This window comes from Burkholderia sp. Ac-20349 (assembly GCF_017104865.1).
GTDB classification, from domain to species: Bacteria; Pseudomonadota; Gammaproteobacteria; order Burkholderiales; family Burkholderiaceae; genus Burkholderia; species Burkholderia aenigmatica.
This window is the reverse complement of sequence record NZ_JAAGPM010000038.1, coordinates 1-56,233: the sequence shown is the minus strand read 5'-3', so window position 1 is coordinate 56,233 and position 56,233 is coordinate 1. Positions and strand designations below refer to the sequence as shown.

General features: G+C 66.1%; 55 protein-coding genes and 2 pseudogenes (1 of these 57 cut by a window edge). 37 read left to right on the top strand and 20 right to left on the bottom strand.

Annotated features, from left to right (window positions below):
* The 4 genes in view from G3N61_RS15260 to G3N61_RS15245 are tightly spaced (at most 38 nt apart) and all read right to left on the bottom strand, a layout consistent with a single transcriptional unit that may run on beyond the window.
* A protein-coding gene (locus G3N61_RS15260; RefSeq protein WP_205822899.1) for an aromatic/alkene/methane monooxygenase hydroxylase/oxygenase subunit alpha crosses the window boundary here: on the bottom strand, positions 1-738 show its 5' end (the start). The gene continues 813 nt to the left of window position 1, outside the view; 738 of the gene's 1,551 nt are visible here — the first part of the coding sequence; the start codon lies at positions 736-738; its stop codon lies beyond the left edge, outside the window.
* 38 nt (positions 739-776) lie between these two features.
* Positions 777-1,046: an MmoB/DmpM family protein gene (locus G3N61_RS15255; RefSeq protein WP_043178963.1), complete on the bottom strand. Its 270-nt coding sequence runs from the start codon at positions 1,044-1,046 to the stop codon at positions 777-779.
* 35 nt (positions 1,047-1,081) lie between these two features.
* Complete coding sequence (locus G3N61_RS15250) at positions 1,082-2,077, bottom strand: phenol hydroxylase (RefSeq protein WP_089453929.1); 996 nt, start codon at positions 2,075-2,077, stop codon at positions 1,082-1,084.
* Positions 2,078-2,093: 16 nt separating this feature from the next.
* The gene (locus G3N61_RS15245; protein WP_043179277.1) at positions 2,094-2,306 is read right to left on the bottom strand and encodes a phenol hydroxylase subunit; all 213 of its coding nucleotides are present in this window, start codon (positions 2,304-2,306) and stop codon (positions 2,094-2,096) included.
* A 304-nt stretch (positions 2,307-2,610) separates the two neighbouring features.
* Between G3N61_RS15245 and G3N61_RS15240 the strand changes: the two genes are divergently transcribed.
* Both G3N61_RS15240 and G3N61_RS15235 read left to right on the top strand, forming a co-directional pair.
* Positions 2,611-4,299, top strand: coding sequence for a sigma-54-dependent Fis family transcriptional regulator (locus G3N61_RS15240; protein ID WP_205822898.1), 1,689 nt, complete (start codon positions 2,611-2,613; stop codon positions 4,297-4,299).
* A gap of 1 nt (position 4,300) precedes the next feature.
* On the top strand, positions 4,301-5,056 hold the full coding sequence (locus G3N61_RS15235; RefSeq protein ID WP_043178967.1) for a GntR family transcriptional regulator: 756 nt from the start codon (positions 4,301-4,303) through the stop codon (positions 5,054-5,056).
* 24 nt (positions 5,057-5,080) lie between these two features.
* Here the strand turns inward: G3N61_RS15235 and G3N61_RS15230 are convergent, their stop codons facing one another.
* Positions 5,081-5,908, bottom strand: a complete 828-nt coding sequence (locus tag G3N61_RS15230) for a PhnD/SsuA/transferrin family substrate-binding protein (RefSeq protein ID WP_205822897.1) — start codon at positions 5,906-5,908, stop codon at positions 5,081-5,083.
* A gap of 301 nt (positions 5,909-6,209) precedes the next feature.
* Between G3N61_RS15230 and G3N61_RS15225 the strand changes: the two genes are divergently transcribed.
* From G3N61_RS15225 to G3N61_RS15210, 4 genes are all read left to right on the top strand, one after another.
* Entirely contained in the window at positions 6,210-7,235 is a 1,026-nt protein-coding gene (locus G3N61_RS15225) for a fatty acid desaturase (protein ID WP_205822896.1), read from the top strand.
* A 111-nt stretch (positions 7,236-7,346) separates the two neighbouring features.
* The gene (locus G3N61_RS15220) at positions 7,347-7,778 is read left to right on the top strand and encodes a hypothetical protein (protein ID WP_205822895.1); all 432 of its coding nucleotides are present in this window, start codon (positions 7,347-7,349) and stop codon (positions 7,776-7,778) included.
* Positions 7,779-7,930: 152 nt separating this feature from the next.
* A complete protein-coding gene (locus G3N61_RS15215) occupies positions 7,931-9,133 on the top strand; it encodes a benzoate/H(+) symporter BenE family transporter (RefSeq protein ID WP_205822894.1) in 1,203 nt (400 codons plus the stop codon).
* Positions 9,130-9,414 (top strand): hypothetical protein, encoded by a 285-nt coding sequence (locus tag G3N61_RS15210; RefSeq protein WP_205822893.1) that lies wholly within the window; start codon positions 9,130-9,132, stop codon positions 9,412-9,414. Before G3N61_RS15215 ends, G3N61_RS15210 begins: the two co-directional genes overlap by 4 nt.
* Positions 9,415-9,500: 86 nt before the next feature.
* On the opposite strand, the gene G3N61_RS15205 is transcribed toward G3N61_RS15210, so the two are convergent.
* Together G3N61_RS15205 and G3N61_RS15200 are read right to left on the bottom strand one after the other, a co-directional pair.
* Positions 9,501-10,121 (bottom strand): type VI secretion system amidase effector protein Tae4, encoded by a 621-nt coding sequence (locus G3N61_RS15205; RefSeq protein ID WP_205822892.1) that lies wholly within the window; start codon positions 10,119-10,121, stop codon positions 9,501-9,503.
* Positions 10,122-10,124: 3 nt separating this feature from the next.
* Positions 10,125-10,679, bottom strand: a complete 555-nt coding sequence (locus G3N61_RS15200; protein WP_205822890.1) for a PAAR domain-containing protein — start codon at positions 10,677-10,679, stop codon at positions 10,125-10,127.
* Positions 10,680-10,974: 295 nt separating this feature from the next.
* On the opposite strand from G3N61_RS15200, the pseudogene G3N61_RS15195 reads away from it, so the two are divergent.
* A pseudogene (locus G3N61_RS15195) lies at positions 10,975-11,130 on the top strand (benzoate/H(+) symporter BenE family transporter); the annotation flags it as partial.
* A 25-nt stretch (positions 11,131-11,155) separates the two neighbouring features.
* Here G3N61_RS15195 and G3N61_RS15190 read toward each other — a convergent pair.
* Complete coding sequence (locus G3N61_RS15190) at positions 11,156-12,043, bottom strand: NAD(P)H-binding protein (protein WP_205822888.1); 888 nt, start codon at positions 12,041-12,043, stop codon at positions 11,156-11,158.
* Positions 12,044-12,405: 362 nt separating this feature from the next.
* Positions 12,406-13,323: an AraC family transcriptional regulator gene (locus G3N61_RS15185; protein ID WP_205822886.1), complete on the bottom strand. Its 918-nt coding sequence runs from the start codon at positions 13,321-13,323 to the stop codon at positions 12,406-12,408.
* Between the two features lie 194 nt (positions 13,324-13,517).
* Between G3N61_RS15185 and G3N61_RS15180 the strand changes: the two genes are divergently transcribed.
* On the top strand, positions 13,518-13,718 hold the full coding sequence (locus G3N61_RS15180) for a hypothetical protein (RefSeq protein WP_205822884.1): 201 nt from the start codon (positions 13,518-13,520) through the stop codon (positions 13,716-13,718).
* 39 nt (positions 13,719-13,757) lie between these two features.
* On the opposite strand, the gene G3N61_RS15175 is transcribed toward G3N61_RS15180, so the two are convergent.
* Complete coding sequence (locus tag G3N61_RS15175) at positions 13,758-14,711, bottom strand: LysR family transcriptional regulator (protein ID WP_043178984.1); 954 nt, start codon at positions 14,709-14,711, stop codon at positions 13,758-13,760.
* A 100-nt stretch (positions 14,712-14,811) separates the two neighbouring features.
* On the opposite strand from G3N61_RS15175, the gene G3N61_RS15170 reads away from it, so the two are divergent.
* The 3 genes from G3N61_RS15170 (at position 14,812) to G3N61_RS15160 (ending at position 18,736) form a co-directional block, all read left to right on the top strand.
* The gene (locus G3N61_RS15170; protein ID WP_043178986.1) at positions 14,812-16,170 is read left to right on the top strand and encodes an NAD(P)/FAD-dependent oxidoreductase; all 1,359 of its coding nucleotides are present in this window, start codon (positions 14,812-14,814) and stop codon (positions 16,168-16,170) included.
* A 332-nt stretch (positions 16,171-16,502) separates the two neighbouring features.
* On the top strand, positions 16,503-16,937 hold the full coding sequence (locus tag G3N61_RS15165; RefSeq protein WP_043178987.1) for a phosphatase: 435 nt from the start codon (positions 16,503-16,505) through the stop codon (positions 16,935-16,937).
* Between the two features lie 179 nt (positions 16,938-17,116).
* Positions 17,117-18,736 (top strand): histidine-type phosphatase, encoded by a 1,620-nt coding sequence (locus G3N61_RS15160; protein WP_205822882.1) that lies wholly within the window; start codon positions 17,117-17,119, stop codon positions 18,734-18,736.
* Between the two features lie 18 nt (positions 18,737-18,754).
* On the opposite strand, the gene G3N61_RS15155 is transcribed toward G3N61_RS15160, so the two are convergent.
* Together G3N61_RS15155 and G3N61_RS15150 are read right to left on the bottom strand one after the other, a co-directional pair.
* On the bottom strand, positions 18,755-19,435 hold the full coding sequence (locus G3N61_RS15155) for an alanyl-tRNA editing protein (RefSeq protein WP_205822880.1): 681 nt from the start codon (positions 19,433-19,435) through the stop codon (positions 18,755-18,757).
* A 36-nt stretch (positions 19,436-19,471) separates the two neighbouring features.
* On the bottom strand, positions 19,472-20,491 hold the full coding sequence (locus tag G3N61_RS15150) for a sterol desaturase family protein (protein ID WP_205822908.1): 1,020 nt from the start codon (positions 20,489-20,491) through the stop codon (positions 19,472-19,474).
* 79 nt (positions 20,492-20,570) lie between these two features.
* Here G3N61_RS15150 and G3N61_RS15145 point away from each other — a divergent pair, with 79 nt between their 5' ends.
* Positions 20,571-21,632: an AraC family transcriptional regulator gene (locus G3N61_RS15145; protein WP_241017750.1), complete on the top strand. Its 1,062-nt coding sequence runs from the start codon at positions 20,571-20,573 to the stop codon at positions 21,630-21,632.
* 83 nt (positions 21,633-21,715) lie between these two features.
* Positions 21,716-22,021, top strand: a complete 306-nt coding sequence (locus G3N61_RS15140; protein ID WP_089454082.1) for a hypothetical protein — start codon at positions 21,716-21,718, stop codon at positions 22,019-22,021.
* A 35-nt stretch (positions 22,022-22,056) separates the two neighbouring features.
* Here G3N61_RS15140 and G3N61_RS15135 read toward each other — a convergent pair whose 3' ends face one another.
* Entirely contained in the window at positions 22,057-22,353 is a 297-nt protein-coding gene (locus tag G3N61_RS15135; protein WP_043178997.1) for a hypothetical protein, read from the bottom strand.
* 489 nt (positions 22,354-22,842) lie between these two features.
* On the opposite strand from G3N61_RS15135, the gene G3N61_RS15130 reads away from it, so the two are divergent.
* Positions 22,843-24,417 carry an EAL domain-containing protein gene (locus G3N61_RS15130; RefSeq protein WP_205822878.1) on the top strand — a complete coding sequence of 525 codons (1,575 nt, stop codon included), beginning with the start codon at positions 22,843-22,845 and terminating at the stop codon, positions 24,415-24,417.
* 32 nt (positions 24,418-24,449) lie between these two features.
* Here the strand turns inward: G3N61_RS15130 and G3N61_RS15125 are convergent, their stop codons facing one another.
* The 4 genes and pseudogenes from G3N61_RS15125 to G3N61_RS15110 form a co-directional block, all read right to left on the bottom strand.
* A complete protein-coding gene (locus tag G3N61_RS15125) occupies positions 24,450-24,827 on the bottom strand; it encodes a hypothetical protein (protein ID WP_205822876.1) in 378 nt (125 codons plus the stop codon).
* A gap of 52 nt (positions 24,828-24,879) precedes the next feature.
* A pseudogene (locus G3N61_RS15120) lies at positions 24,880-25,884 on the bottom strand (tetratricopeptide repeat protein); the annotation flags it as partial.
* Between the two features lie 68 nt (positions 25,885-25,952).
* The gene (locus G3N61_RS15115) at positions 25,953-26,873 is read right to left on the bottom strand and encodes a hypothetical protein (protein WP_205822910.1); all 921 of its coding nucleotides are present in this window, start codon (positions 26,871-26,873) and stop codon (positions 25,953-25,955) included.
* Between the two features lie 51 nt (positions 26,874-26,924).
* Positions 26,925-27,962: a sel1 repeat family protein gene (locus G3N61_RS15110; protein WP_346778572.1), complete on the bottom strand. Its 1,038-nt coding sequence runs from the start codon at positions 27,960-27,962 to the stop codon at positions 26,925-26,927.
* Between the two features lie 301 nt (positions 27,963-28,263).
* Here G3N61_RS15110 and G3N61_RS15105 point away from each other — a divergent pair, with 301 nt between their 5' ends.
* Positions 28,264-28,560: a hypothetical protein gene (locus tag G3N61_RS15105; protein ID WP_089453948.1), complete on the top strand. Its 297-nt coding sequence runs from the start codon at positions 28,264-28,266 to the stop codon at positions 28,558-28,560.
* A 129-nt stretch (positions 28,561-28,689) separates the two neighbouring features.
* Here the strand turns inward: G3N61_RS15105 and G3N61_RS15100 are convergent, their stop codons facing one another.
* On the bottom strand, positions 28,690-29,187 hold the full coding sequence (locus G3N61_RS15100) for a hypothetical protein (protein ID WP_089453949.1): 498 nt from the start codon (positions 29,185-29,187) through the stop codon (positions 28,690-28,692).
* 142 nt (positions 29,188-29,329) lie between these two features.
* Here G3N61_RS15100 and G3N61_RS15095 point away from each other — a divergent pair, with 142 nt between their 5' ends.
* From G3N61_RS15095 to G3N61_RS14995, 21 genes are all read left to right on the top strand, one after another.
* Positions 29,330-31,714, top strand: coding sequence for a DNA polymerase II (locus G3N61_RS15095; RefSeq protein ID WP_205822875.1), 2,385 nt, complete (start codon positions 29,330-29,332; stop codon positions 31,712-31,714).
* A 501-nt stretch (positions 31,715-32,215) separates the two neighbouring features.
* Positions 32,216-34,282, top strand: coding sequence for an FUSC family protein (locus G3N61_RS15090; protein WP_089453951.1), 2,067 nt, complete (start codon positions 32,216-32,218; stop codon positions 34,280-34,282).
* Positions 34,279-34,503 (top strand): DUF1656 domain-containing protein, encoded by a 225-nt coding sequence (locus G3N61_RS15085; RefSeq protein ID WP_043179006.1) that lies wholly within the window; start codon positions 34,279-34,281, stop codon positions 34,501-34,503. Before G3N61_RS15090 ends, G3N61_RS15085 begins: the two co-directional genes overlap by 4 nt.
* Before the next feature lie 2 nt (positions 34,504-34,505).
* Positions 34,506-35,405, top strand: a complete 900-nt coding sequence (locus G3N61_RS15080) for an efflux RND transporter periplasmic adaptor subunit (RefSeq protein WP_043179007.1) — start codon at positions 34,506-34,508, stop codon at positions 35,403-35,405.
* Positions 35,399-36,811 (top strand): efflux transporter outer membrane subunit, encoded by a 1,413-nt coding sequence (locus G3N61_RS15075; RefSeq protein ID WP_089453953.1) that lies wholly within the window; start codon positions 35,399-35,401, stop codon positions 36,809-36,811. The genes G3N61_RS15080 and G3N61_RS15075 overlap by 7 nt, the downstream gene beginning before the upstream one ends.
* A 113-nt stretch (positions 36,812-36,924) precedes the next feature.
* Positions 36,925-37,872: a transcriptional regulator CynR gene (cynR, locus tag G3N61_RS15070; RefSeq protein WP_043179008.1), complete on the top strand. Its 948-nt coding sequence runs from the start codon at positions 36,925-36,927 to the stop codon at positions 37,870-37,872.
* A 452-nt stretch (positions 37,873-38,324) separates the two neighbouring features.
* Entirely contained in the window at positions 38,325-38,624 is a 300-nt protein-coding gene (locus G3N61_RS15065) for a hypothetical protein (protein WP_241017747.1), read from the top strand.
* Positions 38,625-38,704: 80 nt separating this feature from the next.
* Complete coding sequence (locus G3N61_RS15060; protein ID WP_043179011.1) at positions 38,705-39,670, top strand: LysR family transcriptional regulator; 966 nt, start codon at positions 38,705-38,707, stop codon at positions 39,668-39,670.
* Between the two features lie 155 nt (positions 39,671-39,825).
* Positions 39,826-40,149: a DUF4148 domain-containing protein gene (locus tag G3N61_RS15055; protein WP_205822873.1), complete on the top strand. Its 324-nt coding sequence runs from the start codon at positions 39,826-39,828 to the stop codon at positions 40,147-40,149.
* A 108-nt stretch (positions 40,150-40,257) separates the two neighbouring features.
* On the top strand, positions 40,258-41,373 hold the full coding sequence (locus G3N61_RS15050; RefSeq protein ID WP_089453957.1) for a J domain-containing protein: 1,116 nt from the start codon (positions 40,258-40,260) through the stop codon (positions 41,371-41,373).
* A gap of 272 nt (positions 41,374-41,645) precedes the next feature.
* Positions 41,646-41,960 carry a DUF4148 domain-containing protein gene (locus tag G3N61_RS15045; RefSeq protein ID WP_089453958.1) on the top strand — a complete coding sequence of 105 codons (315 nt, stop codon included), beginning with the start codon at positions 41,646-41,648 and terminating at the stop codon, positions 41,958-41,960.
* A gap of 418 nt (positions 41,961-42,378) precedes the next feature.
* On the top strand, positions 42,379-43,212 hold the full coding sequence (locus tag G3N61_RS15040; protein ID WP_043179019.1) for a transporter substrate-binding domain-containing protein: 834 nt from the start codon (positions 42,379-42,381) through the stop codon (positions 43,210-43,212).
* A gap of 99 nt (positions 43,213-43,311) precedes the next feature.
* Positions 43,312-44,151, top strand: coding sequence for an amino acid ABC transporter ATP-binding protein (locus tag G3N61_RS15035; RefSeq protein WP_277405098.1), 840 nt, complete (start codon positions 43,312-43,314; stop codon positions 44,149-44,151).
* 10 nt (positions 44,152-44,161) lie between these two features.
* Positions 44,162-44,833 carry an amino acid ABC transporter permease gene (locus tag G3N61_RS15030; RefSeq protein WP_043179022.1) on the top strand — a complete coding sequence of 224 codons (672 nt, stop codon included), beginning with the start codon at positions 44,162-44,164 and terminating at the stop codon, positions 44,831-44,833.
* A gap of 10 nt (positions 44,834-44,843) precedes the next feature.
* Positions 44,844-45,509, top strand: coding sequence for an amino acid ABC transporter permease (locus G3N61_RS15025; RefSeq protein WP_043179023.1), 666 nt, complete (start codon positions 44,844-44,846; stop codon positions 45,507-45,509).
* A gap of 33 nt (positions 45,510-45,542) precedes the next feature.
* Positions 45,543-46,421, top strand: coding sequence for a dihydrodipicolinate synthase family protein (locus G3N61_RS15020; protein ID WP_205822871.1), 879 nt, complete (start codon positions 45,543-45,545; stop codon positions 46,419-46,421).
* 56 nt (positions 46,422-46,477) lie between these two features.
* Positions 46,478-47,494: a 4-hydroxyproline epimerase gene (locus G3N61_RS15015; protein ID WP_205822869.1), complete on the top strand. Its 1,017-nt coding sequence runs from the start codon at positions 46,478-46,480 to the stop codon at positions 47,492-47,494.
* Complete coding sequence (locus G3N61_RS15010) at positions 47,491-48,783, top strand: FAD-binding oxidoreductase (protein WP_205822867.1); 1,293 nt, start codon at positions 47,491-47,493, stop codon at positions 48,781-48,783. Before G3N61_RS15015 ends, G3N61_RS15010 begins: the two co-directional genes overlap by 4 nt.
* Positions 48,784-48,798: 15 nt before the next feature.
* Positions 48,799-50,280: an aldehyde dehydrogenase family protein gene (locus tag G3N61_RS15005; protein ID WP_205822866.1), complete on the top strand. Its 1,482-nt coding sequence runs from the start codon at positions 48,799-48,801 to the stop codon at positions 50,278-50,280.
* Between the two features lie 15 nt (positions 50,281-50,295).
* Entirely contained in the window at positions 50,296-51,342 is a 1,047-nt protein-coding gene (locus G3N61_RS15000) for a proline racemase family protein (protein ID WP_205822864.1), read from the top strand.
* Positions 51,343-51,406: 64 nt separating this feature from the next.
* Entirely contained in the window at positions 51,407-52,114 is a 708-nt protein-coding gene (locus tag G3N61_RS14995; protein ID WP_179258851.1) for a GntR family transcriptional regulator, read from the top strand.
* A gap of 105 nt (positions 52,115-52,219) precedes the next feature.
* On the opposite strand, the gene G3N61_RS14990 is transcribed toward G3N61_RS14995, so the two are convergent.
* Together G3N61_RS14990 and plcR are read right to left on the bottom strand one after the other, a co-directional pair.
* Positions 52,220-53,596, bottom strand: coding sequence for a pectin acetylesterase-family hydrolase (locus G3N61_RS14990; protein WP_205822863.1), 1,377 nt, complete (start codon positions 53,594-53,596; stop codon positions 52,220-52,222).
* Positions 53,597-53,662: 66 nt separating this feature from the next.
* Positions 53,663-54,376 (bottom strand): phospholipase C accessory protein PlcR, encoded by a 714-nt coding sequence (gene plcR / locus G3N61_RS14985; RefSeq protein WP_205822862.1) that lies wholly within the window; start codon positions 54,374-54,376, stop codon positions 53,663-53,665.
* Positions 54,377-54,806: 430 nt separating this feature from the next.
* On the opposite strand from plcR, the gene G3N61_RS14980 reads away from it, so the two are divergent.
* Complete coding sequence (locus G3N61_RS14980) at positions 54,807-56,033, top strand: amino acid deaminase/aldolase (RefSeq protein WP_205822860.1); 1,227 nt, start codon at positions 54,807-54,809, stop codon at positions 56,031-56,033.
* Positions 56,034-56,233: the final 200 nt, after the last annotated feature.

Below are 56,233 nucleotides of genomic sequence, written 5' to 3'. Positions count from 1 at the left end.
GATGCACTCGATGCCGAGCGTCATGTGGCGCGATTCGTCCGACTGCGCGGAGAAGCCGAACGTGACGGTCGACATGTCGCCGTTGTAGGCCGCGCCCGACATGAACGGCACGAACAGCAGGTTCGTCAGCACGTATTCGAACGAGAAGCTCACGGCGGTCAGGAATTCGAATGGCCCCGACGAGTACGCATCCTCGAAGAACGACTTCGGCACCGACAGGTACCAGACGCGGTCGAACCAGTGGTTCGAGTGATGGAACCCGTTGAAGAACTTGTTGTACGTCGACATCGCGTGCGTTTCGGTCTGGTAGTGCCGCAATTCGTCGATCGACTGCATCTGGCACGCGATGCGCGCGCCCTCGCCGGTGAAGTGCCGGCCGACGTGCGCGAAGCCGCGATGCGCGAGGTATTCGAGCGGCGTCACGCCCTGGATGAACAGCTTCAGCGCGTTGATGTAGCGCGCATCGGTCACGCCGAGGAACGCGTTGTTCTGCGTGAACGCGTCGATCACCGCGTACAGCTTCTTTTCCTTCTCGCCCTGGTATTTCCAGTACGCGTCCATGGTCAGGCGAAACGGATCGACCCACTTGTCCCAGTCGTGGATCTTGATGCCCTCGTAGCGGTCGTACGGGAAGACCTTGTCCATCGGCTGGTAGGTCGTCTCCCAGCCGAGGCCGCGCGTCATCGCCGCATAGCGGTCCTTCAGGCCGAGTTTTTTCTTGAGCGTTGGCGTGTCCATTCGTGTCTCCGGTGTTGTCGGTGCGCGTGGCGCGGCGTTCAGTGCGACCAGCTCAGCGTGAACTGGTCGTCGTCCTCGTCGATGTGGCCGGACAGCGTGATCAGGTTGACCTGAAGCTGCTGCAGGTCGAAGCGCGTGCCGGTCAGTTCCTCGATCGTTTCGCGGCGGATCGTCAGCCGGTCGGGCGAATCGATCTTGACCATGCCGGGCGACTCGACCACCACCGCGAGCGGGTTGTCGGCGACGATCGCCTCGACGATCGGTCTGGACTCCTCATTGGCCTGGAAGGCGATGAATACGTTGGACATGCTGGTTTCCTGGATGAAAGGTGGGCGGCCCGGCGTCAGAGCGCGAGGCCGAGCTTCGCGACACGCGCGTGGAACTGTTCCCGCACTTCGTCGAGCGCGGCGCGGCCGTCGTCCTGCAGCGCCAGCGCCGCCACCGGCGCGAGCGCCGCGTCGGCCCGCGCGGACCAGTCGCGCGTCCAGCGTGCCAGCAGCGCGCGGTTGTCGTCGGATTCGGACGCCATCGTCTTCACGACGGCATCGATCCAGCGGTTCGACTCGGTGTGCCATTCGGGCATGAATGCGGTCAGCATCGCCACCGCCGTGCCGCCCGCGAGCGCGATCCGTTCGTCGACGAAGCGGTCGTACACGAGCGGATATAACAGCCCGTCGAGCGCCAGGTTCTGCGCGACGAACAGTTCGACCGGATCGGCAATCACCAGCGTGTCCTCGACATAACGCCGCAGCGGCTGCCACGCGGCGCCGGCCGTCCACGCCGCCTTGGCTGTGTCGAGCACGTCGGGTTCGGCCATCGCGAGCGCGAGCCGCGTGAGGTACTGCGCGACCCCGAGGTTGTCCATCGCATGAAACATCGCGGGCGCCGTGAACGCGGTGCCGTAGCCGAGCGCGCAGACCTGCGCGTTGTTCATGTTCGCGCCCCAGGCCGCGTGGCGCAGCGGCACCAGCACGTCGAGCGCGTGCGCGGCGACGTCGTCGCGCATCAGGCCGATCATCCGGCGCGACTCGACGAACTCGAAGTTCGCTTCCATCGTGTCCTGCTGGCGCGCCCGCGTGGTCGCCCACGACGCGTAGTAGAACTGGCGCGGGTCCTTCAGCGCGTACCAGTTCGCCATCCGGATCGCCGAACGCGACGCGTCGAAGATCTCGTAATCGGGATCCCACGTCGGGCGGTAATGGAAGTTCGCCTGGGGCTGCGCGCCCATCATGCCTTCCTGGTAGCGCGTCGCCGTCTTGTCGCCGCCGATGTTCTGCGCCACGTGCGCAAAGGTGTGCCGGAGCGGCTTGATGTCGACTGTCTTCAGCTCGATGGTCACTTCTTGCTCCTCAAGGTCATGGGTTCGCTTCGACGTCCAGCCGCGTGACCTGCTGTTCGCGGCAGAACGCGTCGAAGGCGGCAGGAGGCAACGTCAGCTCGACGCACAGCTCCGGCGCACCGCCGATCGACAACTCGAATTCGACGAAGCCGCGCGGGTTCGTGCCGGTGACGCGGACGCACTTGCGGCCCGGGTCGAGTGGGGAAAGATCGGTGTCGGTTGGATTCATGATCAGTGTCGCCTCCATGCCGTCCTTCAATGCAGCATCCGTGCCACGCGCGGCCGGTTCCGCAAAAAATCTCGATAATTCAGGGAAAGCCCTGACGCAAAGTTCAAATTCGCGATCCACAATGGCGGTTAACCAGAAGGGAAAACGCGCCCGAGACACTGCGCCAAACGCCTGATTCGGCGGCCCTCTTCATCATTTGAGCAACCTGGCGGCACGCATTTGATGAAATGATCAAACGGTCGCCCGGGTTGGGGCGCCGCTTGCGGAAATTTCGAAAATCACGAGAAATCTCGACGGAGGAGACATGACGCGGCCCAGCCTGCCCCCCTTGCCGCCGGACACCGACCTGCGCAAGCTGATCCATTTTTCGGCGAGCGACGGCCGCATCTGGCTCGCCGGACAGCGGATGGTGCTGCTCCATGCCGGCGCGCTGGCGACGCTGCGCCAGGAGTTGATGGAAAGCGTCGGGCCCGCGCAGACGCGGCGCTTCTTCACGCGCGTCGGCTTCGCCGCCGGCGAACGGGACGCCGCGCTCGCCCGCGAGATCCGCAGCGGCGCGTCGCTGTTCGACATGTTCCATGTCGGCCCGCAGCTGCACATGCTCGAAGGCGCCGTGCAGGTCACGCCGCTGCGCTTCGAGGCCGATCCCGCGACGGGCGCGTTCTATTGCGAATACCGCTGGGAACATTCATGGGAGGCCGACGTGCACCGCCGCACGTTCGGGCCGCAGCCCGAGCCGGTGTGCTGGATGCTGATCGGTTATGCGACCGGCTATACGAGCGCGTTCATCGGCCGGACGATCCTGTTCAAGGAAACGAGCTGCGTCGGCATGCACGACCCGCACTGCACGATCGTCGGCAAGCCGGCCGAGGAATGGCCCGACGCCGAGGAAATCTCGTCGTGGTTCAAGGCCGATTCGCTGATCAACACGATCCGCGACCTGCAGACCGAGGTCGAGTCGCTGCGCCTCGAGATCGCACCCGACGATGGCCGCACGCGGCTCGTCGGACGCTCCGACGCGTTTCGCGCCGCCTATGCGCTGCTCGAGACGGCCGCGCCGACCAAGGTGGCCGTCCTGCTCACGGGAGAGACGGGCGTCGGCAAGGAGCGCTTTGCGCGCGCGCTGCACAGCCTCAGCCCGCGCGCCGCCAAGCCGTTCGTCGCAATCAACTGCGCGGCCATTCCGCACGCGCTGATCGAGTCGGAACTGTTCGGCGCGGAGAAAGGCGCCTTCACGGGGTCGCAGGTCGCGCGGGCCGGGCGCTTCGAGCGCGCGAACGGCGGCACGCTGTTCCTCGACGAAATCGGCGAGCTGCCGCTCGACGTGCAGGCCAAGCTGCTGCGCGTGCTTCAGGAAGGCGAGGTCGAACGGCTCGGCGCGACCGACGGCAGGAAGGTGGACGTGCGCGTCGTCGCGGCGACCAACCGCGATCTCGAACAGGCCGTGCGCGACGGCACCTTCCGCGCCGACCTCTACTACCGGATCAACGTCTACCCGGTGCTGATTCCGCCGCTGCGCGACCGGCAGGACGACATCGCGCTGCTCGCCGACGCGATGCTGGAACGCTTCGCGTCGCTGCACGGCAAGCCGGCGCCCACGCTGACCGACTATGCGTACGACGCGCTGCGCGGCTACCGGTGGCCCGGCAACGTGCGCGAGTTGGAGAACCTGATCGAGCGCGCAGTGATCCTGTCGCGCCCCAACCGGCCGGTCGACGCGAAGGACCTGTTCCCCGGCGTCGGGCTGCCTGGCGGCGCGACCGTCGATCGTGCGGGGCAGATCAAGCCGGCCGCCGCGCTATCGATCGACTGCGCGACGATCCTCGACCAGTTGCAGGGCGGCGGCGGGCTCGACGGCCTCGAGCGCGCGCTGCTGCACGAGGCCGTCGATCGCTCGAACGGCAACCTGTCGGCCGCCGCCCGCCTGCTCGGGCTGACGCGCGCGCAGCTCAGCTATCGCCTCAACCGCAAACAGGATTCGGAGGACGCGTGACATGAATACCATCCTGCCCACCCACCCGTTCGCCGACGCGCTGCCCGACGACTCCGCGCCTGCGATCGAGCCGGCCGCCGACGACGCGGTCGAACCGCATGCCCGCACGCTCAGCGAGCATGCGTACCACCAGCTTCGCCAGCACATCATCGAGGGGCACTACCCGCCCGGCGCGAAGCTGCGCGTCGAGCACCTGAAGAACGTGTACGGCGTCGGCGCGGGCACGCTGCGCGAGGCGCTCACGCGGCTGGTCAGCGATGCGCTGGTCGTCGCCGAAGGGCAGCGCGGGTTTCGCGTCACGCCGATGTCGGTCGACGATCTCGAAGCGATCACGCGGCTGCGCATCCATATCGAGGTCGATGCGCTGCGCGAATCCGTGCGGCGCGGCGACGATGCGTGGGAACAAAGAGTGCGGCAAAGCTTCGAGATGCTGTCGGCCTGGGAGCAGCCGGTATCGATCGAACACCGGACCGCGTGGGAAGCATGCAACCGGCGCTTTCACGAAGCGCTGATCTCGGCGGCCGCGACGCCGTGGACTTACCTGATCCTGCGCATGCTGTCGCAGCAAAGCGAACGTTACCGGCGCGTGTGCATCGGGCTCGGCGATTCGAAGCGCGACGTGCATGCGGAGCACAAGTGCCTGTTCGACGCCGCGATGCGGCGCGCCGATGCGCGCGCGGCGCTCGCGCTCGAAGACCATATCGGCACGACGCTCGCCGTCGTGCGCAACGCGCCGCCCGGCACGCTGCCGTTCTAGCGCTTCAACGCGCGCTCGCGGCGCTCAGGCCAGCGCGGGATAACCGTGCGCGGCCGCCTGCTGCTCGAACCGCGCAATCCTGTCGTAGTCGGCTGGCGACAGCCGTTCGAATCCCTTGAGCCGCAACACGCGCGCCCGTTCCGCATCGGCCGTCACTGCGTGATCGAGCGCATCCTGCAACGCAGCGACCTGTGTGTCCTCCAGTGCCCGCGAGGCGATGAACGGTAACCCCGGCGCGGATGCGGTCATCCCGACGATCCGGAGGTCCTGCAGCAACTCGGGCAACGCATCGCGCACGTATGCGAACGTCACGCAGTCGATCGCTGCGCAATCGGCGTCGCCCGAAGCCAGCGCACGCAGTACGTTCAGGTGCGAGCCGAACGCCGCCACCGATCCGAAGAATCGTCCGTCGTGCGCATGCGGCGCAACCGCATGCCGGAGCGCGTTCATCCCGCTGTGCGAATCTCGACCGTTGAATGCGGCCCGCAGCCCCCGGCATGCGGCGAGCGTCGTCGCGCCGGCCGCATGCGCACGTGCCGACACGACCAGCACGCTGCTGTAGTGCGCGCCATCGCAGCCGTCCGCGTCGAAAGAGGGTGTCGCGATCAGTCGCACGACATCGCGCAAGCCCAGCATCCGGTACGGGTAGCCGCAGGTCTGCGACAGCAGCAGATCGGCGCGCCGCCACAGCGCGTGAAGATCGTCGAAGGATTCATCGGGAAGCGTGACATCGGCGGCGGGCCCGCCCGCGTTTGCGAACGCATCGAGTGCATCGCGCAGCAGTGCGCGCCACAGTGCGTCGTGGCGCGGCGTCACGTTGTACATCGGCAGGGCGGCGATCCATGAGCTCATGCGGGCATTCTACGCATCGACGCTCGCGTAGCGGAACCCGGTTCGATCGCGCCAAAACAGGGGCTGAACGTGGCGCGGCACGCCCGAAGCTTATCGGCCCCGCGACGATAAGCAAATCCGAATCGATTGGTTGGCCGCGCGGCGCGATCCCGGTACCGTCCTGATGCCTGCTCGCGCATCGCCACCACGCGTGATGCCGGACAGGCCGACCGTGATCCGCGAGACACCTGCGCACCCGGGCCGAGCTTGCCGGTTCAACCGCGCGTTCCCCGCACCGCCCGTTCAATCCCGCCTCAACGCCATGGCCGAATACTTCGACGTCGACCACGCGCGTGCGATCGCCGCGCTCGACACCCGCTTCACCGCCCGCACCGAGTGGCCGACCTGGCTGCTGGTCGTCGCGATCTACGGCGGCTGGCTCGCCGTGCTGCTGCTCGTGCGCGACGGCACCCTGTCGCGCGCGGCCGCGACGCCGCCGCTGATCCTGCTCGGCGCATGGCACCTGTCGCTGCAGCACGAGCTGCTGCACGGCCACCCGACGCGCTCCGCGCGTGTGAACAAGCTGCTCGGCTATCCGCCGCTGACGGTCTGGTATCCGTACACGCTGTATCGCGACACGCATCTCGACCATCATCGCGACGAAGACCTGACCGCGCCGGGCGTCGATCCCGAAACGAATTACGTCACGCGCGAGCACTGGGCACGGCTGCCGCGCTGGCGCCGAGTGCTGACGGTCGCACGCAAGACCTTCGTCGGTCGATTCGTCGCCGGGCCGCCGCTGAGCATCGCCGCGATGGGCGTCGACGCATTTGCCGCGTTCCGGCGCGGCGATTTCCGCTATCTGCCGATGTGGGCGACGCACGTCGCCTGCGTGGTTGCGCTGCTCGCGTGGCTGCAGTGGGCGATCGGCATCCCGTGGTGGTATTACCTGCTCGCGATCACGTGGCCCGCGTTGTCGATCGCGATGATCCGCTCGCTGTACGAGCACCGCGCCGCGCCGCATCCGAAGGCGCGCATCGCGATCAATGAAGCCGGCTTCGCGATGCGGCTGCTGTACCTGAACAACAACTATCACCTCGTCCATCACGACCTGCCGAAGCTGCCGTGGTACGACCTGCCGCGCGCGTACCGGATGCGCCGCGACGCGTATGCGGAGAAATGCGGCGGCTTCGTGATTCGCGGCGGGTATCGCGAACTGCTGGCGCGCCATGCGTGGACGCCGACCGATACGCCCGTGCATCCGTTCGAGCAGGGCACGGCGTCGTTGTCGACGGGGCGGGGCGCGAAGGTGGCGGTGGTCGACGAGGTGTTGCAGATCAGTACGTGACCCTGGGGCGATCCTCGTCGTCGCGGCGAAAACGCGCCGATCCCGCCGCTTCCGGTACAGTCTCCACCGGGAAAACGGGCCACGGCAATCCGGCAGGAGGAGACGTCAAGCATGCACGCACCAGAATCGACATCACGCACGCGTAACGGGGCCCGGCGCGTCCTGGCGGCCCTGCTGCTGACCCTGCTTCCACTGACCGGATTCGCGGAAGGCACGGTCGGATTCCGCGACGACATCCTGCCCCTGTTCCGCAACAAGCCGGCGCTGGAGCGCTTCGTCCTGGCAACCTTCGAGATGCGCGGCGCCGCGGTCGGCATTCGCATCTCGGGTGCCGCCATCCCCGGTTTGTCCGGCGCGAGAATCGGCCCCTACACGGTGCCCGTCGACTGGCGCGATCACGGCAAGCCGGTTCCGGCCACGCTGACGATCTACACGACCCAGATCTTTTACGACAGCCACGGCCGCACGCTCGAAGGCGATCTGACACAGGCGGTCAAGGTCGTGGAGCAAGTCGATTCGATCTCCGTCGATCCGGCTCGCTAACGGCCAAAACCTTACAAAATACCGACAACACCGCTCACACCCGCGCATTGCCAATTGCGTCGGCAATGCCCAGAATGACGGCTCGTCCGGGGCTTCCAACAATCATTCGCCCCGGCTCTGCCCCCGGCCGCGCGCCGCACTTCCCCACGACGATGCAACCGAACACCCCGCCCGGCACGATCCGCGCGATCGGCAACGACTGGTCCGTCTCCGCGATTACCGCGGGCTTTCTCGCGGTGCTGATTTCCTATGCGGGCCCGCTCGCGATCTTCTTCCAGGCCGCACAGGCCGCCCATGTGTCCGACGCGATGGTGTCGTCGTGGGTCTGGGCGATCTCGATCGGCGCGGGCGTATCGGGCCTGTTCGCGAGCTGGAAGCTGAAGGTGCCGATCATCACCGCGTGGTCGGCGCCCGGCACCGCGCTGCTCGTCGGCCTGTTTCCGCAACTGACGCTCAACCAGGCCGTCGGCGCGTACCTCACGGCCGCGCTGATCATCCTGCTGATCGGCGTGACCGGCTATTTCGACCGGCTCGTCCGCCATATTCCGCGCGGTATCGCGTGCGGGATGATGGCCGGCATCCTGCTGCCGTTCGGCACGCATGCGTTCGCCGCCGCGTCGGAGCAGCCCGCGCTCGCGTTCGGGATGATCGCGGCCTACGTGATCTTCAGGCGCCTGCTGCCGCGCTACAGCATCGTGCTCGTGCTGCTCACGGGCGCCGCGCTCGCGACGCTGCTCGGGATGACGCATCTCGGCAACGTGTCGGCGAGCCTCGCGCACCCGATCTTCATCGCGCCCGAATGGACGCTCGGCACGACGCTCAGCCTCGCGCTGCCGCTCGTCGTCGTCAGCCTCACCGGCCAGTTCCTGCCGGGCATGACGATCCTGCGGGTGTCCGGCTATCACACCCCCGCGCGGCCGATCATCACGGCGACCAGTGTGATGTCGCTCGTGGTCGCGTGCTTCGGCGGGATCACGATCGTCGTCGCGGCGATCACGGCCGCGCTGTGCACCGGCAAGGACGCGCACGAGGACCCGGACCGGCGCTACATCGCCGGGCTCGCGAACGGAGCGATCTACCTGGTCGGCGGGCTGTTCGCGGGCACGATCGTCACGGTGTTCTTCGCGCTGCCGAAGGCATTCGTCGCGATCCTCGCGGGGCTCGCGCTGATCGGTGCGATCGGCGCGAACGTACACGGGATCTTCGAGGAAGAAAACCACCGCGAGGCGTCGCTGATCACGTTCCTTGCGACCGCATCGGGCATGACGTGGCTCGGGCTCGGCTCCGCGTTCTGGGGAATCGTGATCGGGTCGCTTTCGTATGCGGTACTGAACAAGGTGCGGCGACCGGCGTGATGTGCAACGTCAGTCGCAGCCTCGGCCAGTCAGGTGTGCAATATGCGCACGCACAGAAACGCCAAGAGCCAATGGGCAGCGACCACGCCAACGAGATATCCGGCAATGACGAGCGGCGGGCGGGGCCGCGCAAACAGGTAGAAACCCAACGCCGCAAACAGAATCATCGGGCCAAAGACGTACGAGAACAGTTTGATCGTACTCTGTATGGTTATAGCGCAAGCATCCACGCCGCCGCCACACTCGCCCGCGCGCGGGACGCAGAGGCTCGAAAAGACTGAGCACAAGTAACTGTCAATCAACGTCCATATGACAACACTAGCGACGCCAGTGAGCCCGAATCCTGCGGTCCCAAAGAAACGGCGCATTACTTGATTTCCCAAAAGAGTATCTGCTTGGAGTTGCGCAGGTCTGACCAACCGAAATCCGTGTCGGGGAGAAGTTCGTGCAGGCCGAAAACTCTGCCGAACGTTGATATCGCACCAGGCACACTGCTGATCGTCATTCGCGAACCGTTCCACAAATCTATGTGGCCACCACTCGCATTCGCGGTCGATTCGCCGTCGCGCGTCCAGTACCTGGAGAACTGTATGATACCGGTGCGCCCCTTGACCTTCGACTCCCATTCCGACCCAGTGATGTCCTCTGCTTTGGGAAGACCGGCGAAGGGCTGCAGCTGCAACCATTTTCCCATCTCTTCGGCACGCGTTGCGGTCGGTTTATCATCGAGAAAGATTCGGCCGATAGTCTTTGCACCCGACACGGGCCTTATCGTCTTCGAGTTGAATGACTTCATGCCAACGCCTACGCGATGCAATGTGACACTCATCCGAATGGCGCATTGATTTGTGTAGGCGGGGTTGTCATACGGCTTGCCCGAGGGGAAGTTATCCCAAAGCTCTTTAAACGTGACGCCTGAAAGAGGTACTTCCCTCTCTGAACCTTGCGTGTTGTTCGAACGGATTTTGATTGGCTTAGGGTGTGGCACGTGTCATTCTCCGTGTTGCTTCACGAGAGCGTCATCACCCCAATAGATGGTGTAGTCGTCGGAGTTGTCACCGGTGTGGATGCGGGGAAGCCGGCCGCTCGCGTCAAGCCTCCCGTAATGCACGCGGCCATCCGAAGTTTCGATGTAGTACGGCATGCCTTCCGTCGCATGCTCGGTCGCCTTCACGCGTTCGTCGTATGCGCCTTTCTTGACCGATGCGACGCCACCGGTTGCCGTGCGGCTCGAAACGACTTCCCCGAGGCCCTTTAGCCCATCACTGCACCATGCTTCGCCGGCAAGTGAAGCCATGATATGCGGAGGCGCCGAGCAACCGCACAGTACGATGTCTTGGTCTAGTGCGACCTCGCCTTGAAACTTGAGCCGATACGGACCACCCGCCTTTGCGATGATACCGGTGTCTTTGCATGCCTCGCAGAATGCGCTTCCGCCAATCAGAGCTGCTTGATGCCCATGAAAAAGGAACGGTGGTCCGCTGTATGGCTGAATTGCCCCGCCACTTGAAAGACTATCGCCAACAACTGCAATGCGTCGCTTCATTGACTGATCCTTTCGAAAAGGTCAATCCTAATCGCGTCACGCATCGACTCATCTCAATAAAATTCGTACTACATAAAACATAAACGTCCCGTGCCGGGGAGTATCTGACGCACGGCGCTTCGTTACTTCGACGCCGGCGTCCTGAACCTGCCCTGCGACCGGACCAGCAGCGGCGCATGCCCTACACGCGCCGCCTGCAAGCGGTTACTTCGTTTCCCTGGCAACCGATCACATCCCGTCGCCCCAATCGTCCTCCAGACTCACCGACACGATTTCGCCATGTTCGTACAGGGTGATCTTCGAGGAAGAAAACCACCGCGAGGCGTCGCTGATCACGTTCCTTGCGACCGCATCGGGCATGACGTGGCTCGGGCTCGGCTCCGCGTTCTGGGGAATCGTGATCGGGTCGCTTTCGTATGCGGTACTGAACAAGGTGCGGCGACCGGCGTGATGTACAACATCAGTCGCCACCGCCGCTACCGCGCGTGCTGGCGCACCAGTTGCGCGAGTGCGTCAGTCAGCGTCGTCGTCCCGTAAAGCCGCTCCGACACACCGTCCTCGACGTCGATCAGCCCGGCGTTGTGCACGTCGTACAGATCGACGATCAACTGCGCATGGCGTTCGCTGAGGCCGGCGCGCAGCAGCGTCGCGGCCCAGGTGTCGCGCGGCAGTTCATGCGCGACGATTGCCCGGCCGGCCGCTACGCCGAGCGTATCGGCAATCGCCGTCACGCTCACCCGCCGCGGCCCTTCGACACTGACGATGCGCGGCCCGTTGCCGCGTTCTGGCGCATCGACCAACAACCGCGCCGCGACGACGCCCACATCCGGCGCCCAGACCGTCGGGAACACCTTGCCGACCGGATGGTGAAAGCTCGGCAGCACGCCGGTGCCGAGCGCGACCGGCAGGATGCGCGCCCAGTTCTGCAGATGCTCGGCCGAACGCAGCAGCGTCAGGTGCGTCGGGATCGCCTTCAGCCGTTCCTCGAAGTGATGAAACAGGCGGGTGATGCCCGTATTGCCGTCGCGCTCCGCGCCGTAGTCCGACAGCGCGAGCAGCACCGGCGGCGGATTCGCGGCGAGCGCGGCGGTCGCGACATCGATCGTCCGCGTCATCGTCGCGGCCGGATCGGGGTCCGCGACGGGTACCGGGCACAGTATCTGCACGGCCCGCGCGCCGTCGATCGCCGCAGCGATCGCGTTCGCGTCCGTCAGCTCGGCGATCACGACGTCGCAGCCGAGCTGCGCGAAACGTTCACGATGGCGTGCGTCGCGCAACACCGCGCGCACGGGATGGCCGGCGTTGCGCAAGGCCGTCACGGTCGACTGGCCGACGTTGCCGGATGCACCGAAGATCACGAACACGATTCGCTCCTGAGGGGGTGAAGGTGGGGTGATTGTCGGGTTGCGCGGAGGGAGCGGCGCACAGGGAGGGATGAAACCAGCAGGAAAGGATGATGGGTTTGGGGGCGGTGGCCATGCGAGTCGTCCGCCGCCTTGCTAGTGGCTTCGCGTCCTGCGGTCTGCCGATGACGGGCAACGACGACACACTGGCGATGGATGAGCTGCTCATGCCAAGGCGCTGCGCTTCAGCAGGCCCGTCGAGACCGGGAACGGTGCAGCGCTTTCTGGATGAGGACGATCGCGGTCATTGTCCAACAGCCTGTCGGACAAGGGCCCCGAGATCCGAAGCGACAACGCATATCCCGCGCGGCGCCATCGCTCCGCTATGCCCCGCTCGCGCTGCTCTCGCCGTCATAAGCCAGTCGCAGCCCGCCCCGCTCGCCCGACCGCGCAATCTCGGTCGGCGTCGCACCCAGCACGCGATTCATCCAGTTCGCCATGTGGCTCTGGTGTGCAAACCCGGCTTCGAGCGCGACCTGGCTGATGCTCAGCCGGCCTTCGAGCAACAACGCCTTCGCGCGCTCGACCCGGCGCCGCACGACGTACTGGTGCACGGGCATCCCGAGCGTTTCGCGGAACAGCACCTTGAAGTGCGGCACGCTGATCGACACGAGCGCCGCGAGTTCGGCCAGCGTCATGCGCTGGTCGAGGTTCGCTTCGACATAGTCGATCACGCGCGCGGCCGCTTTCGGCGCGAGGGTGCGGCGACGCTCGCGAAACGCCGGCTGGCCGTCGACCAGTCGCGCGACGAGCGCCGTGCACAGGCTTTCCGCATAGAGCGGATCCGACGCGTCTTCCGCTTCGAGTTCGGCGGCCATCGCCCACGCGATGTGCTGCAGGCGCGGATCGCGCACCTGCAGCCGGCGGCGGATCTGCCCCTGCGACGGCTTCAGTTCGAGTTGTTCGACGGTCCGCCGCACGAACGTGTCGGTAAGCGCGATATGGAGGATCCGGCAGTCGGCGCTGTCGGTCCACTGGCCGGGCAGGCCGGCCGGAATCACGTCGACGTCGCCATGTGCCTGGATGCGCGACACGCGCTCGCCGTCGCACACGCAATCCGCGCGGACGGGCGGCCCGATATGCACGCCGATCCGGTGATGGTCGGCCGCCGGAATCCGGTAGGTGCCCGCGCGAATCTCCAGCAGCGACGCGCCGAAGCCCTGCCAGCCGAGCCCGCGGCTGGTGCGCAGGCTGACCGGGACGCCGTTGTCCGTCGGCGCCGCGAGAATCGCATCGCTCATGGCCTTCCTCCCGTGGATGGGGATGTCGAACGCGCATTGTGACGCGTTTTCGGGCCGCCTGCCGGGCCTGCCGGGGGCACGCCCGGGCCGAGCAGAAAAAGATCATCCGTTTCTGCTCAGGGGCATCCTTGCGTGTGCGCCGGCGGGCGCGGCGCCGCTTACGATGGCCCCATCCGACACCTACGGAGACCGTCATGCCCCATCAATGCCTTGCGCAACGCGTCGCGCTCTCTGCGTCCTCGCCTTCCGCCGTTCCCCGCCCGTCATCCGGCCCCCGCTCCCGCAATGACCGCGCCACGATCGCCGCCTGGTGCCTGCGCATCGTCGGCTGGTACCGGCTCGAACGGCTGCTCGCATCGATCCCCGACAGCAACGACGATTTCGGGCTCGTCTGACCGGCCACGCGGCCGGCGTCGTTCGATCCAGTGCGCCGCCTACTTGCGCCGCCGCTCGTGCGGCGCCACCGTCGCGCCGTCGATCACCGGCGCGCCCTGCTTGATCAGGAAATCGCGGAACAACCCCGTGACCTGCGAGATCCGCCGGTCGGCGAGCGTGACCACATACCATTCGCGCTCGATCGGGTTGCCGGGGAACGGCAGTTGCCCGAGCAGCCCCGCGCGCAGTTCGAGTGCACACGCGTGCAACGACAGGAACGCGATGCCGAGCCCGGCTTCGGCCATCTGCTTGATGGCCTCGTTGCTCGACAGTTCGGAGCCCACATGGAAGCGGTAGCCGGCCGTCTTGAACAGGCTCTCGACGGTCGAGCGCGTGCCCGCGCCGCGTTCGCGCACGAGCAGGTGCGCGGATTCGAGATCCTTCAGCGCGACGCGCTTGCGCTGCATCAGCGGATGGCCGGGCGCCGCGACGAACACCATCGGATGCTTCGCGAACTCGACCGCGTGCGTGCGCAGCTCCTTCGGCGCGCTGCCCATCACCGCGAGATCGATTTCATGCGTGGCGAGCATGCGGATGATGTCGTCGCGATTGCCGACCTTGAAGTACGTCTTCACATGCGGGCGCGTCGCGGTGAATTTCACGAGCAGCGGCGGAATCAGGTATTCGGCCGTCGTGATCGCGCCGATCCGCAGCGTGCCGCCCAGATCGCCCGTCAACGCGGCCACTTCGTCGCCGGCCTCGGTCCACAAATGCAGGATCTCGCGCGCATAGCGCGACACGATCTCGCCGGCCGCGGTCAGCTGCACGCCACGCCCCACCCGCTGCAGCAACGCGGCGCCCACCGCCTCCTCGAGCAGGCGAACCTGCAGCGACACGGCCGGCTGCGTCAGGTTCAGCTCCTCGGCCGCCCGCGACACGCTGCCGAGCCGCGCAATCATGTCCAGCGCCTTCAGTTGCCGAAACGTCGCGGTCTTTCCTATAAGTGAATACATATGAGTCGCTTATAAACATTAAATTGTTCGAGTGGGTTCGAAACTATATCGTCGGTTCTTGAGCAATGTCATCCGAATCGTCATCTAGCGGGAGCCCACCATGGACAACACCACGCCCAACCTTGCAACGGACCGCGCACCGCGCCTGCCGCGCATCGTGATCGTCGGCGGCGGCGCCGGCGGCCTGCACCTCGCCACGCGTCTCGGCGATACCGTCGGACGCCGCGGGCAAGCCGAAGTCGTGCTCGTCGACCGCTATCCGACGCACTTCTGGAAGCCGCTGCTGCACGAAGCCGCATCGGGCCATCGCGACCCGGCGTCCCACACGATCGAATACGCGGCGCAAGCGAAGCGCCACGGGTTCCGTTTCGTACAGGGCGCACTGCAGCGGGTGGACCGCGCCGCACGCACGGCGACGATCGCGGCCGTGCAGGACGCGGACGGCACGGAGATCCTGCCGCAGCGCGAGCTCGGCTATGACGACCTCGTGCTCGCCGTCGGCAGCGTGACGAACTTCTTCAACGTGCCGGGCGCGGCGCGCCATGCACTGCCGCTCGAAAACCTCGACCAGGCCGAGGATTTCCGCCGGAAGTTCCTCGCGGCGTGCACGAAGGCGAATCACCTGGCCGAGCAGCAGCCCGCGCAGCGCGCGGCGCCGATCTGCATCAACGTGATCGGTGCGGGCGCGACGGGTGTCGAGCTGGCCGCCGCGCTGCGGCACGCGATCCAGCAGCTGACGACGTACCGCTTCAAGGCGCTGGTGTCCGCGCGCGACGTGCACATCCGGCTGATCGAAGGCGGCCCGCGTATCCTGCCGGCGCTCGACGAGCGGCTGTCCGGCAAGATGCACGCGCAGCTTCGCGCGCTGAACGTCGACGTGCTGACCGATACACGCGTGGCCGAAGTCGACGCGGACGCCGTGACGACCGCGACCGGCGAACGGCTTGCAAGCGACATCACGATCTGGGCGGCCGGCGTGGCGGGCCCCGCGATCCTGCGGGAGATCGGCGACATCGCGCTCAACCGTTCGAACCAGGTGATCGTGACCGATACGCTGCAGACGCCGGACGACCCGCACGTGTATGCGTTCGGCGACTGCGCCGCATGCCCGACGGCCGGCGCGAGCGGCTTCCTGCCGCCGCGCGCGCAGGTCGCGTACCAGCAGGCCGTGTACCTGGTCAACGCGTTCGCGCGCCGCGTCGCCGGCAAGCCGGTGGCCGGCTTCACGTTCCACGATGCGGGCACCGTCGTGTCGCTCGGGCATGCGGGCGCCGTGTACCAGGCCGACCTCCGCGGGCGTTCGCGCTCGCTGATCGTCGACGGGCTCGCCGCGATCGGCCTGTACAAGTTCCTGTATCGCAAGCACCTGTTCAGCGTGGTCGGCGTGAAGCGCGCGCTGTTCCAGTCGCTGAGTCACTGGCTGCAAAGCCGCAACCAGCCGTCGATCAAGCTGCACTGATCGCGCCGGTTCGCGCGCAGCATCGCAAGACGGCATATCGGGCGTGCATCGCCCGGTATGCCGTTTTTTTTGGATGCACATGCACGGTGCGACGCATTCACTGCGTGCGCGAATCTGGTGCATCACATCGAAGACCGTCGATACGATGCCGTTCGCACGGAATACGACGTGCGACACGCATCCCGCGCCCACATTGGTTCGCCACCCGATTCATTAGCCAAATCGTATGGGTCGGATAAAAATATTAATTAGTCGCGTTTTCCGGATCGACGCTAAGGTGTGTGGCATCCCCGTCGGCGAACGGATCATCACGTCTCTGAAGAGGAATCACCGTGGTTATCGAAGCCATCGTCACCCGTCTCGACGCAGCATTCGCGCAAATCGAAGCAACACCGGACTCGCACGAATCGCGCCATCAACGCGACGCGATCATCCAGTGGCTCGACCGAGCATCGGAAGAAGGATATCGACTCGGTCTCGTCACGACGCTGCCGGCCGCTCGGCTCAGCGACATGTTCGAAGGCCAGTTCGGCCGCGCGAACCTCGACCGCTTCTCGGTCGTCGTCACGGACGCCAATCAGCAGGACTCCGGATCAAATCAGCATCCTTTCGACGTCGCGCTGCAGGCACTCGGCGTGCCGCCCGAACGCGCGGTGGCGATCGCGAGCAGCGAACCGGAGCGCCGCGAAGCCGAGCATTTCGGGCTGTCGCGCTGCGTGAACATCACCGACACCGTGCGCTCGATCGCATCGGCCGGCCTGCACTGAACGCCGGCACACGGGCCGGCGGTGGCCGGCCTTCAGCGATCCGGCGGCAATCCGACGATTGCCCGACCGAATCCTGACATTCTGCTGTCAAAGTCGCTTGCAACACTTCCGGGCTTGACCGATCACTCCCGGAGACGGGACGACGCGAACCCGCATCGTCCCGCCCGTTGCACGCCACGATGACACGCCCGACCCGCACCGCCACCGCCCTCGCGATCACCTGCCTGCTGCTCGCCGCTTGCGGTGGGGACGACTCGACACCGCCCGCGGCTTCTGCCGACAACAGCGATTCGACGCCGGCACCGCAGCCGCAACCCCAGCCCACGCCGACACCCGCGACTTACTACCAGACGAAGACGCCGTACCGTCCGCAGCAGGACGCCGCGACGTACGAAGCGCCGCCCGCCGGTTACGCGCCTGTCTATACCGAACTCGTCGCGCGCCACGGCTCGCGCGGGCTGTCGGGCTTCAAGTACGACGGCGCGATCTACGCGATGCTGGTCAAGGCCGAGGCCGACGGCGCGCTGACCGCGCTCGGCGCGCAGTTGAAGGCCGACACGGTCGCGATGATGAAGGCCAATGCGCTGCTCGGATATGGCGTGTCCGGCATCTCGACGCCGGGGTACGGCAACCTCACGCAAACCGGCATCCGCGAACACCAGCAGCTCGCCGCGCGTCTCGCACAGCGGCTGCCCGCACTGTTCGCGGCCGGCAACCAGCAGGTCGTCGTCATCAACTCGGGCCAGGATCGTGCGGTCGACAGCTCGACCTATTTCTCCGCGGCACTCGTGGCCGCGCAGCCCGCGCTGGCCCCGGCGATCACGCTGCCGGCCGCGCCGTCCGGCTATCCGGCGAACGCGCCGGTCGCGCAGCCGGCCGGCACCAACCGCTTCCTGCTGTATTTCCATTCGCTGAAGCCGGCCACCGATCTCGTGACCGATACCGCCAATCCGTACTACGCGACCTACCAGGCGAGCCAGGCATACCAGGCCTATTCGAACGACGAGACGGTGACGGCGAAGCTCAACGCGATCAAGGCTGCGCCGAAGGCAGCCGATGTCGCACAAACGGTGCTGTCCGCGCTCGTGTCGCAGGCCTTCGTCGCGAAGCTCGGCACCGACGGCTACACGTTCGCGAACACAGGCACCTATGCGTTCACGTCGGCGGACGGCAAGTTCACCAACACGTTGAAGGGCGACGGCAAGACGAAGATCGCGACGGCCGTCGATGCGGTGAACGTGCTGTACAACCTGCTGCAGGTCGCGCCCGCAATGACTGCGGAAACCGGCGGCGTCACGATGGAGAAGTACATCGGCGCGGAACAGGCGCAGTATCTCGCGTATCTACAGGATGCCGAGGACTACTACCAGAAGGGCCCCGGCATCCAGGAGGCGAACCCCGTCACGTACCGGATGGCGAAGGTGCTGCAGGACGATTTCTTCGGCGAAGTCGATGCAATCGCGCGTGGCGACCTGACCCGCGCCGCGAAGCTGCGCTTCACGCATGCGGAGATCGTGATTCCGTTTGCGTCGATCATGAACCTGAAGAACGTGTTCGTGCCGACACCGCAGGCGCAGACCTACACGTATGCGAACAATCCGTGGCGCGGCGATCAAGTGTCGCCGATGGCCGCGAACATGCAATGGGATGTCTATCGCAACGGATCGCGCCTCATCGTGAAGATGCTGTACAACGAGCGCGAAACGGATTTCCAGGCCGCGTGCGACGGCGCGAAACTCGCGCCGGGCAGTCACTTCTACGACTACGCGGGGTTGAAGCAGTGTTACGGGTATCTGTGAGGTGACGCGGGCAGCGGGTCACGCAATCCACTCGCCCCGCTGCCCGCCGGCCCTCTCCGGCTCGACCAGCATGACCTCGATCCGCTCCTTGCCCTTCCCGGTATTCCTGCGCTTGAGCGTCAGCATGCCGATCTCGCCGGTCGAGGCCGGGTGCGTGCCGCCGCACGCCATCGTCGCGAAGCCGTCGACCGTCCAGTATCGGCGCTGCGCGTCGACATCGCTGAAGTCGGTCACGATACGCAGGTCGCGCATCGACAGATCGGCCGCGGCCGATTCGATCTCGGGAAACAGCGGCGCCACGCTCGTGTCACTCGCGAAGTCGATGCGCGCCTTGTCCTGCCCGATGTGCGCACCGATGCGCTCGATGCCGGGCCGGAGCCGATAGACCAGCTGCAACACCATTTCGGCCGCAAAGTGCAGACGCATCAGCCGGTAACGGCGCGTCCAGTCGATGCGCCAGGTCACGCGATCGCCGACGCGCAGCGAATGATCGTGCGGTAGCGTATAGACGATATCGAGGCCCTGCTTGTCGGCCTGGATGACCGGAAAGCGGCCGAGCGACCCCGCGTCGCTTTCCTGCCCGCCCGAAAACGCAAAGAAGATGGTCGCGTCCACCCGCACGCGAGCGCCGTCGACGTGGCTCACGACGGTATCCAGCGTGGTCCGGTACGGATCGTCCCAGAATACTTTCTTCGTCATCGCCCGCCGTGCCTTTCACCGAGGAAAGCTCGCAGGTTAGCCGGATCGCGTGCGGGTGGCTTGTACGATCTTGCGCCCTGGCGCCAGCGCCTCCCCGTCAGGCATGGCGCGCGCTGCTGCCGCAGTCGCGTCCTCGCCCTTGCGCTCGACACTCCACGTATGAATCGGCCGATGCCCCGGCCGCTCCCACTCGGGTGGCATCCACAGATGTTTCAGCCGCTGCAGGACGGGCCCGGGCGCGAACACGTCGCGCCACATGTCGACGAATTCGTGCAGGTTCAGCACCAGGAAGTTGTACGAACGAATCTGCTGCGTGATCCCGTAGTCGACCGGTTCCGTTTCCTCGACATACGTGCCGAACAGGCGATCGAAGACGATCAGCACGCCGCCGTAATTCTTGTCGATGTAACGCGGATTGCGGCCATGATGCGCGCGGTGGTTCGACGGCGTGTCGAACACGTATTCGTACCAGCGCGGCAGCCGCCCGATCGCTTCGGTATGCACGAAGTACTGGTACGCGAGATCGACGGCGAGCAGGAACAGCACGACGGCGGGCGGGATGCCGAACCAGACCGGCGGCAGATAGAACACGAACACGCCGACGAACGCGTTCAGCAACGACTGCCGCATCGCCGTCGTGAAGTTCATCACTTCGCCGCTGTGATGCGGCACGTGCGCGGCCCAGAACCAGCGCACGCGGTGCGACGTGCGGTGAAACCAGTAGTAGCAGAACTCCACGACGACGAAGATCGGCACGATCGTGAAGCCGTTCACCGGCACGTCGAACCAGCGGTGCCGGTAAACCCACGCGAAGATCGCGCCCGTGAACAGGAGCCCCATCACGGTCTCGGCCACCTGATAGCCGGCGCCGAGCGACAGGTTCGCGACGATCTCCTTCCAGCGAAACGGCTCGCGACGGCCGCGCCCGGTCATCACCGCGTATTCGATCGCGAACGCGATCAGGAAGACCGGCGTCATGCCGATCAGCAGCACCTGCTTCCAGTCCACGTCGTTCCCCAGGAACGCGTGGAGCCACGTCATCAACTCGGTCGGCATGGTCGCGGCCTCGATCAAGAACTGACCGGCAGTATGGTCGCGCACGGGTCGCCCCGCGTTGACACTTGCGGACGATTACTTGACACTTTCCGCCATGCCCGCCGCCTCCCCGCTATCGACGCAGCGCGTCTACTACTCGAGCACCTACGTGCGGCTGCTGTTCGACTATCTGTCCGAGCAGGGCAAGGATGCCGCGCGTGTGCTCGGCGAGGCGCGGCCGCCCGAGGACGACCGCGGGCTCACGCTGTACGCGAGCGCGCACTGGCGGCGCCTGCTCGAATGCGCGGTGCGCGCGCTCGACGATCCGCTGCTCGGCCTGCACGTTGGCCAGCGGATCACGCCCGCCCACCTCGGTGCGCTCGGCTACGCGCTGCATGCGTGCCGCGATGCCGGCGCCGCACTCGCACGCTGGCAGCAATACGAACACCTGATCGCGAACGTCGCGCGCATGGAAGTGCGGGTCGAGGCGGCCTCGGTCGCGATCGAATGGCACGACGCGCCCGAACCGCTCGGCCCGCTCGTCGATGAAGTCGCGCTGACGGCCATCGTCCAGTTCGCGCGCAACATCACCGGCACGCGTCACGGGCCCGACGAGGTCTGCTTCGTGCACCCGTCGCCCGCCAACGAGCAGCCGTATGCCGATTACTTCGGCTGCCCGGTGCGGTTCGGCCAGCCGGTGAACCGGCTCGCGTTCCCGTTGCACCTGCTCACGCAGCCGCTGCGCCAACCGGACGACGCGCTACTGCAGATGATGGAACGCCAGGCGAGTGCGCTGCTTGCCGAGCTACGCCAGACGGACGATCTCGAACAGTCGGTGCGCGAAGCCGTCGCGCGCCTGCTGACGCAAGGCGAAGCGAGCATCGAACAGATCGCGTCGGATCTGCACGTGTCGTCGCGCACGCTGCATCGACGGCTTGCCGAACTCGGCCTCAACTTCCGGATACTGCGCGAGGACACGCGGCGGCGGCTCGCGATCGACCACCTGAACGATCCGCGGCTGACGCTCGCGGAAGTCGCGTGGCTGCTCGGCTATTCGGAACACAGCGCCTTTACGCGCGCCTTTCGGCGCTGGACCGGCGAATCGCCGCAGCAGTGGCGCAGCCGGCAGCCTGCGCGAGCAGCGAACGTCGCGCGCGGCTGAGCGCGGCGCGCCACCATGGCCACCCTGCCGCCGACGAACTCGCGTCCGCCCGCGCGGTCGAACGAGCATCGCCGGAGAATCCCATGAAACGCGTTGCCCCTGTCGCTGTCCTGACCCTGCTTGCCGCCATCAGCTTGCCGGCAGCCGCCGGCGCAACATCCGGCGGCGCCGAGCCGGCTCCCGTTCAAGCGCACGCGAAAAACTGCGTCCCGTCCCGCGATGCCACACCCGACGCCCGCTCGCCGTCGAAGGCGCCGCCGATCCGCGTGTGCGTCGGCGATTCCAATACGCAACTGAACCTGCCGTGGTTCCTGACCGATGTCCTCACCGCGGTGGACACGCACCAGTCGGCCGGCGATCTGCTCCGCAAGATGCGCAACGATTTCTGACTCGCGGCTCGCGCGATGCATCGCGACCGCATCGTTCATTCACCGCCAGATTCCTGCAGCACCTGCACGAACGTGCCGACGATGCCGGCACACATCACGGGGTCGGCAAGGCGGCGCAGCAGCGCGAGCAATATCTTTCGTTCAGCTTTCGAAAGTGGCCCGTGCGCACCACTGATGGTGTTGTAGCGCGGCGTCCCGCGTGAAGCGAGCGCGCGATCGAGCAGGTAGTTGTGGGCTTGCCCGTTCACGGCAATCCGGATCCACAGCGAGCCGCCGTCGGTTGCGGCTGCGCCGTCGGTCACGACGACCGTGGGCACGGTGTTTTCTTCCATCTCAACGCTCCGGCGAGACGCGCGACCGTGACGCGCGGTGACCGCTTGCAAGCCGGCGGCAGGCCGACGAAAACAACATTTCGCAGGAATGTTTCTCGTCGAGACACAATGACAAAACTACACCAATTGTTGAATAACAATATTTCACAATCTCTCGTCACATCTTATACTTGCCGCGCACCATCCTCGTGCCAAGAGACGGTGTTTTTTCGTCCCGGCCGCACGACCCTGCGGCCGGGGGTTTTTTCGGTGTGCTACGTCGATAACCATGCGCTGCATGCACATGTTTATAGCGGCCAGCCTCCGGAATACATGGCCGATTGCGACGGGGCTGCCGCAGATGCCCGTCGCGACCGTAGAATCGATCGCATCGCGAACCCGGCGCGCACACCACCTTGCCCGAACCCGGCATGACGCATGCGCGACGTGGGTGGATCGACCGGTTCGACTGGCTGCTTCATACACACAACACCAAAGGCGACCGCGGGAATGTTGGCGTTCACGCCAGGCTCGAAGCCCGTTTTCCAGCGCAGCGGCGCGTGGCCGCGAGTCGTCTTTTGCGTCGCCGTAATCGTTTGCGTGCTCGTGCCGGCATGCGCAATCGTGGTTGCCGACCGCTACGCGCGCGATACCGTCACCCAGCATGAACGCGTGATCGCGAACGACATCGTGGCATCGGTGGATCGCATCCTCGACGGTGCCCGCCTGCGACACGTGGACGAACTCACCGCGCTCGTCGGGCGGCCATGCCCGACGGTATTCCGGACCCTCGCCGAGATCGGCACGCGCCTGCGCTACCTGCGCGCCGTCGCGCTGGTGAACGACGGCCGCGTCATGTGCTCGTCCGCGCTGGGGGCGATCGACCTGCCGCTCGGCGCCTACACACACGAACCGGAACCGGGCTCGACGCTCGTCACGCTGTTGCGCCAGACGCCATTCCAGCAAGGCATCCCGGTGCTGCCCGTGTTTTACGCCATCGCGCCCGGCGCGGGCGTGCTCTACCTGATCGAAGGCGACTATGTGGCCGACGCGCTCGCGCACGGCGCCCGCTACGGGACGGAAACCGCGACGCTGTCGATCGCGGGTTCGGGCCATCTCGATCAACACGGGACGTTCACGCCGGAATCGGCCGCGGAACCCGCAGGCGGCAGCACGATCGCGTCGCCCCGCTGGCCGTTCACGGTGTCGGTTGCCGCCTCCGCGCACTATGCGTCGCAAGTCCAGCACCACTACCGGCTGATCGGCATCACGATCGTGCTGCTGGCGGATGGCCTCGTGATGGCGGCCTACCTGCTGGCGATGGCGCCGCGCCGCCTGCTGCTGAAGGCCGTCCGCAACGCACTCAGGCGCGACGAACTTCATGTCGTGTACCAGTCGATCGTCGATGTCGAGACGCGCAGGACCGTCGGCGTCGAGGCGCTGCTGCGCTGGCAGCATCCCAAGTGGGGGGCCATCAGCCCGGCCGTGTTCATCCCGCAGGTCGAATCGAGCGCGGTGCTGCCGAAAGTGACGGAATTCGTGCTGCGGACAGCCGTGTCGGAACTGTCCGCGCTGACGCCGGCCATGCCGCTGCGCATCGCCATCAACATCGCGCCGAAGGACCTCGAGCGCACGCAGTTCGTGTCCGTCGTCGAGGAGGCAATTCGCGCGCTGCCGCCGGGCTTTACGCTGGTGCTCGAAGTCACCGAGCGCATCCTGCTCGAAAAGAACGCGCGAACCACCGCGATCTTCCATGCGCTGCGAGCGAAAGGCGCGAAGTTCGCGATCGACGATTTCGGCACGCATCACAGCAATCTCGACATGCTGTCGCGCTTTCCGTTCGACTACGTGAAGATCGATCGCCAGTTCGTGTCGCCGCTGAACGGCGGCAACGCGGGGTTGATCGAGGGGATCGCGACCGTTGCGCATCACTACGACCTGAAGATCATCGCGGAGGGCGTGGAAACGGAAGCGCAACATCGCGCGCTGCATGCCGTCGGGATTCAGTACGCGCAGGGCTATCTGTATCAGCGTCCGCAGCGTGTCGAGCATTTGAAGCAGAATTTCGCGTCGGTGTCGGTGTAGCGGCGTTGCCGCCGACGCTTACGCGCCGACGGCTACTGCGCGCCATCCTGACCGTCGATACGCACGCGGCCCTGCTCGACCCAGCCTTCGAAGTCTTCGCCGCTCTTGCCGTTCATGTACATGATGTTGTACCAACGTCCGTGCGACTTGTAGACCGTGACCCAATCGCCGGGAATGAGGAAGGTTCGCTTCGTCATGCATTGCGCATCGGGCGCCGAGTAGAAATACGCGCGCCCCACACCGACGATCGCGCCGGACGCCGGCGGCCGGAAGTTGTCGTCCGGGCCACTGGTTGCCGCGTTGAGCTGTGCGCAGTCCACCGCGTTTTTTGCGTGCGCGCCGGTCGCGCCCAGGCCCGTAGCGATCGCAAGCATCGCGATGCACGTGCGTATCGGCATGGTCTTCCGCATGATTCGTTCTTGAGATCGTGTCGTTTCAGGTTGGCGGGCTCGCGATCAACACGGCATCGATCAATGTTTTCGCATTCCCGTCCCACTTGGGCAGGGGGGCGGGTGGCAGTGGGAGAACCTTGTCGAGGTTTGGCAGTTTCAGGCGGCCTTGCGCGTGCTCAAGTGCTTCCCCCAACCTGAAATAGCGTTCGGCGCGTGCCGTGTCGATCTGGCCCACAAGGTTATTGCCGCTGGTCAGATCAAATCCACGAAACTCCGATGCCAGATCTTTCGCACACTTCGCGCATCCCAGCTTGACACCCTCGTGCAAAACTTTGAGTGCCTGCAGTTTTGACTCGGGTGTCGCTCCTTTATACAAGCCCCCCAAATCGTAAGCGGCATCGCCATCACCTTGAGCGAGCGCACATTGCAGCATTTCCATGCCAATAGCCGCGTTTCCCCAGAATTCCCCGTCCGGACTGTCGTAGCTGCCGCTCATCTTGAAACCGAGAAACGTCTGAGCCGATGGACTGCCCATATCCGCAGCCCGTTGAAAAAACGCGTAGGCACGGGTCGCATCACCGCCCTTGACCAACCCGCTCTGGTGATAGGTGCCCATCATGTCGTAGGCATCGGGCACACCCAACTGCATCGCTTTCTCAACCCACCTGATCGCGGCTTCCGGATCATGTCGAGGCACGCCGGGATAATTGCTTCGAATCAGCGACGCGAGATTGAGCATCGCTTTCCAGTGCCCACGATCGGCAGCCTGAACGTAGAGCTGGTAGATCTTCGGATAGTCGCGTTGCTCGTAGTAGACGTCAGGATTGTCGAGTGCCAGCGCCTGCTGGAACCATAACTCGGCCTGAGGATCGATCGGCGGCACGTGCCGATCCTGATGAACGCACGTGAAGCGCTTTCGATGCGGATCGAACAACGGCAGCTTTTCGTCGCGCGGAAGATCCGACGTCTCAGCCGATGACCTGACAGTCGAAGCAGGCAGGCCCTCCGCATGTACGCTCGACACGAACAGCGCCAGGGCTGCAAAAATAATCCTGTAGATCACCGCTATCGGCATCAAGCGACCTCGATCAGACCGTTCCAGGGATGTCAGAAGATGAGAGCAGATCGATCCGCTTGCAGCCTTCATGCAGACGGCATGCGTTGTGACGTTTCGGCGGCCTCGCGACGCGCAGCGGCATAGAACACGCGGAACCATACCCAGTAGGCCACGCCGGTTCCGGCAAGAGCAACGATCGGCATCACTCCGGATAGCAAACTGATTATCCCGAGCGTATCGCCCACCACGCTCAGCACCCCGTAAGCCACCAGCAATACAGATACCATCGACGCGAGCGACGCCCCCAGCAGACGCCAGACGTGCAGCCGACCGAGTTCGCGCGGCAGGCCGAACATCGCGCCGGCGAAGACGACCGCGGCGCAAATGACCAGGCCTCCGACATAGTTCAACATCACGAGCTTGAGATTGTCGTCATAGTAGTTGAGCGACATCAGCACGGCTTGCGGCATGAAGAGCAGCAATGCGCTGGCATACAGCCAGGCCGCGACACCCGCAATGGACCGTCGTGGATTACCGCGCGGCGCCCCGGGCAACGCATCGTTGCGGAACAGGTGGGCGACGAACCACCACGCCAGCCCGGCCACCAGCGCATAGAGGACGGCATGCACCGGGGCGATGATCGTCCCGATTTGCGCAAGGCTAAGGGCACCGCTATCCAACAGTCCCGTCAGCGCCTGGTATACCAGTATCTGCGCGGCCTGCCAGAGCAGCAGGCATAACGCGTAGGCGGTCAACGGCCGCACGGGACGGCGGAATGCAAGCCGATCGCGATGCTCTCCGTGCCATCGGACGATCAGGAAGACCAGGCCGGTTCGAAATACCAGGCTCTCGATGAAACTGGACAGTTGCACAGCCAGCACCCCCACGGACGGTGATGACCTCGTCGACCACACGTAGAGGACGATCAGGAACTGCGCCGTGGTAATGGCCGCTGCGATGAGTGCGGCGGCGCCGGGTAACGAGAGTTTCCGGGAGGGTGAGGTCATCGGGATTCCTGGGTAAATGGAGTGATCAGTCAATGGTGTCGCGCCAGACCGTCAGGTGAATTGTTCCGGGCCGGGTTGACCGGCTCGTACCACCGTACCCAACGGCAGACGGGACGCGGCGTTGTCAGGTTGCTCAGTGTGCGAGGTGTTGTCTGCCGATCCCGGGAGCGGCAGCCCCGTCGCCGGATCGAGATGCCTGGCCTTCGCCATCTCGTTGACGAGCGCGTCCGTCGGTTGCTTCGGCGGCGTGGCCGCATCCTGTTCCTTTTGCCACTGGAACGTGCCGTCCCATGGCGGAAGCCTGGCGGGCGGTAATGGAACGATCTTGTCGATGTCGGGTACGGTCGGGTTGCGGCCATCGTTGGCATCGAGAAATTTCCCGATCAGATCGTATCGCCGGGTCCGTTCAGGATCGCTTTGCAGCGCGAGGTAATCGAGCTGATTCGACGGCGGCGGTCCCTTGAATCCATCTCTCAGGAACGAGGCAGACAGGGTATCGCCTGCGCTTACCCCTTTCTGGAAGGTCCTGGCAGCATCGGGATACAAACCCCCTGTCTTTTGATCGACACCCAGCAAGTTGGCAGCCTGACCGGATCCTTGATCGGCTGCACAGGCCAACATTTGTCTCGCGATAGCGGGCGCTTTATCGTTGGGCAACAGCAGGTTTCCAACATAGAACTGGGCTTCTGGATTGCCAAGATCGGCCGCCTTGCGAAAGTAGCGCAGTGCGCCCTCGGCATCCTGCTTCAAACCATAGCCTGTCTCGAGAGCGTGACCGATATCGTAGTAGCCGCTCGGGATACCTTGCTTGACCAGTTCCATGCCCAGGCCGACAACCTCGGCCGGCGCATCGGGGGAGTTGGCCAACCCCTGTGACACAAGCGATTGCAGGTTCTGGTTGGCCTTGTAATGATCGTGCGCCGCTGCGATCCTGTAGTAGCGGGCAACATCATTGAAGTCCCTGGGGCCGTTCTTCTTTTCCAGGTATCGCGCGTAACGGAACAGGCTGTCGGCCTGCGGATCGAGTGGCGGCAATCGGTCCGCCTGATGCGTGCAGGTGAACGCAAGATCGGCGCGCACGGCACCCATGTCAGGCGATGAGGTCGCCTGGGGCGCTCGTTTCGTGCACGCACACAACAGAACGGGCAACACAACCACCCAAAGGTGTCGGTTCATGGCTCAATCGCTACGACCATACGGTGCGCAACCATAGCGCCTCTCTCGGAATGATGTTGTTCTTGACCGGCGATTCTACGAACGATGATTCCGTGACGTCAATCGGGCGGTATTCAAATCATTGAAAACCTGAATGCGCCACGCATGCTCATGCTCATGAAGGCCGTCAGCCGTCACCGGCCTCTGCCGCACTACGCCGCCCGGAGCGCCCGCCATGCCCACCGCCCTGCTGCTACGCGCAACCCATTCGCACCTGTATCCCGGCAGCATCGTGACCTTCGACGATGACGCGCCGCGTTCCGCGAAGCCGCATCCGGCCGTGATCGAATTCGCCGACGGATCGGGCGCGGCCGCCACGCTCGCCCGCGTCGACGACGACGCGCTCGAACTCTCCGTCGACGCATACGTGACGCAAAAGCGGCACACGGTCGCCGCGCGCCGCTGGCTGCTCCAGCCGTTCAATACCACGGGCACCGAGTGGCGTGTCGCGCAACGGCTCGCCGTTGCCTGATTCCGCGCCGAACAGCAGGCGCGCGCAGAACACGCACCTGGTGTGAACGCGATGCGAACGATGAATGCACGTGACCCGCCATGTATCAGGTCGTGAAAATCGGGTGACGACAGTGGTGAACGATGCCTGTCAGCATGCCGGCGGATGATCGGGATCGGACAGGCATGTGTCCCGATAGGCGTCGTCGACGGCACGCAGAAATGCCTTCCGCCCGTTCTCCAGTGCCGTTGCCGTATGCTCGTCGCGCGAGACAGGCATCACGCGGCCATCGGGCGACATCGAATAGCCGAGATCGACGAACGCATCGTCCGGTGCACGCTTCGATCCGATCCAGTAGCCGATCGAAACCGAGCTGGCAACCCCGGTCGCGCCGTTGTAACCCACGTCGAATCGTCCGGCCTTGAAGATGCGCGGCCGCATTTTTTCCGCATAGGCGAGCACTTCGGCAACCGTCGCGCCATCCTTGGTGCGATGCCGCTTGACCGCCTGTATCCAGTTGGCTTCCGTGGCGGCCGGCAGACCCTTCGATGTCGGGGCCGCGAATATCGGGCTCCCGTTTCCACCCAGGCAGGCCGCAGCAACAACGTAACCGGCAACACGTGCGATGCGATCGATCGCGAGTTTCATTAAACGATTCCGGATTGGTTCATTCGATTCCGAATCATACGATCATTGGCCAGGATGCCGGGACAACATCGCCCCCATCCCGGCACACCACCCGCCCAAGCGCTAAAATCCGCCGCCTGGGCATCCACGATGAGCAAGCGTTTTGACGGAGTTCGAGCAGGGTTTCATCCTCACCCGCCACTGGCGGGACACCGCGACCGGCATCGAGATCGAGTTCTGGCTGGCAACCGAACACGGTCCGCGCCGTGTGCAGTTGCGCCCGCAGGAAGCCGTCGCATTCATTCCGGCCGAACAGCAGGCGCTCGCCGAACGCGCGCTGGCCGGCGAGCGCGATATCGAGTTGCGCCCGCTCGCGCTGCGCGACTTCCGGCAGCGCCCGGTCGTCGGCCTCTATTGCAAGCGCTACCGCCATCTGTCCGGGCTGCAGAAGCGCCTCGCGACGGCCGGCGTCGACGTCTACGAAGCCGACGTGCAGCCGCCCGACCGCTACGCGATGGAGCGCTTCATCACGGCCTGCGTGCAGTTTCGCGGCCAGCCCGGCCGCGACGGCACGTTGACCCGCGCCGAACTGAAAACCGCGACCGGCTATCGACCGGCGCTGCGCTGCGTGTCGCTCGACATCGAAACCAGCGTCCACGGCGAGCTGTATTCGATCGCGCTCGAAGGCTGCGGGCAACGGCAGGTCTACATGCTCGGCCCGCCGAACGGAGCCGACAGCGACGAAGCCCGCGCCATCGACTTCCGCCTCGACTACTGCGACAGCCGGCCCGCGATGCTGGCGCGGCTCAACGACTGGTTCGACGAACACGATCCCGATGCGGTGATCGGCTGGAACCTCGTGCAGTTCGACCTGCGCATCCTGCACGCGCACGCCGAGCAATACGGCGTGCCGCTGAAGCTCGGGCGCGGCGGCAGCGTGCTCGACTGGCGCGCGCACGGCCAGCAGCCCGACCACTTCTTCGCGGGTGCGGCGGGCCGGCTGATCCTCGACGGCATCGACATGCTGAAATCCGCGACGTGGACGTTCCCGTCGTTCGGCCTCGAATACGTGTCGCAGTCGCTGCTCGGCGAAGGCAAGTCGATCGACAACCCGTACCAGCGGATGGACGAGATCCAGCGCCGCTTCGATCACGACAAGCCCGCGCTGGCGCGCTACAACCTGAAGGACTGCGAGCTCGTCACGCGCATCTTCGACAAGGCCGACCTGCTGTCCTTCGCGCTCGAACGCGCGAGCGTGACGGGCCTCGCGGCCGATCGCACCGGCGGGTCGGTGGCGGCCTTCACGCACCTGTACCTGCCGCGCATGCACCGGCTCGGCTATGTCGCGCCGAACCTCGGCGACGTGACGGGGCAAAACAGCCCCGGCGGCTTCGTGATGGATTCGCGCCCCGGGCTGTACGACTCGGTGCTCGTGTTCGACTACAAGAGCCTCTATCCGTCGATCATCCGCACGTTCCTGATCGATCCGGCCGGGCTGATCGAAGGGCTCGCGAATCCCGGCGACGACGCGTCGGTGCCCGGCTTTCTCGGCGCGCGCTTCTCGCGTACCGCGCACTGCCTGCCCGATATCGTGCGCCGCGTGTGGGAAGGCCGCGACGAGGCAAAACGGCAGCGCAACGCGCCACTGTCGCAGGCGCTGAAGATCATCATGAATTCGTTCTACGGCGTGCTCGGCTCGACGGGCTGCCGTTTCTTCGACCCGCGCCTCGCGTCGTCGATCACGATGCGCGGCCACGAGATCATGCACCGCACGCGGGAGCTGATCGAAGCTCAGGGTTACGAAGTGATCTACGGCGATACCGATTCGACGTTCGTGTGGCTCGGTCGCGCGCACGACGACGACGAAGCCGGCACGAAGGGCCGCGCACTCGTCGAGCACATCAACCGCTGGTGGCAGGCGCACCTGCGCGACCACTTCGGGCTCGAGAGCGCGCTGGAGCTGCAGTACGAGCGGCACTACCGCCGCTTCCTGATGCCGACCGTGCGCGGTGCGGAAGAAGGCAGCAAGAAGCGTTACGCGGGCCTCGCGGCGGCCGCCGGCGGCGGCGAGGATCTCGTCTTCAAGGGGCTCGAAACGGTGCGCACCGACTGGACGCCGCTCGCGCAGCAGTTCCAGCGCGAGTTGTACCGGCGCGTGTTCAACCGCGAGCCGTACCAGGATTTCATCCGCGACACCGTGCGGCGCACGTTGGCCGGCGAATTCGACGACCAGCTCGTCTACCGCAAGCGCGTGCGCCGGCCGCTGCGCGAGTACGAGCGCAACGTGCCGCCGCACGTGCGCGCGGCACGGATCGCCGACGAGTTCAACCAGGCACAGGGCCGGCCGCTGCAGTATCAGCGCGGCGGCTGGATCAGCTACGTGATGACGACGGCCGGCCCCGAGCCGCTCGAAACCATGCGCTCGCCGATCGACTATGCGTTCTACGTGAGCCGCCAGCTCCAGCCCGTCGCCGACGCGATCCTGCCGTTCCTGCGCGACGACTTCGAACGCGTGATCTCCGGTCAGGGGCAACTGTTCGGCGACTGAAGGAACGCGATCCGGCCTGCCCGGTTGCGCGTACAACCGATTCCCCGCACGTCGCCCATCACCCGCCCGCGATGAGTCTGCCGATTCGTCCGCGTCGACATCGATCGGCATTCTTGCGCCCCGGCACGTCGCACGATAAGTAAAACCGATTGCCCCGGTCAGAAATCCGACTTGGACGCCGCGCGCGCCGCAGCGCACAATTTCGGGCATCGCAATCGAATGAAACCCTGATCCTTCCTACCCGAGTTTCCGTGGCACCCGCCGTCCCCCCAACGCGTGGCCATGTGCTTGAATAACAAGGAAAAGGCGCGCACTCGTGCTTGACATGCCTGCCACAACACCCCGTTTCGCGTGGACGCTTTTTTCCATGCACCCCGCCGCCCTCCCGCGTCGCACACGCCGCAAAACGGCGCCGCACGACATGACGTGCGGCGCACCGCCTCCCGCGCCCTAGCGCAATCGCTGCAATCCCCTTCGCCAGTCTCGCCAAAGGAACCCGACGTGTCGCAAGCCACTGTCGCGCCGCTTCGGCCGCGCGACCCATTCTCCATCGATCCGAGAAAGCTCCTGTTCTCGATCAGCACGTTTATCGCGGCCGCACTCGTGCTGCTGATCTCGTTCACGGTCAGCTTCCCGCGCCCGTGGTGGGCGCTGCTGACCGTCTACGTGACCTCGCAGCCGATGGCCGGCGCCTTCCGTCCGAAGACGATCTACCGGCTCGCGGGCATCGCCGCCGGCGCGGTCGTGTCGGTGGTGGTCGCCCCGAACCTGCAGAATTCGCCGGCGTTGCTCGTGCTGTGCCTCGCGCTGTGGATCGGCTTCTGCATCTATCTCGCGGTGCTCGACCGCACGCCGCGCGCGTTCCTGTTCCAGATGGCCGCGTTCAGCTCGGCCGTCATCTGCTTTCCGTATCTCGACGATCCGACCAACATCTTCATCACCGCGGTGTCGCGCGTCGAGGAGATGACGGTGGCGATCCTGTGCGTGACGATCACGCACATGCTGCTGAAGCCCGCGAACAGCCGGCCGGTCATCCACGAACGCGCGCTGTCGTTTCTCGGCGATGCGTGCCGCTGGACCGCCGAAGCGTTCGGCACGCATCACACGCGGCTCGAGCACGAGCATCGCCGCAAGCTCGCGGCCGACGTCACCGAACTCGGGATGATCGCGACGACGCTGCCGTTCGACCAGCGCTTCGCGCTCGCCACGCGCGACACCGTCACGGCATTGCAGCATCGCCTCGCGGCGTTGCTGTCGATCGCATCGGCCGCCGCGAACCGGCTCGACCAGTTGCGCTCGCTGAACGCGGTCGATGCGCAAACCGCCGCGCTGGTCGATGCGGTGATCGACGACCTGCACGCGTCGCAGGAAGTGGGCGAAGCGCTCGACGTCGGCCTCGCCGCGCGTTGCCGCACGCTGGCGGCCGAGCGCCTGGCCGACCCGGCCTGGACGTCGCTGCTCGCCGCGAACCTGTTGGACCGCACCGCCGATTTCATCGACACGCTGCACGCGGCGCGCGGGCTCGTGCGGACCTTCGCGGAAAGCGATGCCGAGCTCGAGCGCCACCTGCCGCCCGCCGACGGCACGCGCCGCTTCCAGCTCGCGCGCGATCACGGCCTCGCGCTGCTCGCCGGTGCCGCGACGACCACCGCGATCGTCATCTACTGCGCGGTGTGGATCCTGCTCGCCTGGCCAAACGGCTCGGCAACCGCCGCGTTCGCCGCGCTCGTCACCTGCTCGTTCGCGGCACAGGACGATCCCGCACCGGTGATCGGCCGCTACCTCGTCTCGACGCTCGTCACCTTTCCGCTCGCCGCGCTGTACCTGTTCGTGATCCTGCCGCGTGTCGACGGCGCCGGGATGCTGATCCTGACGCTTGCACCGGCCTTGATCTGGATGGGCTACATCCAGGCCGATCCGGCGCGCACCGCGCGCGCCCTCCCGATGTTTTCCTGCTTCATCGTCGCCATGGGCTTTCTCGATCGCTTCCAGGCCGACTTCGCGCTGTTCCTCAACACGGGGCTCGCGCAGGTCGGCGGCATCGTCACGACGCTCGTCGTGACCAAACTGTTCCGCTCGGCCAGCACGCGCTGGACCGCCTACCGGATCGTGCGCCAGAACTGGGCCGATCTCGCGCAGATGGCCGACCCGCACCGGCCGCTCGACGCGCCGACCTGGACCGCGCGCGCGGTCGACCGGCTCGGCCAGGTCGCCGCGCGCATGGCGTTCGCGAATCCGGGCGATGCACTGCACGCGGTCGACGGGTTGAGCGACCTGCGCATCGGCCGCAACATCATCCAGGTGCGAGAAGGACTCGACAGAAGCGATGCGCAAACGCGTGTCGCGATCGAGGCCGCGCTCGAGGCCGTGTCGGCGCTGTATCGCGCACGCGCCGACGCGCACCATCCGGTTCCTGCCACCGCATCGCTGATGCGCACGCTGAACCGCGCGATCGGTGCCGCCGCGCGCAATACGACCGGCCGCGACGATGCCACGCTGCTCGCGCTCGTCGGCATGCGCTGCAACCTGTTCCCGCATGTGCAACTCGTCGAAGGAACGACGCGATGATCGAAGAGATCCACATTTTCGGCATCTACCTGCCGTCCGCGCTGGCGTGGGCCGTCGTCGCGCTGATCGTCACGTTCCTGTTGCGTGGCGTGCTGCTTCGCCTGCCGCTGCGCGTGCTGCTCTGGCAACCGGCGCTGCTCGAACTGGCGGCCTTCTTCCTGCTGTGGTGGGGCATCGCCCGTCTCGCCGACGCGTATTTTCCGTATCGCCTCCTTTCCTGAACATGAAGCGAATCATCCCCCTGTTACGCACCGTGCTGACGGTCGCGATCATCCTCGGCATCCTCGGCGCGATCTACGGGCTGTGGGTCCGCTACCAGATCGAGCCGCTCACGCGCGACGGCAAGGTGCGCTCGGACGTGGTGCCGATCGCCCCGGACGTCAGCGGGCTCGTTACCGACGTGCGCGTACACGACAACCAGAAAGTGACGAAGGGCCAGGTTCTGCTCGTGATCGACCCGTCGCGCTACCGGATCGCACTCGAACAGGCCGACGCGAACATCGCGAGCGAGCAGGCGGAACTTGACGAAGCGATTCGCGAGGACCGCCGCAATCGCGCGATGCCGGACGTGGTTGCCGAGGAATCGACCCAGCAGGGCACGACACGCGTCGAAAAGCTGCGCGCCGCGCTCGCGCAGGCCCGCTCCGCACGCAACCTCGCCGCGCTGAACCTCGAACGCACGCTCGTCCGCGCACCGATCGACGGCACGGTGACCAACGTCGGGCTGCTGCCGGGCGTCTATCTGAGCGCCGGCAAGGGCGCGATGGCGCTGGTGAACGACACGTCGCTGCGCGTCGAAGGCTACTTCGAGGAAACCAAGCTGCCGGCGATTCATGTCGGCGATCCGGCCAGCATCTATCTGATGGGTGTGGCGAGCGAGATCCGCGGCCACGTGCAGAGCATCGCCGGCGGCGTCGAGGACCGCGAGCGCGCGGGAGGCGACGCCCAGCTCGCGAACGTGAACCCGGCGTTTACCTGGGTGCGGCTCGCGCAGCGCATCCCGGTGCGGATCGCGATCGATTCGGTGCCGCCCGGCGTGCGGCTCGTGCCGGGGCAGACCGCGTCGGTCGAGATTCATGCGCGGGCCGGCGACGTCACGGTACACCGGAGCCTGCCATGGTAAGCCTGCGTACGACTGCCATCGCGGCGCTGTGCATCGCGCTCGCCGCATGCGCGGAGGTCGGCCCCGACTATCGCGTGCCGTCGAACGCACTCGTGAACGCACCGGCCGCCAACCATGCGTTCGTTGCGGGTGCATCGGTTGCGTCGAGCGACCCGCTGCCCGACCGCTGGTGGCGCCTCTACAACGACCCGACGCTCGACGGCCTGGTCGAAAAGGCGCTGGCAAGCAACGTCGACCTGCGCGCCGCGCAGGCGAACCTCGAACGCAGCAATGCGCTGCTCGCGGCGACGCGCACCGCGCGCGAGCCGAGCGTCGGCGTCGATGCATCGACCAATTACACGCAGCAATCGGCGGCGTCGGTCCTGTCGCATGTCGAGCCGCCGCGGCACGAGATCTACAACATCGGCCTCGAGATGAGCTACGACCTCGACCTGTTCGGCGGGATCCGGCGCGGGATCGAAGCGGCGTCCGCCGACAACGAGGCCGTCGCCGCTGCGCGCGACCTCGTGCGTGTGAACGTCAGCGCGGAAGTCACGCGTGCGTACTCGGACCTGTGCAACGCCGGCAACCAGATCGACGTGCTGCAACGCTCGATCGACGTCCAGCAGCGCCGCCTCGCCCTCACCCGCCAGTTGATCTCGAACGGACGTGCGCCGACCTTCGAGCAGCAGCGCGATCAGGGCGGCATCGAGAACAGCCGCGCGCAGCTCGCGCCGCTGCGGGCGCGCCGACTGAACGCAGCGTTCCGTCTCGCGACGCTGACCGGCCAGCCGCCGGAAAACTACGATCGCGCGCTGCTGTCGTGTAACAAGCCGCTCGAACTGTCGACGCCGATTCCGTCCGGCGACGGGCGCGCATTGCTGAAGCGCCGGCCCGACGTCCGCGCGGCCGAGCGCCGGCTCGCCGCGTCGACCGCGCGCATCGGCGTCGAAACGGCCGCGCTGTATCCGGACATCAGGCTCGGTGCCAGCATCGGTTCGACCGGCGGCGCGGCCGCGTTCTTCACGCCGCTGACGAACCGCTTCGCGATCGGCCCGATGGTCACGTGGAATCTCCATCGCAGCACGATTCGCGACCGCATCGACGCCGCACAGGCCGACAGCCGTGCGAGCCTCGCGCATTTCGATGCAACCGTCCTCACCGCGCTGCGCGAAACCGAAACGTCGCTCGACACCTACGCGGGCGCGCTCGACCGGCTGCAGCGTCTGGAGGCATCGCGCGACGCGGCGCGCGACGTGATGGCGCGAACCGAAGAATTGCGGCGCGGCGGGCGGGTCGGCGGACTCGCGGCACTCGACGCCGAGCGTACCTGGCTCGCGGCCGAAACGGCCGTTGCGGCGGCCCGGCAGGACGTGAACAACGACCAGATCACCACGTTCCTCGCACTCGGAGGCGGCTGGCAATGACCAACCGTGACATCGTCGCCGAATACCCGGCCCCATCGCGTTCCGCCGCCCGCCTTCCGGCGCATAATGGCGAGATGCCGGACCTACGTGACCCGCGACCCATTCCGCGAAAAATGAAGTTCACCCAACGCAGCCCGCTGCTTCGCAACATCAGCTATCTGCTCGCGATCGACGAGCACCGCAATTTCACGCGCGCGGCCGAAGCGCTCAGCGTGTCGCAATCGGCGTTGTCGCAGAAGGTGCGCCAGCTCGAAGACGAGCTCGGTGCGCAACTGTTCGACCGCAGTGGACGCATGGTCCAGCTCACCGATTTCGGCAGCGTCTACCTCGAATACGTGCGCCGCGCGCACAACGACCTGCTCACCGCGCAGCGCGCGCTGCACGACGTGCATGACCTGTCCCGCGGCAAGCTGCGGATCGCCTTCACGCCGACCTTCACCGAGTATCTGGTCGCGCCCGTCATCGAGCTGTTCCACGAGCGTCATCCGGGCATCGTGATCGAGATGAACGAGATGTCGCTCGACGCGGTGGAGGCGGCGCTCGGCGACGACCAGGTCGACCTTGCGTTCGGGTTCGTCGATGTTCGCAACGACGAAATCGAGGCCGAAGCGCTGTTTCCCGAGCGCCTGATGCTCGTGGTCGGCCGGTCGCATCCGCTGACCACCCAGCGTGAGCCCGTCACGCCGCTGCAGCTCGCCGACACGCCGCTCGCGCTGCTGACGACGAGCTTCGTGTCGCGCTTCTATGTCGACAGCTATTTCCAGACATACGACATGCAACCCGATGTCGCATTGCAGGCGAATTCGATCAGCGCGGTACTGAAGATCGTGAGCCGCGGCAAGATCGCGACGATCCTGCCCGGCACCATCGAATTCGAGCATCGCGACTTGCAGTACGTGCCGCTCGATCCGCCGTTCCCGGTGCGGACCGTCGCGCTGCTGCGCCGCAAGGGCGCCTATCGCACCGTCGCGTCGACCGCGTTCGCCGATCTGGTTCACGAGATGCTCGAGCACGGCAGCCTGGCGTCGCTGCGCACGATCACGACGCTCGACCACGCCTGACCTTGCAGGGTGCGTCGTCAGCCTGACGACGCACCAGCACACTCTCCGCACAAGCACTTGACGCCGGCGCTCGCATGACGAGCGCGACGGCCGTCACCTCGCACTTCCGTTTTTATAAATTTTGATTCGCAATCCATATCAAATGGATTCCGATTCGGATGAGTCATCATTTTGTCTTATCGACAGGATCGGAAATTCGCCTTGGACTCGACCAGGGATTTCCTTCATTCTTTCACTATCGATTCCAGGTGAATCGGTCGCGCCGAATCCCGGCGTCGAGGCTCCGGATCTTGTGTCGCAGACACCTTCCGCACTCCGTCGATGACGTCGTTGACGTCGCCCCGACTCGACAGAAGGTCCGACACGCTCCCCGGCATCGACAGGACGATTCGACTGCTCCGGCATGCCAGGTCGATCTGGAACACCATATCAAATTATTATCGGAATCCTAAATGACACATTCTGTCCTGACCCGTCTCGCCGTTGCATTGATCGCTTTCTCGGGCGTCGCCGCCAGTGCCTGCGCGCAGCAGCAACCGGCTCCGCCGGCGGTTCGCCAGGCGGCGCAACCCGCCGCCCCGACCTACACCGCGCAACTCGCCGCGCGTTCGAGCGACGACAAGGGCACGCAGGCCACCGCCGCGACCAAGACCGTCGTTCCGCTTCGCGTTGCGCCGGCAAGCCATCCGGCCGCGCCGGATGCCGACTGCGTCGGCCCGGCGAGCTTCTGCAACGTCTACTTCGGCAGCTGAACCCGCAAGCGTCATCCGGCCCGCTGCGGACGCCGCCGGCACGCCACGCCTCTCCCTTCAACGCCTCCCCGGAAACCGACGTGAATCATCTGTTCAGTGCGATGCGGGTCTTTCTCAAGGTTGCAGACACGCACCATTTCTCTCATGCAGCCCATCAGCTGAATCTTTCGCCGTCGCTGGTGACGCGCTATGTCGGCGACCTCGAATCGCACCTCGGCGTCAAGCTGCTGCAACGCTCGACACGCAAGACGGTGCTCACCGGGATCGGGATCCGCTACGCGGAAGCGTGCCGTGCGCTGCTGAGCGACCTCGCCGAAATCGAATCGCGCGCCACGCAGGAATCCAGCCGGATCGCGGGCGACCTGAACGTCGTCGTGCTGCACAGCGTGATGTCGCCGGAGCTCGCCGGCCTGTTCGCCGACTATCAGTCGCGCCATCCGGACGTGTCGCTGCACATCACGCTGACCGAATCGGAAGTCGACCTGCTCGGCGGCGGATTCGACGCCGGCATCGTCGCCGACACGATGATCACGTCGGTTTCCGTCGTGTCGCGCACGCTGGTCCATGCACCGCTCGTCGCCGTCGCGTCACCCGCCTATCTGCTGGACGCGGCCGCGCCGCGCCGGCCGGTCGATCTGGCCGCGCACCGCATCGTCGGCCTGGCGACCGGTGCACGCACCTACCGGTGGGCCGGCCCGAACGGCACGATCGACACCATCGCGCTCGACGCGCCGATCACGGTCAACAGCGCACTGATGCAGCGCCAGCTCGCGCTGGCCGGCAGCGGTGTCGCACTGCTGCCCGAGTACATGGTCGCGAACGACCTGCGCATCGGCACGCTGACCCGCGTGCTGGACGACTACCGGATCGTGAACGACAGCGTCACCGTCTCGCTCGTGTATCCGGGCCGCGAATTCCTGCCCGGCAAGGTCCGCGCGTTCGTCGATCTGACGGCCGCACGCTTCAGGCTGCCGTCGCTCGCCGCACCGCGGTCGTCGGGTGCCGTGCAGGCGGGAACGGCCATCGCGGCGATCGCCGATGCCTGATCGCATCGGCGCGCGCGTCGCTCACGCTCGCGCACTCTGCAACACAGCTCGCCGGGAATCGCCGTGGATCCGGCCGTTCCGGGCGCCTGAACCCACCCCATCGGTCCGGCCTGCCGCAATCGCGCCGAACCGCAACGAAACCGTCTGAGGAAATCGTGAAATCCATCATCGTCACCATCGCCACCGTTGCCGCTACCGCCACCGTTCTGCTCGCCGCACCGTCCGCGTCGTACGCGCAGTCGTCGCACTCGACGCTCACGCGCGACCAGGTACGCCAGGAACTGTTCGATCTCGAATCGGTCGGCTACGACCCCGCGGCCGGCGACGGCGGCAACTATCCGGACGACATCGTTGCCGCGCAGGAACGCCTGGCCGCCAAGCGCCTCGCCGAACGCAAGAACACCGAAGCGGCCTACGGGTCGAGTGGCGCGCCGGGCACGTATTCGGGCGCGCCGGCGGTCGCAACGGTGAAGCGCTGACGCGCGGCCGGTCGCTGCGGGGGAGCACGCCCATCCGGGCTACCCCGCAGGACATCCGGCTAAAATACCGGCCTGCTGCGCGTCCTGCCGCGGCCGGAGGACATTCACATGACCGCACGTCGCGGAACAGCGGTCGCCATCGCGCCCGGCCACGAGACAGCCAGCCTGTCGAAAGCCCAGAAAGCGTTCAATGCGCTCGTCCAGCAGATCGAGAAGCGGCGCGAGCGTCTCGGCGCGTGGGAAGCCGTGATGCCGGTCTTCCAGAAGAAATTCGTCGACGAGCTGTTGCCGCTCGAACAGACGTCGACCGCGCTGCGGATCCGGTTGCTGAATCAGCTCGACGACGCATACCTGCAGAAGGGATTGAGCAAGGCCGAGCAGCGTACCCTTTCCGGGATGATTGCCAACATGGCTCGCGACTTGCTCGACTTCAGCGACGATGCGCAGTTGAAGGCCATCCACGACCGGCACAGCGCGGCCGAGCAGGGCAGCAACGCAGCGGACGAGCCGGAACCGAAGGCGGAATCGGAATCGACGCCCGGCGTGACAGCGGCTGACGATCTCGATTCGCTGTCGCCCGAAGAACTCATGGCGCGCATGCAGGCCGAACTGGACGAACAGTTCGAGCGGGACATGGCCGAGCACGCGGCCCGCGAGGCCCAGCGCGCCAAGCGCAAGAAAGCGCCCCGGCAATCCGCCGCGCTGGCGAAACGCGAAGCCGAGCAGGCCGAAGCGAGCCGGTCGATCCGCGAGGTCTATCGCAAGCTGGCGAGCGCGCTGCACCCCGATCGCGAGACCGATCCCCGGGAACAGGAACGCAAGACCGTGCTGATGCAGCGGGTCAACCACGCTTATGCGAACGGCAAGCTCCTGCAACTGCTGGAGCTGCAACTGGAGATCGAACAGATCGACCGGCACGCGATCAACGGCCTCGGCGAAGATCGGCTCGCGCGCTACAACGGCATCCTGGAAGATCAGCTCCGCGAGCTGGATCAGGAGATCCAGGACGTCGAGACCGGATTCAGGCGGACTTACGGGATTGCGCCGTCCGTCAAGGTCGCGCCCGATACCATCATGCGCATGCTCACGCGCGACATCGCGGGCACTCAGCGCGGCATCCTCGACCTGAACCTCACGCTGCGCGAGTTCGACGATCCGGCCAACGTCAGGGACTGGCTGAAGGACATGAAGCGCCAGCGGGCATTCCCGCGCTTCGACGATTAGCCGTGCCGGGCAGGCATGCGTCTGCCCGCCGAACATCGAATGCGTAGCCAGCCTGACGGAATGGCTGCGCGCCCCTGATCGATCGGCATTCCGCGCTAAAAAACCAGGCAACAACCGGCCACCCCGGACATCGCACGTCACCCACTCTCACGTATTCAGGAACACAGCTGGTCAGGAATGGCCGTTTATCCGGCCGTTCCGGGTTCCTAAACTTGTCTCGTCGGTTCAGCCAGCAAACACGCCGAACCGCAACGAAACCGTCTGAGGAAATCGTGAAATCCATCATCGTCACCATCGCCACCGTTGCCGCTACCGCCACCGCTCTTCTCGCCGCACCGACTGTCTCGTACGCGCAGTCGTCGCACTCGACGCTCACTCGTGCACAGGTGCGCCAGGAGTTGTTCGATCTCGAGTCGGTCGGCTATGAGCCGACCGCCGGCGACGGCGACAACTATCCGGGCGACATTGTCGCCGCGCAGGAGCGTCTGGCTGCCAAGCGGCTCGCCGAGCACAAGAGCGCCGAAGCGGCCTACGGGTCGAACGGTGCGCCGGGCGTGGAGGCGGGTGCGCCGGCGGTGAAGCAATAACGCGCCGCAAGTCGCTGCGGGGAGAGCCCTCTCCCCCGCCGCCAACCTGAAACAACGACGCCGTCGGCGGACAACGCGACGGCATCCGACCGCCTCTCCACCGCGACAGCGGTTTCACCACACCCCGCACTCGCCCGCCCGCCACCGCCACCAGCTGGCATTTCTGCTCACCGGGCACCCCGCCCGCCCCTCGTCTCGCCCCCTTTCCCTCGCGCTCCGGCGCACCGCCCCCCACCGGCCCCACGCAACCCGCGCCCGGCACCCGGGGAAAACCCCGCCTCCCCACAGGACAACTTCTCGTTGACACAGCGATTTTTGCCCTTCTAATATGCACACAACGTTGTACACAACAAAACACACAGAATTGTGTGGCAGATAGTGCAGGCATGCGGGTTTACCCATCTCCAGTGAGGACACCATGAATCGACTGTCTCGTTTCTCTCGTCAAATCGCCGTGTGCACGGCGGTGGCCGCATCGCTGTTCGCCGCCACCGCATCGCATGCCGCCGGGCCCGACGCGTGGGCCGGCGTGAAAAAGGCGGGCGTCCTGCGCTGCGGCGCCGCGGTCGCGCCCCCGTACGTGATGCGCGACCCGAAAACCGGCGCGTACAGCGGCTTCTTCTCGGATCTGTGCCGCGATTTCGGGCAGAACGTGCTGAAGGTGAAGGTCGAGTTCGTCGACACGAGCTGGGACAACATCGTGGCCGGCCTGCAGTCGGACAAGTGGGACCTGTCGCTCGCGCTGAACGACACGCCCGAACGCGAAAAGGCGGTCGCCTTCTCCGCGCCGGCGACCGACTACAACGTCTCGTTCGTCTACAACAAGAACAACCCGCGGGTCCCGAAGAACCTTCGCTCGATCGCCGACATCGACAAGCCGACCCTCACGATCGCGGTGATGTCGGGTACGTCGCAGGACAAGGCGATTTCCGCCGAACTGAAGCAGGCGCGGATCATGCGGCTGCCCGGCAACGACGAGACGCGCCTGTCGCTGATCTCGAAGCGCGCCGACCTGCTCGCGGACGCCAACATCACCAACATGCTGCTGACGGAAGCGCATCCGGACTGGTCGGCCAGCTTCAACCCGGCGCCGCCCCTGGCCCAGCAGGAAGTCGCGTTCGGCCTGCGCAAGGACACGCCGAAAGCCGACCTCGACGTGCTCAACGGCTACCTCGCACAACAGATCAAATCCGGTGCGGTGAACCGCCTCATCAAGACCTCCGTACAAGCCATGCTGGTTCCCGGCAAGTAAGCGAGCGTCGCGCAAGCAGGCCTGGCGCACCGTCGACGGGCTTCGATTTTCCGATTCGCACCTGGCGCGCCGACATCGGGCGCCACAGGAGAGACAGTCATGTTGTCGCCTCAAACGACGGCCGTCAGGTCGGCCATGCATCCCCTTTCGACGACGCATTTCGCCGCGTCCGCGCCGGCGAGCGATTTCGTGCGGCTGCGCGACGTCCACAAGTCATACGGCCCGAACCTCGTCGTCATGGACGGCATGAGCCTCGACATGCGCGCCGACGACCGGCTCGTCATCATCGGCCCGAGCGGCAGCGGCAAGAGCTCGCTGCTGCGCGTGATGATGGGGCTGGAAGGTATCCAGCACGGCGAGATCGCGTTCCAGGGCGCGCCGTACATCCGTGGCGGCGACGCGCGCGGCGGGTGGCGCATCGACGCGAAACTGCAGAAGCAGGTCGGCATGGTGTTCCAGCACTACACGCTGTTTCCGCACCTGTCGGTGCTGGGCAACCTGATCCTCGCGCCGGTGCGCGTCGGCGGACTGTCGAAGGCGGAAGCCACCGAGCGCGCGCGCATGTATCTCGCGCGCCTCGGCCTCGAAAGCAAGCTGCACGCCTATCCAAGCCAGCTCTCCGGCGGCCAGAAACAGCGCGTGGCAATCGCGCGCGCGCTGATGCTCGAACCGAAGCTGATGCTGTTCGACGAAGTGACGTCCGCGCTCGATCCGGAGATGGTCGTCGAAGTTCAGAACGTGATGCTGCAGCTCGCCGAGCAGAAGATGGCGATGATCATCGTCACGCACGACATGCACTTCGCACGGGACATCGCGACGCGCGTCGTGTTCTGCGCGAACGGCAAGATCGTCGAGGAAGGTGCGCCGGACCAGATCTTCAAGTGTCCGAAGGAAGCCCGCACGCGGGAATTCCTCGAAAAAGTCCTGCATCTCGACTGAGGCCGAAGCCATGAACTACCACTTCGATTTCAGTTTCCTCGCCGGCAGTATCGGTGCGCTGATCGACGGGCTGAAAGTCACCGTCGTGCTGGCCGTCGCGGCGAACGCGATGGGCCTCGTGCTCGGCTTCGTGCTGTGCCTGCTCGCGATGAGCCGCTGGACGATCGTGCGCTGGCCGGCCCAGCTCTTCATCGAATTTTTCCGCTGCACGCCTGCGCTGCTGCAGATCATCTGGTTCTTCTACTGCATCCCGATGATGGTCGACGTCTTCATCGACCCGATCACGATGGGCGTGCTCGCCCTTGGCCTGAACCTCACCGCGTTCAACGCGGAGGCCTATCGCGCCGGCGTGCAGGCGGTGCCGAAGGAACATCTGGACGCCGCGGTGGCGCTCGGCCTGCGGCCGTGGCAACGCACGATCTACGTCGTGCTGCCGCAGGCGCTGCGCAGTGCGATGCCGGTGCTGCTGACGAACGGCATCGGCAGCCTGCAGCAAAGCGCGCTGGTCGCGATCGTCGCGGTGGCCGACCTGATGTACGTCGCGAAGAGCATCGCGACCGAAGCGTACCGGCCGCTCGAAACCTACTCGGTGGTCGCGCTCGTGTATTTCGCGCTGTCGCTGCCGATCGCGAAACTCGTCCACGTCATCGAGCGCCGTCAGGACGTCGCCGTCCAGCGCTGAGGAGCCCGTCGTGAACCTCGATTTTTCCGTCGTCTGGCCGTACTGGCTCGTGCTCGCGAAAGGCCTCGGGCTGACGCTCGCCTTCACCGTGACCTGCGCGATCGTCGGCAGCCTGCTCGGCTTCGTGCTGAGCCTGCTGCGCATGTCGCCGTCGCGCTGGCTGCGCGGGCCGGTCACCGCGTTCGTCGAATTCTTCCGCGGCACGCCGCTGCTGATCCAGCTGTTCTGGGTGTTCTTCTGCTTCCCGGTCGTGCTGCGGCTGCCGATCCCCCCGTACCTGTCGGTGCTGATCTCGCTGACGCTGTACATGGCCGCGATCACGAGCGAAACGTTCCGCGGCTCGCTGAAATCGATCGCCGGCGAGCAGCACGACGCGTGCATCGCGCTCAGCCTGTCGCCGCACGTGAAGATCGTCTACGTGATCTTTCCGCAGGCGCTGTTGCGCGCGATTCCGCCGCTGCTGTCGAACGTCGTGAGCCTGTTCAAGGAGAGCGCGCTCATTTCGTCGGTGGGGATCGCCGACCTGATGTTCGTCGGCCAGAACGTATCGAACAGCACGGCGCGTCCCGTCGAGTTCCTGACGACGGTTGCCGTCATCTATTTCCTCGTCGCCTTTCCGCTGACCCGCCTGGTCGGCGTAGTGGAGTCCAGGATGCTCAGGCGCTATGCCTATTAACTCGCAACGCTCTCATCAAGCCGGAGAAATCTCATGCAACTGAAAGGCATTCTGCCCGCACTCGTTACGCCGTTCGACGCATCGGGCGCGGTCGACCACGACACGCTCGCGTCAATCCTCGAATATCAGCTCGCCGCGGGCGTCAGCGGCTTCGTACCGCTGGGTTCGACGGGCGAATACTACGCGCTCACGAACGACGAGCGCCGCGCGGTGATGAAGACCGTGCGCGAAGTGGTCGGCACCCGCGGCACGCTGATCGCCGGCGCGAACGGCTCGTCGACGCGGGAAGTGATCGAGCAGGTGCGCCAGGCGCGCGATGCCGGCTACACGAACATCCTGATCGCGCCGCCGTACTATGCGCTGCCGTCGCAAGATGAACTGATCGGGCACTACGAAGCGATTCTCGCCGCGGTGACCGACGTGAACGTGATCCTGTACAACTACCCGGTGCGCACGAACGTCGAGGTCGGCTTTGGCGTGCTCGACGCGCTCAAGGATCATCCGCGGGTGATCGGCATCAAGGAAAGCAGCGGCAATCTGCTGCGCGCGATCGAGATCGGCGGCAAGTACCGCGATCACTATCAGCTGTCGTGCGGCTCGGACGACCAGGCGCTCGACTTTTTCCTGTGGGGCGCGACGAGCTGGATCTGCGGGCCCGCGAACTGCTTCGCGAAACAGGTCGTGAGCTTCTACGACAAGTTCTCGGCCGGCGACATCGCAGGCGCGCAGAATGTGATGCGCTCGCTGTTCCCGGTGATGGCGAGCATGGAGTCCGGCAAGTTCATCCAGAAGGTCAAGTACGGCTGCGAGCTGGCCGGCTTCAAGGTCGGCAACGCGCGCATGCCGCTGCAGCCGCTGACCGACCAGGAGAAGGCGGCCTTCCGCGCGGTCTTCGAGGCGTCGCAGGCATAACGCGCACCCGTACCGGCGCCGTGTGGCGCCGGTACGTCGACCGAGGGCATCCCAACATGACGATTCACAGCTTTACCTGTATCGAAGGCCATACCGAAGGCATGCCGGTGCGGATGGTGATCGACGGCGCGCCGGCGCTGCAGGGCGCGACGATGAACGCACGCCGCGAGGATTTCGTCGCGCATCACGACTGGGTTCGCCGCACGCTGATGCTGGAGCCGCGCGGCCACGCCCACATGTCCGGCACGATCTTCTATCCGCCCGTCAGCGACAACGCCGATTTCAGCCTGCTGTTCATCGAGACGTCGGGCTGCCTGCCGATGTGCGGCCACGCGACGATCGGCTCGATCGCGTTTGCGATCGAGGAGCGCCTCGTCGTGCCGAAGCAGCCGGGTACGGTCACCGTCGACGTGCCGGCCGGGCAGATCGTCGCGCGCTACGAGATGAACGGCGAGCGCGTGAGCGCGGTGCGCTTCACCAACGTGCCGAGCTTCCTGCTCGCACGCGACGTCGAGATCGCGATTCCGGCGCTCGGCACGCTGGCCGTCGATATCGCGTACGGCGGAAACTTCTATCCGATCGTCGAGGTTCAGCCGAACTTCCCCGGTTGCGAACACTTCACGCCGGACGAACTGCTCGTATGGGGCCGTGATGTACAACGCGCGGTGAACGACGCGATCGACGTCGTGCATCCCGACCATCCAGCCATTCGCGGCGTCCGGCATTGCATGTGGACCGGCAAGCCGATCGCGGCCGACGCCCACGGGCGCGCAGTGGTGATCGCCGGCGACAGTCTCGTCGACCGGTCGCCGTGCGGCACCGGCAGTTCGGCACGCGTCGCGCAGCGCTTCGCGCGTGGCTGGCTGAACGCGGGCGAAGCGTATTGCCATGAAAGCCTGATCGGCAGCCGCTTCATCGGCCGCGTCGAATCGGTCGCGCGCCTCGACAGCGGGCTCGACGCCGTGCGGCCGAGCATCGAGGGGCGCGCCTGGGTGACGGGCCGCGCGCAGTATCGCGTCGATTCGTCTCAACCGTATGCGCACGGCTTCAGCCTGCAGGAGTTCGTCAATTGAACGCGATTCCGCGAGACCATGCACCCGCCTCGCCCGGCGTGGCACGCGATGAAACGGCCGTCGTGATCGGCGGTGGAATCGTCGGCGTGTGCTGCGCGCTCTATCTGCAGCGCGACGGGTACGCCGTCACGCTGATCGATCCGGCCGCTCCTGGCGACAGCACCGCGAAATGGAGCTGCGGCCAGATGGCGGTCAGCGAGGTCATCCCGCTGTCGAAGCCGGGCATCCTGATGAAGGTTCCGCGCTGGCTGATGGACCAGAAGGGGCCGCTTGCGCTGCGGCCGGGCGCACTGCCGGGCATCCTGCCGTGGTTCTTCCGCTTCGTCGCATCGGCCCGCCACGCGAAGATCGTATCGATCGCGCAGGCGATGGCCACGCTGACGCATGACGTCTACCCCGACTATGCGCCGCTGCTCGATGCATGCGGCGACCGCGCGCTGCTGGGCCAGCGCCCGGTGCTCGAAGTGTTCGACGATCCGGCCGGCATCACGCACGAGCAACCGCATCTGGACCTGCGGCAATCGCTGGGATTCCAGTCGCAGCGATTGACTGCGGCGGACATCGGCGACCTGGAGCCAGCACTCGCCGGCCGGTTCCGGCACGGGCTGCTGTTTCCCGACTGGCGTGCGGTCAGCGATACCGAGGGCTTCATCGCGGCGCTGACGGCCAGCTTCGAAGCGCAAGGCGGACGCCGCGTCCGCGCGAACGCCGCACGCATCGACGAGGCGTCCGGACGCGCGACGGGCGTGACACTGGCGAACGGCGAGCGCATTGCGGCCGACCATGTCGTCGTCGCGGCCGGCACCGGCGCGCGGCAGTTCTTCGACCAGCTCGGCGTGCGCATGCCGCTCGAAGGCATCGCCGGCTATCAGGCGCTGCTCGCCGACCCGGGTGTCGAATTCCGTCACTCGGTAATCTACGCGGACGGCGGCTTCTGCTTCAGTCCGATGACACGTGGCCTGCAGATCGGCGGCACGATCGAGTTCGCCGGTCGCCATGCGCAACCGAACTTCCGGCGCGCGGACATCATCCTGGAAAAGGCCCGACGCATCCTGCCCGAGTTGCGGACCGCGCGCGTCGAGTACGGCGTCGGCTATCGACCGTTCCTGCCCGACACGAAGCCGGTGATCGACCGCTCGAAGCGGCTACCCAACACCTACATGGCCTTCGGCCACGGCCAGCTCGGCCTCACGCTCGGCGCGACGACCGGCCGCCTGATCGGCGACCTCGTCGCGGGCCGGCCGACCCGGCAGGATCTGTCGCCGTTCAGCGCCTATCGTTTCGCCTGACATTCGAGACCTTTCATGCAAACCTACGAACGACTTTTCATCGACGGCCGCTGGGTAGCGCCCGTCCAAGGCCATACCTTCGACTCGATCGACCCGAGCAACGAAACCGTGATCGCAAAGGTGGCGGCCGCCACCGCCGAAGACATCGACCTCGCCGTCACCGCGGCGCGGCGCGCATTCGACGAAGGCCCGTGGCCGCGCATGACCGGCGCCGAACGCGCCGCTGTGCTGCGTGCGATCGCGCAGGGCATGCGCGACCGCCTGCCGGAACTGGCCGAGCTCGAAGTGCGCGACAACGGCAAGCCGCTGCCCGAGGCACTGTGGGATCTCGGCGATGCCGCCGGCTGCTTCGACTTCTATGCGGGACTGGCCGAACAGCTCGACGGCAACGCCGAAACCCCGGTGCCGCTGGCCGACGCGCGCTTCAGCACGGTCGTCCGCAAGGAGCCGATCGGCGTGGCCGGCGCGATCATCCCGTGGAATTTTCCGCTGCTGATGGCCGCGTGGAAGGTCGCGCCCGCACTCGCGGCCGGCTGCACGATGGTGCTCAAGCCGTCCGAACTGACGCCGCTCACCGCGCTGGAACTGGCCGGCATCGCCGACGCGGCCGGGCTGCCGGTCGGCGTGCTGAACGTCGTGACGGGCCTCGGCGCGGAGGCCGGCGCGCCGCTCGCCGAACATCCGGGCATCGACAAGCTCGCGTTCACCGGCAGCGTGCCGACCGGCAGCCGGATCATGCAGGCCGCCGCACGCGACATCAAGAACGTGAGCCTCGAACTCGGCGGCAAGTCGCCGTTCATCGTGTTCGGCGACAGCGATCTCGAAGCGGCCGTCGAATGGATCCTGTTCGGCATCTTCTGGAACCAGGGTGAAGTGTGTTCGGCCACGTCGCGCGTGCTCGTCGAACGCTCGCTGTACGCGCCGCTCGTCGAGCGGCTCGCGCAGGAAGCGCGCAAAATCAGGATCGGCAACGGCCGCGACGACGGCGTGCTGCTCGGGCCGCTGGTAAGTCGCGGCCAGTACGACAAGGTGTTGACGGCCATCGCCCGCGGCCGAGAAGAAGGTGCGCGACTCGTGACCGGCGGCGGCCGGCCCGCGCATCTCGAACGCGGGTACTTCATCGAACCGGCCGTCTTCGCCGACGTGCCGGAAGACAGCTGGATCTGGCGCGAGGAGATTTTCGGGCCGGTCGTGTGCGTGCGGCCGTTCGATACGGAAGACGAAGCGGTGCGTTCGGCCAATGACTCGCGCTTCGGTCTCGCCGCGGCGGTCATGTCGGCCGACCTGCCGCGCTGCGAACGCGTCGCCCGCGCGATGCGCGCGGGCATCGTCTGGATCAACTGCTCGCAGCCGACGTTTACGGAAGCACCGTGGGGCGGCTACAAGCAGAGCGGTATCGGGCGCGAACTCGGCGAGTGGGGGCTGAACAACTACCTCGAGATCAAGCAGATCACGCGCTACGACAGCGACAAGCCGTGGGGCTGGTACATCAAGTAAGAAGGTGAATCGATCATGCGCTGGAACAAAACGCTGCAGCTCGTCGACGTGCATTGCGAGGGCGAGATCGGCAAGGTCATCACCGGCGGCGTCCTCGACGTGCCGGGCAAGACCATGCTCGACAAGATGAATTACCTCAACGAGACCGACGACAGCCTGCGGCGGCTCGTCGTGCTCGAACCGCGCGGCTGCCTGCAGATGTCGGTCAATCTGCTGCTGCCGCCGACGCGACCGGAAGCGCATGCAGGGTTCATCGTGCTGCAGGCCGACAAGGCACACCCGATGTCGGGCAGCAACTGCATCTGCGTCGTGACGGCGCTGCTCGAACTCGGCATGGTGCCGATGCAGGCGCCCGAGACGACGGTCGTGCTCGACACGCCGGCCGGGCTCGTCACGGCGCGCGCGACGTGTCGCGACGGCCGCTGCGTCGGCGTATCGCTCGACATGGTGCCGTCGTTCGTCGAACACCTCGACGTCGACGTTCACACGCAGGAATTCGGCACGATCAAGGCCGACATCGCGTTCGGCGGCGTGTACTACGCGCTCGTCGACGTCGACCAGATCGGGCTCGACATCGCGCCGGACAACGCACGGCAGCTCGCGACGCACGGCGTGCGGCTCAAGGAAATCATCAACCGGCAGGTCGCCGTGCAGCATCCGCTTTACCCGGACATCAACGAAGTCGCGTACGTGATGTTCCGCAATCGGGTCGACGACACGGTGTACCAGACCTGCACGACGCTGCCGCCCGGCCGGGTCGACCGGTCGCCGTGCGGCACCGGCAGCTCGGCCAATCTGGCCACGCTCGCCGCCCGCGGGCGTGTACAGGTCGGCGATCGGCTCACGTCACGCTCCACGATCGGCGGGGAATTCCGCGTCGAACTGCTGGGCACGACCGAAGTGGGCGGCAAGCCGGCGGTATTGCCGCGCGTGACCGGGCGCGCCTGGGTGTTCGGGTTTCAGCAGCTCGGCGTCGATCCCGACGATCCGCTGGCCGCGGGGTTCATGCTGAGCGACACGTGGGGGGACGGATTCGGGCCTTCGGCACCGTCAGGCACGTGAGGGCGCGATGCTAAACTCCAGAGCGCGCCCGGCGACCCGGGTCGATTACAGGAAGGGTGGCGAGATGAGCAAAGAGGCCGTTGAAACGGAAGGTGGCGGCCGCCGGCACGGCGGGCGGTATGTGTATGAGGAATTGCGCAAGCAGATCCTGACGCTCAAGCTGAAGCCCGGCGTGCAACTCGACGAAATCTCGCTGGCCGCGCAGTTCGGCCTGTCGCGCTCGCCGGTGCGCGACGCCATTGCGCGGCTGAGCAGCGAGGGGCTCGTCACGGTCCTGCCGAACCGCACGACGCTCGTCACGCCATTCGAGATCGAGGAATTCCCGAAATACATCTCGGCGCTCGACCTGATCCAGCGCGCCGTCACGCGGCTCGCGGCCACGCAGCGCTCCGAAGCCGATCTCGCGAAAATCCGCAAGGCCGACGACGTCTACATGGAGGCCGTCGCGAGCGGCGACTTCCAGGCAATGTCGGAGACCAACAAGGCGCTCCACATGGCGATCGCGCACGCCGCGAACAACCCGTATTTCGTCGGCTACTACGAACGGCTGCTCGGCGAAGGGCAGCGCCTGCTCCATCTGCATTTCGACTTCACGGTCAGTTCGCCGACCGCAGCCAAGCTCGGCCGCGACCACGACGAACTGATCGATGCAATCGCGCGGCGTGACGCCGATGCCGCCGAACGCGCCGCGCACGAGCACACGATGCTGTTCCAGAAGCGATTCCTCGACTACATGAAGCAGAACATGACGGAATCGATGGCGGTGCTGTAACGCACCGGCATCGGTGCCTGCGTCGACGCAACGATGCAGGCAAGCGGCCCTGCGGGCAGGCCGCCGCCCGTCGTCACTGCCCGCTCGGCGGGCAAGCCCGCCCCCTCACGCCTTGTGCCCCGAGATCGGCCCCGCCTCACCGGTCAGGTTGAACACGCTGTCGATCCACGCCAGAAACGTCGAGAACGTGAAGTCCGACCACTGCTGCGTGCGGAACGCCTTCATCACCGGCGTATCGGCCGGGTCCTGCTGGTTCAGCAGGTTGTCGACGAACGTGCCGATATCCGCGTCGATGCCGTTCTCGTGGATCCCCGACCCGGTAAAGCTGACCGCCGTCACCTGGTGGTTGTCGATGAAGTCGTTGCGCGCCCACGGCATGAAGTAGCCGAAGTTCGGCAGCGGGTTCAGCGTCTGCTTCAGCCCGTCCAGCTCCTGGTCGAACATCGTGAGCGACAGCGCATCCTTGGTCGTGTCGTCGGGCGCCGCGATTACGGCCGGCACGAACGCGCGATAGTGATACGCGGCGATGATCTTGTCGCGCTGGTAGCTCGAGAAACCGAAGCGGTCGTGCGGATACGTCGCCGACAGCGCCGCGTACGCGCTGCCCATGTTGCCCGGATCGAAATGGCTGGTCAGCCGGCTGTTCACGGTAATCATCCCGTCGGGGCCCGTCATTCCCCACTCGGTGCGTACCCGGTCGTACAGGCCGACCGACGGATGGGTGGCCGCGTCCGCATCGAACGGCGTGTTGAACACCGTACCGGCGTCGTCGAGCAGCGAACTATGCGCCTGCGGCTGCAGCGTGTTGCGCAGCGTCGCGTAGTTCGCGAGCGTGCCGTAGCCGCCCGCGCTCATTCCGTACACGAGCAGCCGGTTCGGTTTGCCGAAGCCGTGCGACGTCAGCCACTGCGCGACGGCCTGGATGTTCTTCAGCCCGCTGTAGTGCTGCAGCCGCCAGTCGCCGCTCGGCGACGTGTAGTTGCGCACCGCGCTGCCCATGTGGATATCCCCGGTGCAATAGGGCACGAAAACCTGTGTCCACTGCTGCGTCTCGACCTTCGGTTCGCCGACGAGGATGTGCGCGAGATCCATGCGCGTGAGCAGCGGCGACAGGAACGACGACAGCAGGCTCTCGTTCGCGGTGCCGTTCATGTAGTTGTGCGGGATGCCGTCCGGGTTGAAGCCGCCGAGGCCGGCCTCGGCGCCGGTCGACGTCTGCGTGCAGGTGCCGTAGTCCCAGCACGCGCCGCCCGGTTCCATCATGTACAGCAGGTTGTCCGACTGCGCGCGATTGACGTAGAAGCGCATCGGCGTGCCGTTGCCGCACGATGCACCGGTGCTCTCGGGCAACGTCACTTCGTACCACGAATAATAGGGAATCGACGGATCCGGCATCGTCGTATCGGCCGCGTGGCCGTTCAGTGCCGCGCAACCGAGCAGCGTGGCAACGGCCGCGCGCAGCAGGCTTCGTGCTGTGGACATCTCCCCTCCTTGTCGATGGACATGACGCGGCCGCCGGGCACCGCCCCGGCGTCGCGGATTCGGCGCTCAGTGCACGCCGGACGGTGAAGCGCCGTCGAACAGCTGGACGCGCAACGCCTGCAGGCGTTGCGCGATGACGGCTTGTTGCTGGTCGGGATCGGGAATGCTCGCCTGAACCTGCCGGACGACGTCGCGGCTCTGCTGTTCGTACGAGAGATAGCGCGGGTCCTGCGCCGGCGACGGGCCAACCGTCTGCTGCGCATAGGTATCCCATTGCGCGCGCATCGACCGGATCGCCGCGCTGCGCGTCGCGGGGTCGGCTTCGGTATCGGTCAGCAGTGCCGCGCTCAGCGCTTCGGCCTGCACGGGAACGATCTCGTTGCGCGCGACATGGTCGGGCAGTTCGTCGAGAATCCGGCGCGCGAGTGCGGCGCGCTCGGCTTGCGGCATGCTGTTGCGGCGATCCCCATACGCGGCAACCTCATCGCGAAAGCGCGCAAACGCGGCGATGCGCTTCACTTCGGCATCCGCGTCGGGGCGCCCGCCAAGGCTACGGCGCAGCGCGTCGACGTCGAGCCGCCGCTCCTCGGGGCCGGGCAACGCGGCGCCGGTGCCGAACGTATCGGCTGCGACGGACTGCGTGCTCGCCATCGCGGCCGGTGTGCCGGATGACGCGGCTTGCGCCGGTGTCGCCGCTTCATATCGCCAGATTGCAACGACGGCCACGCCAATCGCCGCGATCGCGCCCGTGCGCCGCCAGAGTGCCCTGTTCTTTTTCACGTCGCCTCCTCGTCACGTCATGCCGTTCTTCGCCGCTGCATCCGCGAGTAGGTTCTAGGTCGAATCCGGCATGCAGTCAAAAGCGGCGCTAGAACGCAGGCACTAAACCTGCTCGCATCGGCCACGTCCGGCAAAACGTTTGAAACGCATTTCGTTGCCGCCCGGCCAACCGCGCGATGTCGCGCGCCAAGCCCGTCCGGCGGCGGTTCGGGCCTGTACGTGGCATGGGCACCACGACACCAAGCAAGCAGCGATCCAGCGGCGCGACGCACGACCGCCGTGCACGCGCGTGGCCGATACGGATGGCCGGATCAGACCCGTCGAACGACCCGCTCAGCGCTTGGTCGTCATTTTGACCCGCCCTATGCTGATTTCCGACACGCGCCGAACGGTCGGCGCGACGCACACCCCACCCAGCCGAGCCCGTTCCATGAGCCGTGCAGACCTGCCACATCGCGCCCCCGCCGTCGTTCACGACTATCCGACCTATCGCGACGCGCTCGCGGGCCACCGGCTGCCCGCCGCATTCGTCGATCTCGACTGCCTCGACGCGAACCTCGCCGACCTGAAGCGCCGCGCACGCGGCCTGCCGATCCGGCTCGCGACGAAGTCGGTGCGCTCGCGCGACCTGATCGGCGCGGTGCTCGCCTCGGGCCCGTTCATGCAGGGGCTGCTGTGCTACTCGGCCGCGGAAGCCGCGTGGCTCGCGGACGGCGGGTTCGACGACATCGTCGTCGCGTATCCGACCGTCGAGCCCGACGACCTGCGCGCGGTGGCCGCGCAACTCAGGCGGGGCCGCTCGATCACGTTGATGGTCGACGCCATCGCGCAGGTCGACGCGATCGACCGCGTCGCGCACGACGCACGCGTGACGATCCCGCTCGCGATCGATCTCGACATGTCGTCCGCGTATCCGGGCCTGTACTTCGGCATGTACCGCTCGCCGGTGCGCGACGCGGCCAGCGCCCTCGCGCTCGCGAACCATATCGGCGAACGGCAGCACGTGCGGCTCGACGGGCTGATGGGCTACGAAGGACAGATCGCCGGCGTGGCCGACACGGAGCCGGGCAGCGGTGCGCGCAACGCGCTGGTGCGCCACCTGAAGCGCCGCTCGGCGCGCGAGATCAACGCGCGCCGCCAGGCGGCCGTGCAGGCACTCGCGGCGGCGGGCCATACGTTGCGCTTCGTGAACGGCGGTGGCACCGGCAGTTTCGAAAGCACGCTCGGCGACGCGTCGGTCACCGAGCTCGCGGCCGGCTCCGGCCTCTACGCGCCGGCGCTGTTCGATCACTACGCGGCGTTTCATGCGCAGCCGGCTGCCGGCTTCGCGCTGCCGGTCGTGCGGATTCCGCAGCCGGGCATCGTGACCTGCTCGGGCGGCGGCTATATCGCATCGGGCCCGGCCGGCAAGAGCCGCCTGCCGCGGCCGTGGCTGCCGGCTGGCTGCACGCTGATCGACAACGAAGGCGCGGGCGAGGTGCAGACGCCCGTGCGCGTGCCGCGCGGCGTCACGCCGGCGATCGGCGAGCCGATCCTGTTCCGCCACGCGAAGGCCGGCGAACTGTGCGAACGCTTCAACTCGCTGCTGCTGATCCGCGGCGGCCGCGTGGTCGGCGAGGCGCCCACCTATCGCGGCGAAGGCAGGAGCTTCTTCTAGCGGGCCACACGGCCCGTCGTTCAAACCGATCAAAACGATCACCCCATTCAAACGACAACCACGGAGACAAAGCCATGTGGCGCAACTGGTCGGGATATGTCTGCAGTCCTGATGCAACCGTATCGACGCCCACGTCGCACGCCGGGCTCGCGGCCGTGCTGCGCGACGCCGCGGCAACCGGCGCCACCGTGCGCGCGGCC

Bases quoted from the DNA above. Each gene is read 5' to 3' on its own strand.
- G3N61_RS15255 (WP_043178963.1), bottom strand. From the start codon at position 1,046: ATGTCCAACGTATTCATCGCCTTCCAGGCCAATGAGGAGTCCAGACCG.
- G3N61_RS15245 (WP_043179277.1), bottom strand. From the start codon at position 2,306: ATGAATCCAACCGACACCGATCTTTCCCCACTCGACCCGGGCCGCAAG.
- G3N61_RS15240 (WP_205822898.1), top strand. From the start codon at position 2,611: ATGACGCGGCCCAGCCTGCCCCCCTTGCCGCCGGACACCGACCTGCGC.
- G3N61_RS15235 (WP_043178967.1), top strand. From the start codon at position 4,301: ATGAATACCATCCTGCCCACCCACCCGTTCGCCGACGCGCTGCCCGAC.
- G3N61_RS15230 (WP_205822897.1), bottom strand. From the start codon at position 5,908: ATGAGCTCATGGATCGCCGCCCTGCCGATGTACAACGTGACGCCGCGC.
- G3N61_RS15225 (WP_205822896.1), top strand. From the start codon at position 6,210: ATGGCCGAATACTTCGACGTCGACCACGCGCGTGCGATCGCCGCGCTC.
- G3N61_RS15220 (WP_205822895.1), top strand. From the start codon at position 7,347: ATGCACGCACCAGAATCGACATCACGCACGCGTAACGGGGCCCGGCGC.
- G3N61_RS15215 (WP_205822894.1), top strand. From the start codon at position 7,931: ATGCAACCGAACACCCCGCCCGGCACGATCCGCGCGATCGGCAACGAC.
- G3N61_RS15200 (WP_205822890.1), bottom strand. From the start codon at position 10,679: ATGAAGCGACGCATTGCAGTTGTTGGCGATAGTCTTTCAAGTGGCGGG.
- G3N61_RS15185 (WP_205822886.1), bottom strand. From the start codon at position 13,323: ATGAGCGATGCGATTCTCGCGGCGCCGACGGACAACGGCGTCCCGGTC.
- G3N61_RS15180 (WP_205822884.1), top strand. From the start codon at position 13,518: ATGCCCCATCAATGCCTTGCGCAACGCGTCGCGCTCTCTGCGTCCTCG.
- G3N61_RS15175 (WP_043178984.1), bottom strand. From the start codon at position 14,711: ATGTATTCACTTATAGGAAAGACCGCGACGTTTCGGCAACTGAAGGCG.
- G3N61_RS15170 (WP_043178986.1), top strand. From the start codon at position 14,812: ATGGACAACACCACGCCCAACCTTGCAACGGACCGCGCACCGCGCCTG.
- G3N61_RS15160 (WP_205822882.1), top strand. From the start codon at position 17,117: ATGACACGCCCGACCCGCACCGCCACCGCCCTCGCGATCACCTGCCTG.
- G3N61_RS15155 (WP_205822880.1), bottom strand. From the start codon at position 19,435: ATGACGAAGAAAGTATTCTGGGACGATCCGTACCGGACCACGCTGGAT.
- G3N61_RS15150 (WP_205822908.1), bottom strand. From the start codon at position 20,491: ATGCCGACCGAGTTGATGACGTGGCTCCACGCGTTCCTGGGGAACGAC.
- G3N61_RS15140 (WP_089454082.1), top strand. From the start codon at position 21,716: ATGAAACGCGTTGCCCCTGTCGCTGTCCTGACCCTGCTTGCCGCCATC.
- G3N61_RS15135 (WP_043178997.1), bottom strand. From the start codon at position 22,353: ATGGAAGAAAACACCGTGCCCACGGTCGTCGTGACCGACGGCGCAGCC.
- G3N61_RS15130 (WP_205822878.1), top strand. From the start codon at position 22,843: ATGTTGGCGTTCACGCCAGGCTCGAAGCCCGTTTTCCAGCGCAGCGGC.
- G3N61_RS15125 (WP_205822876.1), bottom strand. From the start codon at position 24,827: ATGCGGAAGACCATGCCGATACGCACGTGCATCGCGATGCTTGCGATC.
- G3N61_RS15115 (WP_205822910.1), bottom strand. From the start codon at position 26,873: ATGACCTCACCCTCCCGGAAACTCTCGTTACCCGGCGCCGCCGCACTC.
- G3N61_RS15110 (WP_346778572.1), bottom strand. From the start codon at position 27,962: ATGGGTGCCGTGCGCGCCGATCTTGCGTTCACCTGCACGCATCAGGCG.
- G3N61_RS15105 (WP_089453948.1), top strand. From the start codon at position 28,264: ATGCCCACCGCCCTGCTGCTACGCGCAACCCATTCGCACCTGTATCCC.
- G3N61_RS15100 (WP_089453949.1), bottom strand. From the start codon at position 29,187: ATGAAACTCGCGATCGATCGCATCGCACGTGTTGCCGGTTACGTTGTT.
- G3N61_RS15085 (WP_043179006.1), top strand. From the start codon at position 34,279: ATGATCGAAGAGATCCACATTTTCGGCATCTACCTGCCGTCCGCGCTG.
- G3N61_RS15080 (WP_043179007.1), top strand. From the start codon at position 34,506: ATGAAGCGAATCATCCCCCTGTTACGCACCGTGCTGACGGTCGCGATC.
- G3N61_RS15075 (WP_089453953.1), top strand. From the start codon at position 35,399: ATGGTAAGCCTGCGTACGACTGCCATCGCGGCGCTGTGCATCGCGCTC.
- cynR (WP_043179008.1), top strand. From the start codon at position 36,925: ATGAAGTTCACCCAACGCAGCCCGCTGCTTCGCAACATCAGCTATCTG.
- G3N61_RS15065 (WP_241017747.1), top strand. From the start codon at position 38,325: ATGACACATTCTGTCCTGACCCGTCTCGCCGTTGCATTGATCGCTTTC.
- G3N61_RS15050 (WP_089453957.1), top strand. From the start codon at position 40,258: ATGACCGCACGTCGCGGAACAGCGGTCGCCATCGCGCCCGGCCACGAG.
- G3N61_RS15040 (WP_043179019.1), top strand. From the start codon at position 42,379: ATGAATCGACTGTCTCGTTTCTCTCGTCAAATCGCCGTGTGCACGGCG.
- G3N61_RS15035 (WP_277405098.1), top strand. From the start codon at position 43,312: ATGTTGTCGCCTCAAACGACGGCCGTCAGGTCGGCCATGCATCCCCTT.
- G3N61_RS15030 (WP_043179022.1), top strand. From the start codon at position 44,162: ATGAACTACCACTTCGATTTCAGTTTCCTCGCCGGCAGTATCGGTGCG.
- G3N61_RS15020 (WP_205822871.1), top strand. From the start codon at position 45,543: ATGCAACTGAAAGGCATTCTGCCCGCACTCGTTACGCCGTTCGACGCA.
- G3N61_RS15015 (WP_205822869.1), top strand. From the start codon at position 46,478: ATGACGATTCACAGCTTTACCTGTATCGAAGGCCATACCGAAGGCATG.
- G3N61_RS15005 (WP_205822866.1), top strand. From the start codon at position 48,799: ATGCAAACCTACGAACGACTTTTCATCGACGGCCGCTGGGTAGCGCCC.
- G3N61_RS15000 (WP_205822864.1), top strand. From the start codon at position 50,296: ATGCGCTGGAACAAAACGCTGCAGCTCGTCGACGTGCATTGCGAGGGC.
- G3N61_RS14995 (WP_179258851.1), top strand. From the start codon at position 51,407: ATGAGCAAAGAGGCCGTTGAAACGGAAGGTGGCGGCCGCCGGCACGGC.
- G3N61_RS14990 (WP_205822863.1), bottom strand. From the start codon at position 53,596: ATGTCCACAGCACGAAGCCTGCTGCGCGCGGCCGTTGCCACGCTGCTC.
- G3N61_RS14980 (WP_205822860.1), top strand. From the start codon at position 54,807: ATGAGCCGTGCAGACCTGCCACATCGCGCCCCCGCCGTCGTTCACGAC.